This window comes from Actinomadura terrae, from assembly GCF_022751215.1.
GTDB classification, from domain to species: domain Bacteria; phylum Actinomycetota; class Actinomycetes; order Streptosporangiales; family Streptosporangiaceae; genus Spirillospora; species Spirillospora terrae.
Window position 1 is genome coordinate 683,954 of the sequence record NZ_JAICDG010000001.1, and the last position, 57,547, is coordinate 741,500.

48 protein-coding genes and 2 tRNA genes (2 of these 50 cut by a window edge) are annotated in these 57,547 nt (G+C 73.0%); 33 read left to right on the forward strand and 17 right to left on the reverse strand.

The features are described from left to right. Positions 1-141, forward strand: the final stretch of a protein-coding gene (gene ku / locus K2F47_RS03035) for a non-homologous end joining protein Ku (RefSeq protein ID WP_242901103.1). It extends 747 nt beyond the left edge of the window; only the last 141 of its 888 coding nucleotides appear in the window; its start codon lies beyond the left edge, outside the window; the stop codon is at positions 139-141. A gap of 117 nt (positions 142-258) precedes the next feature. On the opposite strand, the gene K2F47_RS03040 is transcribed toward ku, so the two are convergent. The 3 genes from K2F47_RS03040 to K2F47_RS03050 form a co-directional block, all read right to left on the reverse strand. Continuing rightward, the gene (locus K2F47_RS03040; RefSeq protein WP_242901104.1) at positions 259-789 is read right to left on the reverse strand and encodes a superoxide dismutase family protein; all 531 of its coding nucleotides are present in this window, start codon (positions 787-789) and stop codon (positions 259-261) included. Between the two features lie 186 nt (positions 790-975). Beyond that, positions 976-1,278 carry a hypothetical protein gene (locus tag K2F47_RS03045; protein WP_242901105.1) on the reverse strand — a complete coding sequence of 101 codons (303 nt, stop codon included), beginning with the start codon at positions 1,276-1,278 and terminating at the stop codon, positions 976-978. Between the two features lie 183 nt (positions 1,279-1,461). Continuing rightward, positions 1,462-3,645 carry an MMPL family transporter gene (locus K2F47_RS03050; protein ID WP_242901106.1) on the reverse strand — a complete coding sequence of 728 codons (2,184 nt, stop codon included), beginning with the start codon at positions 3,643-3,645 and terminating at the stop codon, positions 1,462-1,464. 152 nt (positions 3,646-3,797) lie between these two features. On the opposite strand from K2F47_RS03050, the gene K2F47_RS03055 reads away from it, so the two are divergent. From K2F47_RS03055 to K2F47_RS03065, 3 genes are all read left to right on the forward strand, one after another. Continuing rightward, on the forward strand, positions 3,798-4,562 hold the full coding sequence (locus K2F47_RS03055; protein WP_242901107.1) for a TetR/AcrR family transcriptional regulator: 765 nt from the start codon (positions 3,798-3,800) through the stop codon (positions 4,560-4,562). A 162-nt stretch (positions 4,563-4,724) separates the two neighbouring features. Continuing rightward, entirely contained in the window at positions 4,725-5,960 is a 1,236-nt protein-coding gene (locus K2F47_RS03060; RefSeq protein WP_242902546.1) for a sensor histidine kinase, read from the forward strand. Further along, positions 5,957-6,622: a response regulator transcription factor gene (locus K2F47_RS03065; protein ID WP_242901108.1), complete on the forward strand. Its 666-nt coding sequence runs from the start codon at positions 5,957-5,959 to the stop codon at positions 6,620-6,622. The genes K2F47_RS03060 and K2F47_RS03065 overlap by 4 nt, the downstream gene beginning before the upstream one ends. A gap of 247 nt (positions 6,623-6,869) precedes the next feature. Here the strand turns inward: K2F47_RS03065 and moeZ are convergent, their stop codons facing one another. Then, positions 6,870-8,051 carry an adenylyltransferase/sulfurtransferase MoeZ gene (gene moeZ / locus K2F47_RS03070; RefSeq protein WP_242901109.1) on the reverse strand — a complete coding sequence of 394 codons (1,182 nt, stop codon included), beginning with the start codon at positions 8,049-8,051 and terminating at the stop codon, positions 6,870-6,872. A gap of 211 nt (positions 8,052-8,262) precedes the next feature. On the opposite strand from moeZ, the gene K2F47_RS03075 reads away from it, so the two are divergent. The 7 genes from K2F47_RS03075 to K2F47_RS03105 all read left to right on the forward strand — a co-directional run bounded on the left by K2F47_RS03075 (position 8,263) and on the right by K2F47_RS03105 (position 19,074). After that, on the forward strand, positions 8,263-9,165 hold the full coding sequence (locus tag K2F47_RS03075) for a hypothetical protein (RefSeq protein ID WP_242901110.1): 903 nt from the start codon (positions 8,263-8,265) through the stop codon (positions 9,163-9,165). Then, positions 9,159-10,706, forward strand: coding sequence for a S8 family serine peptidase (locus K2F47_RS03080; RefSeq protein ID WP_242901111.1), 1,548 nt, complete (start codon positions 9,159-9,161; stop codon positions 10,704-10,706). Before K2F47_RS03075 ends, K2F47_RS03080 begins: the two co-directional genes overlap by 7 nt. Continuing rightward, on the forward strand, positions 10,690-11,007 hold the full coding sequence (locus K2F47_RS03085) for an MGMT family protein (protein ID WP_308198358.1): 318 nt from the start codon (positions 10,690-10,692) through the stop codon (positions 11,005-11,007). Before K2F47_RS03080 ends, K2F47_RS03085 begins: the two co-directional genes overlap by 17 nt. A 139-nt stretch (positions 11,008-11,146) precedes the next feature. Next, the gene (locus K2F47_RS03090; RefSeq protein ID WP_242901112.1) at positions 11,147-14,320 is read left to right on the forward strand and encodes an ATP-dependent helicase; all 3,174 of its coding nucleotides are present in this window, start codon (positions 11,147-11,149) and stop codon (positions 14,318-14,320) included. 33 nt (positions 14,321-14,353) lie between these two features. Then, positions 14,354-17,731 (forward strand): ATP-dependent helicase, encoded by a 3,378-nt coding sequence (locus tag K2F47_RS03095; protein WP_242901113.1) that lies wholly within the window; start codon positions 14,354-14,356, stop codon positions 17,729-17,731. Between the two features lie 157 nt (positions 17,732-17,888). Next, positions 17,889-18,668 carry a methyltransferase domain-containing protein gene (locus K2F47_RS03100; protein WP_242901114.1) on the forward strand — a complete coding sequence of 260 codons (780 nt, stop codon included), beginning with the start codon at positions 17,889-17,891 and terminating at the stop codon, positions 18,666-18,668. A 97-nt stretch (positions 18,669-18,765) separates the two neighbouring features. Continuing rightward, positions 18,766-19,074, forward strand: coding sequence for a hypothetical protein (locus K2F47_RS03105; protein ID WP_242901115.1), 309 nt, complete (start codon positions 18,766-18,768; stop codon positions 19,072-19,074). Between the two features lie 232 nt (positions 19,075-19,306). On the opposite strand, the gene K2F47_RS03110 is transcribed toward K2F47_RS03105, so the two are convergent. After that, positions 19,307-20,911: an AMP-binding protein gene (locus K2F47_RS03110; RefSeq protein WP_242901116.1), complete on the reverse strand. Its 1,605-nt coding sequence runs from the start codon at positions 20,909-20,911 to the stop codon at positions 19,307-19,309. A 57-nt stretch (positions 20,912-20,968) separates the two neighbouring features. Between K2F47_RS03110 and K2F47_RS03115 the strand changes: the two genes are divergently transcribed. Continuing rightward, the gene (locus tag K2F47_RS03115; protein WP_242901117.1) at positions 20,969-21,595 is read left to right on the forward strand and encodes a maleylpyruvate isomerase N-terminal domain-containing protein; all 627 of its coding nucleotides are present in this window, start codon (positions 20,969-20,971) and stop codon (positions 21,593-21,595) included. Here the strand turns inward: K2F47_RS03115 and K2F47_RS03120 are convergent. From K2F47_RS03120 to K2F47_RS03135, 4 genes are read right to left on the reverse strand one after another with little or no spacing between them, the layout of a single operon-like run. Further along, positions 21,583-22,659, reverse strand: a complete 1,077-nt coding sequence (locus tag K2F47_RS03120) for a type III PLP-dependent enzyme (RefSeq protein WP_372490813.1) — start codon at positions 22,657-22,659, stop codon at positions 21,583-21,585. The genes K2F47_RS03115 and K2F47_RS03120 overlap by 13 nt on opposite strands. Beyond that, on the reverse strand, positions 22,656-24,257 hold the full coding sequence (locus tag K2F47_RS03125; protein WP_242901119.1) for an IucA/IucC family protein: 1,602 nt from the start codon (positions 24,255-24,257) through the stop codon (positions 22,656-22,658). The genes K2F47_RS03120 and K2F47_RS03125 overlap by 4 nt, the downstream gene beginning before the upstream one ends. Then, positions 24,248-25,849 carry an IucA/IucC family protein gene (locus K2F47_RS03130; protein WP_242901120.1) on the reverse strand — a complete coding sequence of 534 codons (1,602 nt, stop codon included), beginning with the start codon at positions 25,847-25,849 and terminating at the stop codon, positions 24,248-24,250. The genes K2F47_RS03125 and K2F47_RS03130 overlap by 10 nt, the downstream gene beginning before the upstream one ends. Beyond that, a complete protein-coding gene (locus K2F47_RS03135) occupies positions 25,846-26,994 on the reverse strand; it encodes an ATP-grasp domain-containing protein (protein WP_242901121.1) in 1,149 nt (382 codons plus the stop codon). Before K2F47_RS03135 ends, K2F47_RS03130 begins: the two co-directional genes overlap by 4 nt. 249 nt (positions 26,995-27,243) lie before the next feature. Between K2F47_RS03135 and K2F47_RS03140 the strand changes: the two genes are divergently transcribed. The 3 genes from K2F47_RS03140 to nudC all read left to right on the forward strand — a co-directional run bounded on the left by K2F47_RS03140 (position 27,244) and on the right by nudC (position 30,521). After that, positions 27,244-27,852 (forward strand): HD domain-containing protein, encoded by a 609-nt coding sequence (locus K2F47_RS03140; RefSeq protein WP_242901122.1) that lies wholly within the window; start codon positions 27,244-27,246, stop codon positions 27,850-27,852. Positions 27,853-28,140: 288 nt separating this feature from the next. After that, positions 28,141-29,532, forward strand: coding sequence for a dipeptidase (locus K2F47_RS03145; RefSeq protein ID WP_242901123.1), 1,392 nt, complete (start codon positions 28,141-28,143; stop codon positions 29,530-29,532). Positions 29,533-29,573: 41 nt separating this feature from the next. Continuing rightward, positions 29,574-30,521, forward strand: a complete 948-nt coding sequence (nudC, locus tag K2F47_RS03150; protein ID WP_242902548.1) for an NAD(+) diphosphatase — start codon at positions 29,574-29,576, stop codon at positions 30,519-30,521. Positions 30,522-30,580: 59 nt separating this feature from the next. On the opposite strand, the gene K2F47_RS03155 is transcribed toward nudC, so the two are convergent. Next, positions 30,581-30,871, reverse strand: coding sequence for a mycoredoxin (locus K2F47_RS03155; RefSeq protein WP_242901124.1), 291 nt, complete (start codon positions 30,869-30,871; stop codon positions 30,581-30,583). Positions 30,872-31,018: 147 nt separating this feature from the next. Here K2F47_RS03155 and K2F47_RS03160 point away from each other — a divergent pair, with 147 nt between their 5' ends. The 5 genes from K2F47_RS03160 (at position 31,019) to K2F47_RS03180 (ending at position 35,330) form a co-directional block, all read left to right on the forward strand. Continuing rightward, positions 31,019-33,088: an ATP-dependent DNA helicase UvrD2 gene (locus K2F47_RS03160; RefSeq protein ID WP_242901125.1), complete on the forward strand. Its 2,070-nt coding sequence runs from the start codon at positions 31,019-31,021 to the stop codon at positions 33,086-33,088. Between the two features lie 74 nt (positions 33,089-33,162). After that, the gene (locus K2F47_RS03165; RefSeq protein WP_242901126.1) at positions 33,163-34,026 is read left to right on the forward strand and encodes an acyl-CoA thioesterase; all 864 of its coding nucleotides are present in this window, start codon (positions 33,163-33,165) and stop codon (positions 34,024-34,026) included. 234 nt (positions 34,027-34,260) lie between these two features. Further along, on the forward strand, positions 34,261-34,635 hold the full coding sequence (locus K2F47_RS03170; RefSeq protein WP_242901127.1) for a hypothetical protein: 375 nt from the start codon (positions 34,261-34,263) through the stop codon (positions 34,633-34,635). A gap of 121 nt (positions 34,636-34,756) precedes the next feature. Continuing rightward, a complete protein-coding gene (locus K2F47_RS03175) occupies positions 34,757-35,035 on the forward strand; it encodes a WhiB family transcriptional regulator (protein WP_156218894.1) in 279 nt (92 codons plus the stop codon). A 97-nt stretch (positions 35,036-35,132) separates the two neighbouring features. Further along, positions 35,133-35,330, forward strand: a complete 198-nt coding sequence (locus K2F47_RS03180; protein ID WP_242901128.1) for a hypothetical protein — start codon at positions 35,133-35,135, stop codon at positions 35,328-35,330. 263 nt (positions 35,331-35,593) lie between these two features. On the opposite strand, the gene K2F47_RS03185 is transcribed toward K2F47_RS03180, so the two are convergent. Beyond that, positions 35,594-36,958, reverse strand: a complete 1,365-nt coding sequence (locus K2F47_RS03185) for an ABC1 kinase family protein (protein ID WP_242901129.1) — start codon at positions 36,956-36,958, stop codon at positions 35,594-35,596. 142 nt (positions 36,959-37,100) lie between these two features. On the opposite strand from K2F47_RS03185, the gene K2F47_RS03190 reads away from it, so the two are divergent. The 3 genes from K2F47_RS03190 (at position 37,101) to K2F47_RS03200 (ending at position 39,313) form a co-directional block, all read left to right on the forward strand. Next, positions 37,101-37,916: an enoyl-CoA hydratase/isomerase family protein gene (locus K2F47_RS03190; RefSeq protein ID WP_242901130.1), complete on the forward strand. Its 816-nt coding sequence runs from the start codon at positions 37,101-37,103 to the stop codon at positions 37,914-37,916. Between the two features lie 186 nt (positions 37,917-38,102). Further along, positions 38,103-38,681 carry a M48 metallopeptidase family protein gene (locus K2F47_RS03195; protein WP_242902549.1) on the forward strand — a complete coding sequence of 193 codons (579 nt, stop codon included), beginning with the start codon at positions 38,103-38,105 and terminating at the stop codon, positions 38,679-38,681. After that, the gene (locus K2F47_RS03200) at positions 38,678-39,313 is read left to right on the forward strand and encodes a hypothetical protein (RefSeq protein WP_242901131.1); all 636 of its coding nucleotides are present in this window, start codon (positions 38,678-38,680) and stop codon (positions 39,311-39,313) included. The genes K2F47_RS03195 and K2F47_RS03200 overlap by 4 nt, the downstream gene beginning before the upstream one ends. Before the next feature lie 20 nt (positions 39,314-39,333). Here the strand turns inward: K2F47_RS03200 and K2F47_RS03205 are convergent, their stop codons facing one another. From K2F47_RS03205 to K2F47_RS03215, 3 genes are read right to left on the reverse strand one after another with little or no spacing between them, the layout of a single operon-like run. Continuing rightward, a complete protein-coding gene (locus tag K2F47_RS03205) occupies positions 39,334-39,888 on the reverse strand; it encodes an NUDIX hydrolase (RefSeq protein ID WP_242901132.1) in 555 nt (184 codons plus the stop codon). Continuing rightward, a complete protein-coding gene (locus K2F47_RS03210) occupies positions 39,885-40,061 on the reverse strand; it encodes a hypothetical protein (protein WP_242901133.1) in 177 nt (58 codons plus the stop codon). Before K2F47_RS03210 ends, K2F47_RS03205 begins: the two co-directional genes overlap by 4 nt. Continuing rightward, on the reverse strand, positions 40,058-41,482 hold the full coding sequence (locus K2F47_RS03215) for a zinc-dependent metalloprotease (RefSeq protein ID WP_242901135.1): 1,425 nt from the start codon (positions 41,480-41,482) through the stop codon (positions 40,058-40,060). Before K2F47_RS03215 ends, K2F47_RS03210 begins: the two co-directional genes overlap by 4 nt. An 89-nt stretch (positions 41,483-41,571) precedes the next feature. Between K2F47_RS03215 and K2F47_RS03220 the strand changes: the two genes are divergently transcribed. Then, complete coding sequence (locus K2F47_RS03220; protein ID WP_242901138.1) at positions 41,572-42,654, forward strand: NAD-dependent epimerase/dehydratase family protein; 1,083 nt, start codon at positions 41,572-41,574, stop codon at positions 42,652-42,654. Positions 42,655-42,676: 22 nt separating this feature from the next. On the opposite strand, the gene K2F47_RS03225 is transcribed toward K2F47_RS03220, so the two are convergent. Further along, the gene (locus tag K2F47_RS03225) at positions 42,677-45,613 is read right to left on the reverse strand and encodes a UPF0182 family membrane protein (protein WP_242901139.1); all 2,937 of its coding nucleotides are present in this window, start codon (positions 45,611-45,613) and stop codon (positions 42,677-42,679) included. Between the two features lie 117 nt (positions 45,614-45,730). Here K2F47_RS03225 and K2F47_RS03230 point away from each other — a divergent pair, with 117 nt between their 5' ends. From K2F47_RS03230 to K2F47_RS03255, 6 genes are all read left to right on the forward strand, one after another. After that, positions 45,731-46,258: a PPA1309 family protein gene (locus K2F47_RS03230; protein ID WP_242901140.1), complete on the forward strand. Its 528-nt coding sequence runs from the start codon at positions 45,731-45,733 to the stop codon at positions 46,256-46,258. Positions 46,259-46,518: 260 nt separating this feature from the next. After that, a complete protein-coding gene (locus tag K2F47_RS03235) occupies positions 46,519-46,983 on the forward strand; it encodes a molybdenum cofactor biosynthesis protein MoaE (RefSeq protein ID WP_372490815.1) in 465 nt (154 codons plus the stop codon). Positions 46,984-47,011: 28 nt separating this feature from the next. After that, positions 47,012-48,061: a YlbL family protein gene (locus K2F47_RS03240; RefSeq protein ID WP_242901141.1), complete on the forward strand. Its 1,050-nt coding sequence runs from the start codon at positions 47,012-47,014 to the stop codon at positions 48,059-48,061. A gap of 46 nt (positions 48,062-48,107) precedes the next feature. Continuing rightward, a tRNA-Met gene (locus K2F47_RS03245) sits at positions 48,108-48,181 on the forward strand. Positions 48,182-48,694: 513 nt separating this feature from the next. Continuing rightward, the gene (locus tag K2F47_RS03250) at positions 48,695-49,810 is read left to right on the forward strand and encodes a radical SAM protein (RefSeq protein WP_242902551.1); all 1,116 of its coding nucleotides are present in this window, start codon (positions 48,695-48,697) and stop codon (positions 49,808-49,810) included. After that, complete coding sequence (locus tag K2F47_RS03255; RefSeq protein WP_242901142.1) at positions 49,803-50,624, forward strand: hypothetical protein; 822 nt, start codon at positions 49,803-49,805, stop codon at positions 50,622-50,624. The genes K2F47_RS03250 and K2F47_RS03255 overlap by 8 nt, the downstream gene beginning before the upstream one ends. On the opposite strand, the gene K2F47_RS03260 is transcribed toward K2F47_RS03255, so the two are convergent. Then, a complete protein-coding gene (locus tag K2F47_RS03260; protein WP_242901143.1) occupies positions 50,588-51,706 on the reverse strand; it encodes a PucR family transcriptional regulator in 1,119 nt (372 codons plus the stop codon). The two genes, K2F47_RS03255 and K2F47_RS03260, sit on opposite strands and share 37 nt — an antisense overlap. A gap of 112 nt (positions 51,707-51,818) precedes the next feature. Between K2F47_RS03260 and K2F47_RS03265 the strand changes: the two genes are divergently transcribed. From K2F47_RS03265 to K2F47_RS03275, 3 genes are all read left to right on the forward strand, one after another. Further along, positions 51,819-52,733: a proline dehydrogenase family protein gene (locus tag K2F47_RS03265; RefSeq protein WP_242901144.1), complete on the forward strand. Its 915-nt coding sequence runs from the start codon at positions 51,819-51,821 to the stop codon at positions 52,731-52,733. Between the two features lie 17 nt (positions 52,734-52,750). Then, a complete protein-coding gene (pruA, locus tag K2F47_RS03270; RefSeq protein ID WP_242901146.1) occupies positions 52,751-54,382 on the forward strand; it encodes an L-glutamate gamma-semialdehyde dehydrogenase in 1,632 nt (543 codons plus the stop codon). A 286-nt stretch (positions 54,383-54,668) separates the two neighbouring features. Continuing rightward, positions 54,669-54,742, forward strand: a tRNA-Met gene (locus K2F47_RS03275). Positions 54,743-54,935: 193 nt separating this feature from the next. Here the strand turns inward: K2F47_RS03275 and K2F47_RS03280 are convergent. Further along, positions 54,936-57,547, reverse strand: the 3' portion of a protein-coding gene (locus K2F47_RS03280; protein WP_242901147.1) for a LamG domain-containing protein. 6,019 nt of this gene lie beyond the right edge of the window; 2,612 of the gene's 8,631 nt are visible here — the last part of the coding sequence; the start codon falls outside the window, past its right edge; its stop codon occupies positions 54,936-54,938.

A 57,547-nucleotide genomic window follows, 5' to 3' on the forward strand; every position in this document is an offset into this window, starting at 1 on the left:
AGCGTCGAGGCGGCGAAGAAGGGGCGCGGCGAGCGGAAGGCCTCCGGGGGCAAGGCGTCGTCGGCCAAGTCGGGCGGGAAGAAGGAGCCGGCGAAGAAGGAGCCGGCGAAGGGGCGGAGCCGGAGCCGCAAGTCGGCCTGAGCCCGCCGCCGACGGGACGGCGACGGGCGGCTGTGCCGGTTCAGACCCGTGCTCGTTCGGAACCGTGCTCGTTCGGAACCGTGCTCGTTCGGAACCGTGCTCGTCAGGCCCCGGGGGTCAGAACGGGACGTTGGTGCAGAGGAGCCGCGCGCCCGCGTCGCCGGTGCGCTCGTTGGTCGGCTGCGCGTGGATGACGACCGAGCCCGCCGCTCCGTCGGCGATGAGGCCGTGGTGGACGGTCCGCGCACTGGCGGAGCCGCCCCGCTCGACCTTGAGGTCGAGCCAGATCTCCTTCTCGCGGAGCGGGGCCTTCGCCGCGACCTTCGGGTCGCGGTAGTGGTCGCCGGAGTCGGCGGGGTTCCGGCCGCACACCCTCCGGTGGACGTGGGCGCCGAACGTGTGGCCGGCGGCCTTGGCGGGGAACCCGGTGGCCCTGAGGGTCACGATCGTGCGGTGTCCCTGCTCGGTGACGATGACCTCCGTCCGGACGCCGGAGTAGGCCGGGTCGTAGACGTTGGTCGGCCCCACCGAGATTATCTGTCGCTCGTCCTGGGCGGGGGCGCTGCGGGCCAGGGCGGGGGCCGGGAGTGACGCCAGCGCGACGCCGGCCGTGACCAGCGTGGCGGTGGCGCGGACGGTCAAGGGCATGATCTTCCTCTCCGTGGGACCGGTGCCGGCGACCGGTGGCTCACGATCATGCCCACGCAGCGTCGTCGGACGGGCGCGCGGAGTTCCCGTGTCGGGTCAAGAAGAAGGCCGGGCGGTGCGGAAGTCCGCCTGGCCGGAACCTCGGAGCAGGACGCGGGTCGCGACGAGGCTGAGGTGCGGGACGGATCAGGCGTCGCGGCGCGCCGACAGCACGCGCGCGAGCGCGGCCGCGGCGGCCTCCGGCTCGGCGCACGGGCAGATCCGCTCGCCCCAGCCGTAGAAGTAGGCCCACGACCCGGCGGGCTGCTCCAGGACGGCGATCACGTTCTCGTTCAGCCCCCGCATCTCGGGGTTGGCGACCAGAGCGGACGGCCACCGGTCGGCGTGCGCGGCGACCTCGACGATCCAGCCCCCCGCGCGCAGGACCTCGGTGAGCCGTTCCAAGTGCGCGAGCGCCGCCTCGGCCTCGCTGATGGCTTGCACGGACATCGTGCTCTCCCCCCAACAAGAATCCCGTTCAGTCTGGCGCCGCTGAGAGGGAGATCACAAGCGGTTTGGGCGATGTGGCCGGGGTGGGCGGCGGCGAGGTGGGGCGAAACCCCCCAGTTCGTCCCACCTCGCCGCGTAGATGGCGGCCGGTGCCGCGTGGGAGGGACCGGCACCGGCCGCCGGTCAGGGGACGGGCTCCAGCGTGGCCGAGGACGGGCGGTCGTCCTCCCGGATGCCGTACCGCCCGTACAGGCGGCCCAGCGGGCCGGGGGCCCACCAGTTCGCGCGTCCGAGCAGCCGCATCGTGGCGGGCACGAGCAGTGCCCGCACGACGGTCGCGTCCAGCACGATCGCGAGCGCCATCCCGACCCCGACCATTTTGATGAACGTGACCCCGGACGTCGCGAACGCGCCGATCACGACGATGAACAGCAGCGCCGCGCTGGTGATGATCCCGCCGGTGCGCTGCACGCCGGTGCCGACGGCGGCGGTGGTCGAACCGGTCAGGTCGTACTGCTCGCGCACCCGCGACAGCAGGAACACCTCGTAGTCCATCGAGATCCCGAACAGGATCGCCAGCATCAGGATCGGCATCGCGGGGGACACCGACCCGGTCGCGGTGAAGTCCAGCGGGCCGGACAGGTGGCCCTCCTGGAAGACCAGCACCAGCGCGCCGAACGTGGCGCCCAGCGTCAGCATGTTCATCACGATCGCCTTCAGCGGCAGGACGATCGACCCGAACGCCAGGAACAGCAGCACGAACGTCGCGCCGCCGATGAGCAGCGCGAGCCACGGGAGTGTCGAACCGATGCTGGACAGCTGGTCGACGATCTCGGCGGTCGAGCCGCCGACCCGCACCCGCGCGCCCGGCGGCGCCGGGACGTCCCGGACGCGCTCGACCAGCGCCCGCGCCTCGCTGGAGTTCGGGTCGGCGTCATAGCGCAGCGCGATACGGGTGGTGGACCCGCCGCTCGCGGTGTTGGTGCCGGTGACGGCCGCGCCGGTCACACCGGGCAGCGCGTCCAGGCGGTCCCCGTACGCCTGGATCGCCGCCCGGTCGGCCGTGCCGGTCACGACGGCCTCGATGGGGTCGGTGATGTTGCGGGGGAACTGCGTCTCCATCGTCTCGGCGACGACGCGGGCGTCGGCCCCCTCGGGCAGGGCCTTGGCGTCGACGCCGCCCCAGTTGATCCGCAGGGCGGGGGCGCCGAGGACGCCCAGCAGCACGACGGTGGCCGCGACGTAGACGACGGGACGGCGCATGACGCTGTGCGCGACGCGTCCCCACCAGCCGTCCGCGCGTCCCGCGGCCGGGGTCGTGGCCGCCTTCTTCCGCCGCCGGATCGACAGCGCGTTCACCCGGGGCCCGAGCACGGCCAGCAGCGCGGGCAGGACGGTCAGCGCGCCGACCATGCAGACGAACACGGTCGCGATGCCGCCGTAGCCCATCGAGCGCAGGAAGTTCTGCTCGAACAGCAGCAGCCCGGACAGCGACACCGCGACCGTGACCCCCGACACCGCGACCGTGCGTCCGGCGGTGGCCATGGTGGTGGCCAGCGCGTCCTCGACGGACTCGCCGCGGGCGATCTCCTCGCGGAACCGGCTCACCATGAACAGGCCGTAGTCGATGGCGAGCCCGAGGCCGAGGAACGTGGTGATGTTCACCGCGAAGATCGAGATGTCGGTGACATAGGTGAGCAGGTGCAACGCGGTGAACGCGCCGAGGATCGCGACGCCGCCGACCACCAGCGGCAGGCTCGCCGCCACCAGCCCGCCGAAGATCAGCACGAGCAGCACCAGCAGGATCGGCATCGCCATGCCCTCGGCCCGGCCGATGTCGGAGGCCACCCGCGAGTTGATCTCGGTGCCGGTGCCGACGAGCCCGCCGACCTTGGCGGTGAGCCCGCCGCCGACCTCGGTCAGCCGGTCCTTGATCTCCTTGTAGGAGTCGTCGCGGGCGCCGTCGTCGGCACCGGCGAGCCGCAGGACGGCGTAGGTGGAGGTCCTGTCCTTGCTGACGAACTGCGGCGACTTCGTCGTCCAGTACGTGGAGGCGGCGGCGACCTCGGTGCGCGGCAGCGCGGCGAGCGCCCGCTCGACCGAGGCGCGGTAGGCCGGGTCGTCGACGGTCATGCCGGGACGGCCCTGGTAGAGGATCACGACGTCGGCCGCGTCGCGGCCGAGGTCGCGCTCGGCGATCTGCGCCGCGCGGGCGCTCTCGCTGCTCGGGGTGTTGAAGCCGCCGCCGGAGGACAGGGCGCCGAACAGCCCCGTGCCCCAGACGGCGGCGACGACGAGCACGGCGCCCGCGACCGCGAGCACGGCGCGGCGGCGCCGGTGGACCCATCGGCCCCAGTTATCGAACATGGTCGTCCTTCCTAGGGGTGATCAGCACTCACGCTTGTTAACGCTGTTTAGGGTTAATGATGTTAACTTTGCATACGAGCTTCACTATCGTCAATGGTGTTTCTTGAGGGATCATGCGTCGGGACCAGGAGGAGCAGAGGGGCGGCGGAACGGTGACGACACGGCGGGACCGGGTGCGTGCGGCGACGGTCAGGGAGATCTCCGAGACCGCCCGGCGGATCCTCGTCCAGGAGGGCGCCGAGGCGGTGACGCTGCGCGCCATCGCCCGCGCGATGGGGATGACCGCGCCGGCGCTGTACCGGTACTTCGGCAGTCACGGCGAGCTGCTTCGGTACCTCGTCGGCGACATCTTCACCGAGCTGACCGACGAGCTGCGCGCCGGAATGCACGAGGTGGGGCACGCCGACCTGAGCGGCAAGTTCCTCGTGGTGTCCCGGCGGTTCCGGCTGTGGGCGCTCGCCCATCCGCGCGAGTACGCGCTGCTGTTCGGCACGCCCGTGCGCGGCACCTCCTACGAGGAGGAGGACCCCGACTTCGCCGAGGAGTGCGCCCGCGAGTTCGGCTGGACGTTCATGTCGCTGTTCATGGAGCTGTGGCGGAAGCGGCCGTTCCCCGTCCCCGCCGACGACGAGATCGACCCGGCGCTGTACGCGCAGCTCGTCCGCTACCGCGAGGAGGTCCTCGACGTCGACCTGCCGATCGGCGTGATCCAGCAGTTCCTCGCGTGCTGGATCCGGCTCCAGGGAGGCGTCAGCCTGGAGGTCTTCGGGCACCTGGACTTCGCCCTCGACGACGCCGCGCCCATGTTCGAGCTGATGCTCTCGGAGATCGCGCCCGTCCTCGGCCTCACCTACACCCCGCCGAAGACCGAGGGGGCCGAGGGGGCCGACGAGGGGGTCGAGGGGGCCAAGGGGTAGCGGCGGCGCGGTCCGCGGGTGCTCCATGCAGATCACTCTCGGCGCCACGGCCGGGGCGGCGCGTCCGCCGCGAGGACGGCCGTGCGGCCACCCGGAGGAGGCGCCTCCTCCAGTCGCAGGAGCCGCGCCTGCGGGCCCGGCTCGTACGATCGGGACGTGCTGATGCGATGGATGGAGCGGGCGTTCGACGGCGCCTCGGGTCCCGCGCGGCTGGTCGTCCTCGCCGTGCTCGGGCTGGGCGACCTGATCCTGCTGAACCGTCCGCAGGACGTCACGGACGGGGCGCTCGTGTCCGCCGCGTTCGCCGCCGCCTTCGCGGGCGCGCTGCTGCCGCCCGCCACCCGGGCCGCCCAGGCGGCGCCGGTCGCCGCCGCGGCGCTGCTCGTGCTCGGCGACACGCTCGACGCGGACGCCGCGGTCACGCTCAAGGGGATGATCGCGATCACGCTGTTCGAGCTGGCGCTGCGGCCCGGCCGGGGCCGGGTGCTCGCCGCCGTCGCGGGCCTGGTCGCCGCGCTGGTGTGCGTGCACGCCGTCGGCACGGCCGGCGACGTTCCGCCGACGCTGTTCCGGGTCGCGGTCCTGGTCGGGCTGCCGGTGCTGCTCGGCGCCTACATCCGGCTCCTCCGCGAGCGGATGGAGGAGCAGGAGCGCTCGCGCCGCTCGCAGACGGTCGCCGCGCGGGCGCACGAGCGCGCCGCCATAGCCCGCGAGCTGCACGACCTCGTCGCGCACCACGTGTCGTCGATGGTGCTGCGGGTGGGGGTGGCCCGGCACGTCCTGCCGTCCGCCGACCCGCGCGTCACCGAGGTCCTGGACGACCTGCACGCCTCCGGCGCGGCGGCGCTCGCCGACCTGCGCCACCTCGTGGCGGTGCTGCGCGACCCGGGGCTCGCCGAGCCGGGCGTCCCGCTGGTCGAGCGCGCCGGGCTGCCCGCCGCGCTGGACGCGGCGGTGGAGCGCGGCCGGGGCGACGGGCTGGAGATCGCCGCCGACATCGACCCCGGCGTCGCGGGGCTGGACGCCGTCCGGCGGCTGACCGTGCTGCGGATCGTCCAGGAGGGGCTGGCGAACGTCGTCCGGCACGCGGGCCCCGGCGCGTCGGCGGCGGTGTCGGTGCGGGTCGGCGCGCGGGCCGTCCGGCTGGAGATCACCGACGACGGCGCCCGGGCCGCCCGGGCACCGCGGGCGTCCGCCGTCCCGGGGGCCTCGGGGCACGGGCTCGTCGGGATGACCGAGCGCGTCGAGCTGCTCGGCGGGACGCTCGCCGCCGGGCCGCGCGAGCGCGGCGGCTGGCGGCTGCTCGCCGAGTTCCCCGCCCCGGACCTCCCCCCGGGCGAGGGGCCGCCGGGCGAGGGGCCGCCCGTGGGGGCGGAGCCGTCGGGGCGGGCCGCGTGATCCGGGTCCTGCTGGTGGACGACCAGCACCTCGTCCGGATGGGGCTGCGGATGCTCTGCGACTCCGCGCCCGACCTGGAGGTCGTCGGCGAGGCCGGGGACGGCCGGGACGCGCCGCGCCTGGTCGGGGAGCTGAGCCCGGACGTCGTCCTGATGGACCTGCGGATGCCCGGCGTGGACGGGATCGCCGCGACCCGCCGGATCACGGCGGCGTGGCCGGCGGTCCGGGTCGTGGTGCTGACCACGTTCGACGACGACGACCACCTCTACCCCGCGCTCGCCGCCGGGGCGTTCGGCTTCATGGTGAAGGACGCGCCGCCGCCCGAGCTGCTGCGCGCCGTCCGGATGGCGGCGGGCGGCGAGTCCCCCTACAGCGGCGACGTGCTGCGGCGGCTCGTCGACCAGGCGGTGCGGGCCCGCTCCGAGCCGCAGGAGGCGGACGGGACGGCAGGGCCGCGCCCCCCGGCCGGGCTGACCGCGCGCGAGGAGGAGGTGCTGGCGCTGGTCGGCGCGGGCCTGTCGAACCGGGAGATCGGCGACCGCCTGCACCTCGGCGTCACGACCGTGAAGACCCACGTCGCGAACCTGATGCGCAAGACCGGCTGCCCCAACCGGATCCGGCTCGCCGTCCTCGCCGTCCGGACCGGCGTCACCCCGCACTGAGGCAGAGCCGCACTGAGGCAGAGCCGCACTGAGGCAGAGCCGCACTGAGGCAGAGCCGCACTGAGGCAGAGCCGCACTGAGGCAGAGCCGCACTGAGACAGAGCCGCACTGAGGCAGAGCCGCACTGAGGCAGAGCCGCACTGAGACAGAGCCGCACTGACAGAAGAGGCCCCCGGAACCGTGAACGGCTCCGGGGGCCTCGCACACCCGCCTGGTAGCGGATCAGCGGTGGGTCAGCCGGTGGTGATCAGTACGAGGGGAGGCTCGGGTCGATCTGGTTCACCCAGGCCAGCACGCCGCCGCCGACGTGCACGGCGTCGCCGAAGCCGGCGTTCTTGACCACGGCCAGCGCCTCGGCCGACCGCGCGCCCGACTTGCAGTGCAGGACGATCTTGCGGTCCTGCGGGAGGCGCTCCAGCGCGGAGCCATTCAGGAACTCGCCCTTGGGGATCAGCGTCGCGCCCGGGATCGAGACGATCTCGTACTCGTTCTGCTCGCGGACGTCCACGAGGAAGATGTCCTCGCCGCGGTCCTGCATGGCCTTGAGGTCGTGGACGGAGATCGTGGACTGCGCGGCGGCCTCGGCGGCCTCCTCGGAGACCGCTCCGCAGAACGCCTCGTAGTCCTCCATCAGCTCGGTCTGCGTCGGGTTCTTCCCGCACAGCGGGCACTCCGGGTCCTTGCGGACCTTGACCGAGCGGTAGCTCATCTCCAGCGCGTCGTAGATCATGAGGCGGCCGACGAGCGGCTCGCCGATGCCCGTGAGGAGCTTGATGGCCTCGTTCACCTGGATCGAGCCGATCGACGCGCACAGGACGCCGAGCACCCCGCCCTCCGCGCAGGAGGGGACCATGCCGGGCGGCGGCGGCTCGGGGTAGAGGCAGCGGTAGCACGGGCCGTGCTCGGCCCAGAACACCGACGCCTGGCCGTCGAACCGGTAGATCGAGCCCCACACGTACGGCTTGCCGAGCAGCACGGCCGCGTCGTTCACCATGTACCGGGTGGCGAAGTTGTCGGTGCCGTCCAGGATCAGGTCGTACTGGGCGAAGACGTCCATGATGTTGTCGCGGTCGAGCGCGGTGTTGTGCACCACGACCTCGATCAGCGGGTTGATCTCGCGGACGGTCGCGGCGGCGGACTCGACCTTCGGCTTGCCGAGGGAGGACTGCCGGTGGATGACCTGGCGCTGGAGGTTCGACTCGTCCACGACGTCGAAGTCGACGACGCCGAGCGTCCCGACACCGGCGGCGGCCAGGTACATCAGGGCCGGCGAGCCGAGGCCGCCCGCGCCGACGACCAGGACCTTGGCGTTCTTCAGACGCTTCTGCCCGGCCATCCCCACGTCGGGAATGATGAGGTGCCGCGAGTAGCGGTTGACCTCGTCGCGGGTGAGCTCGGCTGCGGGCTCGACCAGAGGTGGCAACGACACGGTGATGCTCCTGTGCTGACGCTCGGCTGGTACGGGGGACGTCATGTCCTTACGGCACAACCTTGCCATGTCCAGCGGAATTCCCCGAGCGCGGTGTCCACCTCCGGCGTGCCCTCCTCCGGGAGTCAGGCGCGGAGCCCGTGCCTGGGTGAAGCGCCCTTACGCGGATGTCAGGGCGCAATGTCGTGAAGCACAGTTAATCTTGGCTGTTGTGGCATTCCTGCCCCCCTCCCCCCAGCAGCCGCCCAGGCCGCCCGCGCCGCCCGCCGGTCCCGCCGGTCCCGCCGGTCCCTACGGCGCCGTGCCGCCGGGCCGTCCCGTGGGCCCACCGCCCGCCCCGCTCATGGGCCCGCCGGCGATCCGTCCGCCGACCGTGCTCGGCCTGCGCGCCCGGCAGTGGATGCTCGTGGCCGTCGTCGTCGGCTCCTGCTACCTCGCGCTGACCGTCGTCGGCGTCGCGGGGGCCTGGACGACCCTGCACCGCGACCCCACCAACGCCGAGCTGCAACGCGCCGCGAACGCCGAGGTCGCGCGGCGCTGGGAGGCGTGGCCCGCGGACCGGGTCTTCCCCGCGCGGCTCAGCTACGCCCCCGACGAGGGCCACAGCGAGTACGCGACGCGGATGGGCATCGTCCCCGACACCGGCTGCGAGCAGGGCGTCGACCCCGGCCTGATGGCGACGCTGCGCAAGCACGGCTGCAAGGCGGTGCTGCGCGCCACCTACACCGACCAGCTCGAAGGGGTCGTCGTCACCGTCGGCGTCGCCGTCTTCCCCGACCCCTGGCAGGCCGACAAGGCGTTCAAGGAGCTGCCCGACTCGCACGGCCCGGACGGCACCGGCACCGTCCAGCCCGCGCTGAAGGCCGCCGCGTTCCCCGGGACGGCCGCCGCGCGCTTCACCGACGCCGCCCGGCAGGACCGGACGTTCGACCGCGGCGGCCCCTACGTCGTGCTGACCACGTCCGGCCAGACCGACGGACGCCCCGCCGCCGCCGTCAAGAAGGCGCGCCCGGGCGAGCCGTTCATCGTGGCGCCGCAGCTCGGCCGCGCGGTGGCGCGGTCGCTGTCGGTCCGGTCCCTGCCGGACTGCGACGGCAGCGAGTGGCGGTGCTGACCGCGATGCTCGCCCGAGCCCGCAGGGCCGCGGCGGTGCTCGCGGCGGCGGCCGTCGCCGCGCCGGTCTGCGGGGCGTGGCTGCCGGTCGCGCCCGCCGCGTCCGCGCGCGCCGACCAGGTCCGCGACGCGCAGCGGCCGATCCTGGACGACCTCGACGTCCCGGCCGCGTGGAAGATCACGCGGGGCCGGGGCGTGACGGTCGCGGTGGTCGACGCCGGCGTCGTGGGGAGCAATCCCGACCTCGCCGGGTCGGTCACGATCGGCCCGAACATGCTCGCCGCGATCGACGCGGGGACCAGGCCGCAGCAGATGCACGGCACCACCATGGCCTCGCTGATCGCCGGGCACGGCCACGGGCCCGGCGGCAACGCGGGCGTCATCGGGATCGCGCCCGAGGCGAAGCTGCTGTCGGTCCGCGTCATCGGCGAGAAGGGCGATCCCAGCTACCGGAGGTTCCGCACCGACGAGCGCTCCGAGACCGCGGTCGCGCGCGGCATCCGCTACGCCGCCGACCACGGCGCCGACGTGATCAACCTCTCGCTCGGCGAGAGCCGGGAGTCGGCGGAGGAGCGGGAGGCCGTCGGCTACGCGATCGGCAAGGGCGTCGTGGTCGTCGCGGCGGCCGGGAACGAGGGCGAGAAGCGCGAGCTCCTCGACGGGGACGGCTTCGCGCCCTACTCCTACCCCGCGTCCTACCCGGGCGTGATCGCGGTCGCCGCGACCGACGGCGCGCACGCCCGCGCCCCGTTCTCCAACCGCAACTACTCGGTGCTGCTGGGGGCGCCCGGCGTCGACCTCCCCGTCTCCGGGTCGGACGGCAACTACTACCGCAGCTCCGGCACCAGCGACGCCTGCGCGCTCGTGTCCGGCATCGCCGCGCTGATCCGCGCCCGGCACCCGAAGCTGCCGCCCGCGCTGGTCTCCCAGGCGCTCGTCGCGGGCACCCGCTCCGGGCCGGCCGGCAAGTACGGCCCCGAGACCGGGTTCGGCCAGGTCAACGCCCAGCGCGCGCTCGCGGCGGCGGACACGCTGACCTCCGCCCGCCCCGGCGCCGCCGCGGGCAAGCCCGCCCGCGACCGGTTCGGCGCCGCCGAGCCGGGCCCGGTGGCGATCATCGACCGGCCCGGCTGGGTGCAGCCGCTGATCGTCACGATCATCGTCGTGGGCGTCGGCGGAACGCTGGCCGCGGCGGCGATCTCGGTCGCCTTCCACCGCCGCCACCCCCGCCCCGCCCTGTCGCCCGCCCTGTCGCCCGGTCAGGTCGGCGCCTTCGGGCCCCCGTCCTTCGGACGGCCGGGGCCCGGGGCGCCTCCGTACCGGCCGCCCTCGTACATGCGGCAGCACGGGCCCGCGTACCCGTCGCCGCCCCCGTCGGGCACGCCGTCGTTCGCACCGCCGGGCCAGGACGCGCCCCCCTCCTATGACGCGCCGTCGGGCTATGACATGCCGCCGCCCGTCCCGCCGAGGGAGGCGCGGCCGCCGGGCGAGCACGAGGAGTCGGGTGATGCGGGAGGATCGGACGGTGTGGTCGGAACCTGACGAGTACGCCGAGGCCGTTCTGGACGCGGTCGAGCGGATCCCGCCCGGTCGCGTCATGTCCTACGGGGACCTCGCCGAGCTCGTCGGGAAGGGCGGGCCCCGGCAGGTCGGGCGGGTGATGTCGCTCTACGGGGGCGCCGTCCCGTGGTGGCGGGTGACCCGGTCGGACGGCAGGCCCCCGAGCGGCCACGAGATCACCGCCCACGAGCACTACCGCGCCGAGGGCACGCCGCTGCGCCCGGACGGGAGCCGCGTCGACATGGCCCGCGCCCGCTGGGTGGACGTCGACGCATCGCCCTGATCCCGTGACCCTCCTCACACCCTGATCGCCCGCGCCGCCCCGCGGCCGCCGCCGATCACTGCCGTGCGACCTCGTCACATGGGCGACATGCGTCCGATGTGGTCCGAACCGTCGCGGTGATCTGCTCCAATGAAATGTTGTGCCGCAAGCTTCCTACCGCCTCGTGCGTCGCGCGGGTCCCGCGCGCGCCGTCCCGCCCCCGCTCGACGAGCAGCAGCGGCGGGTGGTCGAGCACGCCGGCGGGCCGATGCTGGTGCTCGCGGGGCCCGGCACCGGCAAGACGACGACGATCGTCGAGGCGGTCGTCGACCGGATCGAGAACCGGGGCGTCGACCCCGAGCGCGTCCTCGTCCTGACGTTCAGCCGCAAGGCGGCGGGCGAGCTGCGGCAGCGGATCACCGGGCGGCTGCACCGGACGACGCGGACGCCGCTCGCGCTCACCTTCCACGGCTACGCGTTCGCGCTGCTGCGGCGGGACGCCGTCCTGAACGAGGAGGACGCGCCGCGGCTGCTGTCGGGGCCCGAGCAGCTCCTGGAGGTCCGGCGGCTGCTGGAGGGCGAGCTGGCCGACGGCGCCCGCGACTGGCCGGAGCGGCTGCGCGCCGCGCTGGCCACCCGCGGCTTCGCCGAGGAGCTGCGCGACTTCACGCTGCGCGCCGTCGAGCGCCAGTACTACTCCGACGACCTCGCCGGGCTCGGACGGCTCCGGGGGCGCGACGACTGGCCCGCAATCGGCTCGTTCATGGACCGCTATGAGCAGCGCTTCGCGCTCGACCCCGTCCAGACCTACGACTACGGCGAGCTGATCCAGCGCGCCGCGGGGACGCTGGTGGACGAGGACGCGCGGATCCGCGAGCAGGACGCCTACGACGCCGTGTTCGTGGATGAGTACCAGGACACCGACCCCGCGCAGGAGGCGCTGCTCCAGCACCTCGCGGGGGAGGGCCGCGACCTCGTCGTCGTCGGCGACCCCGACCAGTCGATCTACGGGTTCCGGGGCGCCGACGTGCGCGGCATCCAGGAGTTCCCGACCCGCTTCCCGACGCTGGACGGGCGGCCCGCGCCGGTGGTCGCGCTGCGGACGTGCCGCCGGATGGGCCCGGAGATCCTGGAGGCGTCCCGCCGGATCGCGCGGCGGCTCCCGGCCGGGTCGGCGGGCGCCGCCGAGCACCGCGCGCTGCTCTCCCCGGACGACCTCGAAGACGGCGAAGTGCGCGCTGTGATCGCCGACTCCGAGAGTCAGGAGTCCGCGCTCGTCGCCGACGAGCTGCGCCGCGCGCACCTGCTCGACGGCGTGCCGTGGTCGCGGATGGCGGTACTGGTGCGCAGCGCGGTCCGGCAGGTGCCCGTGCTGCGCCGCGCGCTCGCGCAGGCCGGGGTGCCGGTGGTGGTCGCGGGCGACGAGGTGCCGCTGGTCGCCGAGCCCGCCGTCCGGCCGTTCCTGGTGCTGCTGCGGGCGGCGCTGCAAAAGGGCTTCCTCGACGAGGTCGTCGCCGAGGACCTGCTCACCGGTCCGCTCGGCGGCGCCGACGCGCTCGCCATGCGGCGCCTCAAGCGCGCCCTGCGCGACCTGGAGGAGCTGTCGGGCGGGCAGCGCCCGCTGGGCGACCTGCTCATCGCCGCCGTCAACGACCCGCGCGAGCTGGTCGCCGTGCACGAGCGGGTGCGGGCGCCCGCCGAGCGCGTCGCGCACCTGGTGGAGACGGCGCGCCGCACCGCCCACGACGGCGGCACCGCCGAGGAGGTGCTGTGGGAGGTGTGGCGGGAGAGCGGCCAGGCCGACGTCCTGCTGGAGCAGAGCGCCCGGGGCGGGACGCGCGGCGCCGCCGCCGACCGCGACCTTGACGCCGTCGTGGCGCTGTTCGACCACGCGGCGCGGTTCGTCGACCGGCTCCCGCAGGCGGGCCCCGAGCTGTTCGTCGACACGATCGCCGCGCAGGAGATCGCCGGGGACACGCTCGCCGAGCACGCGCCCGAGGGCGAGGCCGTCCGCATCCTCACCGCGCACCGCGCGAAGGGTCTGGAGTGGGACGTCGTCGTGGTCGCGGGCGTGCAGGAGGGCGCGTGGCCCGACGTCCGGCTGCGCGGGTCGCTGCTCGGCATCGAGGAGCTCGTCGAGCACGCCGCCGGGGCCGAGCCCGACGGGAAGGACGCGGCGGGCGCGTCGATGGCCGCCAAGATGCTGGACGAGGAGCGCCGGCTGTTCTACGTCGCCGTCACCCGCGCCCGCAAACGGCTGGTGGTGACGGCCGTCGGCGGCGACGACACCGAGGAGCGCCCGTCCCGGTTCCTGAACGAGCTGCTGCCCGGCGCCATCGAGCAGTCGCAGCTGGACGAGAAGACCCGCTGGCTGTCGCTGTCGGCGCTGGTCGCGGACCTTCGCTCGGCGGTCGCCGACCCGTCCCGGCCCGAGCCGCTGCGCCGCGCCGCCGCCGGGCACCTCGCGCGGCTCGCCCGCGCCGGGGTGCGCGGCGCCAAGCCCGAGAACTGGTACGCGATCACGGCGCTGTCGGACGCCGGGCCCGCCTTCGCCGAGGACGAGGGGATCACGATCTCCCCCTCCCAGGTCGAGGCGTTCACGACCTGCGGGCTGCGCTGGCTGCTCGCCTCCGCCGTCGGCGCGCAGGAGGGCGGGCCCAACGAGTTCAGCACCATGGGCAAGGTCATCCACGCGGTCGCGGAGATGGCGGGCGCCGACGACGGGATCAACGAGGTCCATGTCGCGCAGCGGCTCGACGAGATCTGGAAGGACCTCGACTTCCGCAGCGGCTGGTACTCGGAAAAGCAGCGCGAGCAGGCCGCGACGATGGTCGACAAGTTCCTCACCTGGCACCGCGACAACCCCAACGAGGTCGTCGCGCTGGAGGAGTCGTTCAAGGTCGACCTCGGCCGCGTCGTCATCAAGGGGCGCATCGACCGGGCCGAGCGCGACGAGCACGGCCGCGCCGTCATCATCGACATCAAGACCTCCAGCGGCGCCGTCCCGAAGGAGGACCTCGCGCGGCACCCGCAGCTCGGCGTCTACCAGTACGCGGTGATGCTCGGCGCGTTCGAGCGGCACGGCCTGATCGAGCCCGGCGGCGCCAAGCTCGTGCAGGTCGGCAAGGCCGCCTTCGCCGCGAAGGCGCGCGAGCAGGAGCAGCCGCCGCCCGCGCAGGACGAGGACCCCGAATGGCCGAAGAAGCTCGTCGAGATCGTCGCGACCGGGATGGCGGGCGAGGTGTTCCAGGCGCGGGCGAACGACAAGTGTCGGACGTGTCCCGTACGGTCCTGCTGTCCGGTGCACGAACAGGGCGGTCAGGTTGGCGACTGATCCTGACCCGGTCCACGCGGAGGAGGGGGCGAGGTGATCACGCCGGGGGAGCTGGCCGGGCTGCTGGAGATCCCGCCGCCCACCGACGAGCAGGCGCGGGTGATCCAGGCGCCGCTCGCGCCGATGGCCGTGATCGCGGGCGCCGGGTCGGGCAAGAGCGAGACGATGGCCGCGCGCGTGGTGTGGCTGGTCGCGAACGGGTTCGTGCGGCCCGAACGGGTCCTCGGGCTGACGTTCACCCGCAAGGCCGCCGCCGAGCTCGGCGTCCGCGTCCGCAAGCGGCTCGACACGCTGCGCGAGGCGCTGCCCGCCGACGAGCTGGAGCGGCTCGGCGGCGAGGCGCTGTTCGACGGCGAGCCCATGGTCTCGACCTACCACTCCTACGCGGCGCGGCTGTTCGGCGACCACGCGCTGCGCGAGGCGCTGGAGCCGACGATGCGGCTGATCTCGCCCGCCGTCGCCTGGCAGATCTGCTCCCGCGTCGTCGACACCTACAACGGCCCGATGGACCGCGTCGAGTGGCAGCCCGACACCGTCACCAAGGCCGTGATGGAGCTGTCGGGCGACCTGTCGGAGCACCTGCGCACGACCGCCGACATCCGCAAGGTCGGCTCCTGGCTCGACGAGCGGTTCGCGGCGCTGCGCAAGCCGCTCAAACCGCAGCGCGACATCCTCGCCAAGCACGCCGTCCGCGAGCAGCTCATGCCGCTCGTCGAGGCCTACGGGCGGGCCAAGGCCGACCGGGAGGTCATCGACCACGGCGACCAGATGGCGCTGTCCGCGCGGATCGCCTACCGGCACCCCGAGGTCGGGATGGTCGAGCGGTCCCGGTTCTCGGTCGTCCTGCTGGACGAGTACCAGGACACGAGCCAGGCGCAGCTCGTGCTGCTGACCTCGCTGTTCTCCGGCGGCCACCCGGTGACGGCGGTCGGCGACCCCTGCCAGTCGATCTACGGGTGGCGCGGCGCGAGCGCCGGGAACCTGCTGCGGTTCGCCCACGACTTCCCCGCCCAGCCCGCCGTGGCGGGGCGGCGGCCGGTGCCCGCGCCGGTCGTCCAGCTGAGCCGGTCGTTCCGCAACGGCGAGCGGATCCTGGAGGCCGCCGCCACGATCCAGGAGGAGCTGCGCGCCGAGACCGCCGCCGTGCCCCGGCTCGTCCCCGGCGCCGGACGCGAGGGCCGCGGCCGCGTCGAGTGCGCGCTGTTCCCGACCGTCGAGGACGAGGCCGACCGCATCGCCGCGCGGGTCGTCCGGCTGATGGCCGAGGGCGTCGAGACCGCCCCCGACGGCGGCGACCTCGCCGAGCCGCTCCGGTACTCCGACATCGCCGTGCTCGCGCGGAAGCGGTCGCAGTTCCCGCTGATCCGGCGCGCGCTGGAGGCGCGCGGCGTGCCGGTCGAGGTCGTCGGGCTCGGCGGGCTGCTGACCGTCCCCGAGGTGCAGGACGTCGTCGCCACCCTGCGCGCCATGCACGACCCGACCGCCGGGGCGTCGCTCGCCCGCCTGCTCACCGGGCCCCGCTGGCGGCTCGGCCCGCGCGACCTCGTCGCGCTCGGCCGCCGCGCCCGCGCGCTCGCCCAGGACTCCGCCCGCGACGTCACCCCGCCGCCGTCCGCCGAGCCCCCGGCCCCCGAGGCCCCGGAGGAGCCTCGGGATTCGGGGGCCGAGGGAGAGGCGGAGGACCCGCTGCGGCAGCTCGTCAGCGAGCTCAACCAGGAGACCGGCAGCCTCGTGGACGCGCTCGACGACCTCGGCGACCCCGCCGCCTACTCCCCGGAGGGCTACGGGCGGCTGCGGCGGCTGCGCGACGAGATGCGCGTCCTGCGCGGGCAGGTCGGGCTGCCGCTGCCCGACCTCGTGAGCGAGGTGGAGCGGGCGCTCGGGCTCGACATCGAGGTCGCCGCGCGGTCCGGACTGGACCCGGTCACCGCCCGCGCCGACCTGGACGCGTTCATCGACGCCGCCGCCACCTTCGCGGGCGACGCCGAGGACCCGACGCTCGGCGCGTTCCTCGCCTACCTCAAGGCCGCCGAGACCGAGGAGTTCGGGCTGGAGGCCGGGCGGGTCGGCGAGACCGACAGCGTGAAGCTGCTCACCGTCCACGCGTCCAAGGGGCTGGAGTGGCCGGTCGTCGTCGTGCCGGGGCTGTCGTACGTGCCGCAGAAGAACGGCGGGCCCGCCAAGGGGTCGATCTTCCCCTCGCCGCCGCAGAACGCCACCCGGTGGACGGCGAACCCGCGCGTGCTGCCGTTCATGCTGCGCGGCGACCGCGCCGACCTGCCCGCGCTGCGCGGCCTCGACAAGGACGACCTCGCCGCGTTCGACCAGGCGTGCTCCGAGCGCGACCTGCGGGAGGAGCGGCGGCTCGCCTACGTCGCGGTGACCCGCGCGTCCAGCCTGCTCATCGCGACCGGGTACTGGTGGGGCTCGTCCGGGCGCCCGCTCGGCCCCTCGCCGTTCCTGGAGGAGGTGCGGGCGGTGTGCCTGGCGGGCGCCGGGGCGGTCGCGGTGTGGGCCGACCCGCCGGAGGAGGGCGCCGCCAACCCGCTGCTCGCCGACCCCGACGAGGCGCACTGGCCGGTCGCGCCCGGCGAGCGCGGCCGCGCCGACGTCACCGCCCGCGAACGGTACGAGGCGGTCGTCGCGGCCGCCCGCATGGTCGAGGACGCGATGAACGGCCGCACTCGCCACTGGGCCGGCAACGACGGCCTGTCGGACGCCGACCGGGGCCGCATGACCGCGTGGGCGCGCGACGTCGAGCTGCTGCTCGCCGAGCGCGACCGGGGCCGCGGCGGCGACGGGACGCTCGTCGAGCTGCCCGCGAACCTGTCGGTGTCGTCGCTGGTGTCGCTCGCGCGCGACCCGGCGGCGCTGGCCCGCCAGATCCGCCGCCCGATGCCCCGGCCGCCCGCCCCCTACGCGCGGCGCGGCACCGCGTTCCACGCCTGGCTGGAGAGCCGCTGGGGGCAGCAGCGCCTCCTGGACCCCGACGAGCTGCCCGGCGCGGCCGACGAGGGCGCCGCCGACGACGCGCACCTGGCGCGGCTGCGGGAGCGGTTCGAGGAGTCGGAGTGGGCGGCGCGCGAGCCGCTCGACATCGAGGTCCCGTTCGAGACGATCATCGGCGACCGGCTGGTCCGGGGCCGGATGGACGCCGTCTTCCGCTCGCCCGGCGGCGGCTACGAGGTCGTGGACTGGAAGACCGGGTCGCCGCCGTCCGGCGACGAGGCGGGGCCCGCCTCCGTCCAGCTCGCCGCGTACCGGCTGGCCTGGGCGGAGCTCACGGGCGTCGACGTCGAGCGGGTCAGCGCGGCCTTCCACTACGTCGCCGCGAACCGCACCGTGCGGCCCGCCGACCTCCTCGACGCGGACGGGCTGGCGGCGCTGCTGGAGTCCGTTCCGTCGGTCTGACGCCCGCTCGGGTTTGGATCCGGCCGGTTCCAACGTTGTGAGCTTGCCTTTCGCCGTGACGTGGGACGCGTCACGCCGCCGGGTGATGACTCTCACTTACCTCTGTTCACCGTGCGTGCTTTCGGGGATGATCCGGGCACTACCTCAGGGAGGCGACGTGACGGTGACGCATGGCGACAAGGTCGTACGGGAGTTCTCCGGGCAGGCGGCGGGGTTCGCCGATCCCCGGCTGAACGCCGCGTTCACCCGCCACCTGGACCGGCTCGTCCGGTTCATGGAGCCCGAGCTCGACCCGGAGGACGTGGTGCTGGAGGTCGCCGCCGGAACCGCGCTCGTCTCCCGCGCCGTCGCCCGCCGCGTCCGGCACGCCACCGCGCTCGACCTCACGCCCGCGATACTCGCCGAGGGCAAGCGCGAGGCCGACCGCGCGGGCCTCACCAACCTCACGTTCACGCACGGCGACGCCGCCGACCTCCCCTACGTCGACCGGTCGTTCACGCTCGTGCTGACGCGGTTCTCCCTCCACCAGGTCGCGGCCCCCGAGGCGGTCGTGCGGGAGATGGTCCGGGTCAGCCGTCCCGGCGCGGCGCTGTTCGTCGCCGACCTCGTCCGGCCCGAGGGCGTCGCCGGCGACGCGGACCGCATCGAGCGGCTGCGCGACCCGTCCCACGGCAGAGCGCTCACCACCGCCGAGGTCGCGGACCTCGTCACGGCGGCGGGCGCCGAGGTGAAGCGGCGCGACGAGTTCACCTTCACCCGCCCGCTGCGCCCGTGGCTGGAGCTGTCCCGGACGCCGGACGACGCCGCCGCGCAGATCCGCGAGGAGCTGGAGGCCGAGCTGGCGGGCGGCCCCGCGACCGGCATGCGGCCCAGCCTGGTCGACGGGGAGCTGCACTTCACGCACTCCTACCTCCACCTGCACGCGATCGTGGACTGACGCGCGTCGCGGCGGGGCACGTCGAGCGGGCACGTCGAGCGAAAGTTTTCGAGCAAACGTTCGACGTGGCTCGCTCGTATGTTCTAGGTTGTCCGCCATGGGTTCCAGCAACGTGCGCTCCCTCGACCGCGAGCCGGCCGCGCTGGCGATGCGCATCGGCGTCGTGGCGGCCGAGGCCGCCCTCGCCACCTTCGCCCGCAACCTCGACCTGGACGACCTCGCGGCCGGCGTCGACTTCCAGGGTGCCATCGGGCCCGCCGAGTGGCCCGTGTTCTCCCTGGTCATCGACACCCTCGCGGAGGCCGCCCCCGGCGATGGCCGGTCGGTGGACGAGCGCCGCGCCGACGCCCTCAACGACCTGGCCCGCATCTGCATGGCCGCGAAGCGGCGGGCCGGCGCCGCCTGACGGCTCGTCCCCGCCGGGGCGGCGCCCGAACTCCCCGCGGCCCGGGTCCGGGCGCCGTTCTGTGTTTATTTCAATCTCGGCCCAGCGTGCTCGCCTGGCGGCTCGCACGCTGACCGATCTTGTGCGGGCGCGGATCGCTTCGCGATCTTCGCGGTGGGGCCTCGCCTTCGGCGTCGGCCCCACCGCTCAGCTACGCGCCCGCGTGACGGCTGAGGTCGTTGCGCGACACGCTTTAACCGCCATGTTCGCGCGAGTCTTGTTCACGCAGGCCCCCCGGCTTGAACTTGCCCGTGCTCGTGCGCGGGAGGCGGTCGACGAAACGCACGTCCCTGGGCACCTTGTAGCGCGCGAGATGCTGCTTCACATACTCCTTGATGTCGTCCTCGCCGACGTCCGAGCCGGGGACGCGCACGATGTGGGCGGCCAGCCGCTGGCCGAACCGCTCGTCGTCCACCCCGGTCACGGCGACCTCGGCGACGTCCGGGTGGCCGTCCAGGAGGCGTTCGACCTCGCCGGGGAAGACGTTCTCGCCGCCAGAGACGATCATGTCGTCGGCGCGGCCGTCGACGAACAGCCGTCCCGCGCCGTCGAAGTGGCCGAGGTCGCCCGAGGCCGTCAGCCCGTCCCGGACCCGCCTGCGGCCACCCCCGGTGTAGCCCGCGAACCGCAGCCCGCCGCCGACGTGGATCTCGCCGGTCTCGCCCGGGGGCAGCTCCCGGCCGTCCTCGTCGAGGACCCTGACCGTGAGCCGGAACGAGGGCCGCCCTACGGTGCCCGGCGCCGCGCGCAGGTCGGCGGGCGTGGCGATCGTGGCCCAGCCGGTCTCGGTCGCCCCGTAGACGTTGACGAGCACGTCCCCGAACGCGTCCATGAACGCCTCCGACAGGTGCGGGTGCAGCGCGGACCCGCCGCACACGACCGTGCGCAGGCGCGGGGTCGGCTCCGTACGGGCGTCCAGGACGCGCTGGAGCATGGCGGGCACCGCGACCAGCGTCTCCGCGCGGTGGACGCGGATCGCCCGCAGCGTCTCGGACGCGTCGAACCGCCGCGACAGCACGAGCGGCATCCCCAGCCCCAGCCCGACCGACATGTAGGCGAGCCCCAGGATGTGGAACAGCGGCGGCGCGATCACGATCGGCGCCCCGGAGCGGACCGGGACGCGCATCAGGTGGCTCAACGCGACCGGGAGCAGCGCGGTCAGCGACACCTCGTGCCGGGCGCCTTTCGGCGTGCCGGTGGTGCCGGAGGTCATCACGACCACGCGACTCGTCCCTCCGGCTCGGTGCGGCCCGGTCGCGTCCGTCTCGATGGGCTCGCCCGTCCAGGCGGCCATCCGCTCACCGGCGAACCCGGACTGCTCCACCAGCGCGCCGAACTCCTCGTCGTGGACGAGCAGTCCGATGCCCTCGCGCTCGGCGACCTCCCCGAGCTGGGCGGCGGAGAAGTCGGTGTTGAGCAGCACCACGTCGGTGCCGAGCCGGGACGCCGCCAGCAGCGCCGCGACGAAGCCCCGGTGGTTGCGGCACAGGATCCCGACCCGGTCGCCGGCCTTCGCGTCGGCCAGGCGGCCCTGGAGCACCGTGGCGAGCGCGGCGGCGTGGCGCTCCAGCTCCTCGTGGGTGAGCGCGCCGTACTCGTCGATCAGCGCGGTCCGGCCGGGGAACCGCAGCGCCGACATCGCGCCGATCGTGGCGGGGACGGCTCCGAACCGCAGGTAGGGGAGCGGCAGCCGCACGGCCCGGTCGGGACGCACCGGCGTCAGCATGCCGGTGTCGCGGACGGCGTGTGCCGCGCGCGCTCCGAGGCTCGCGAGCGAACGGACCCGGTCTAGCACCATCGTCTGAACCTTTCTCGGGGACCCTGGACATACCCGTTTCCGGGTACGGTCGCAGCCATGATCACTGCGGACGACCTCGACCGGGCCCTGCGGCTGTCGCTGGACGTGCTCGAACAGGCATCCCCGGACGGCTGGGACGCCAACGCCGGTTCGCTGGAGTGGACCTGCTGGGAGACCGTCGAGCACCTCGCCGACGACCTGTTCGCCTACGCCGCGCAGCTCGGCCCGCGCACGCCGCCGCGGGACCGCGAGGTGCCGTTCCTGTGGGAGCGCCGCCGCCCGGGCGGGCCCGCCAACGTCATCTACGCCGACCGCTCCGCAGGCCCCGCCGGGCTGCTCGAAGTGCTGGACTCCTGCGGGGCGCTGCTGGTCGCCATGGTGCGGTGCACGCCGCCGGACGTCCGGTCGCACCACGGCTTCGGCCTGTCCGACCCGGCGGGGTTCGCCGCCATGGGGGCCGTGGAGATCCTCGTCCACACCCATGACCTCGCGGCGGGGCTCGGCCTGGACTGGGAACCGCCGAGTGATCTGTGCGCGGGCGTTCTCACGCGCCTTTTCTCCGACGCGCCGGAAGGCGACCCCTGGAAGGTTCTGCTGTGGTGCACGGGACGCGGTGAACTGCCGGGCCGTCCGCGTCTCACCGAATGGCGCTGGGACGGCAGCGTGCGAAATCAGCGGATGTAGTGGAATTCCGGGTGCGGGTGCATGAGGAAGTCGTGGTGGGAGATGTTCCACGCGTAGGCACCGGCCATCGCGAAGGCGATGACGTCGCCCGGCGCGAGGGGCGGGACGGCGACATCCCGGGCGAAGACGTCCTTGGGGGTGCAGAGCTGCCCCACGAGCGTCGCCCTTCCCACCGGTTCGGATTTCCGGGTGAGGACCTCGAAGGGCTGGTCGTGGCCCTTGGCCGCCGGGGTCCGCAGATGATGGGTCCCGCCGCGCAGGACCACGTAGGTTTCGCCTCGGGTCGTCTTCACGTCCAGGACGTCGGTGACGTAGCGGCCGTGGTAGGCGGTCACGGCGCGGCCCGGCTCGACGCGGAGCCTCGCTTCGGGGCGTCCGAGCCCGGCGCCGTAGGCGGCCCAGTCGAACAGCGCCCCCGGGTTCGTGTAGTCGACGGCCATTCCGCCGCCGAGATTGATTTCGGGTTCGGTGACGCCGTGGTCGCGCAGCCAGGGCAGCGCCCACGCCGTTATTCGTTTCGAGAGGTCGAGCAGTGCCGGGGCGCCCAGGCCGGACGCGAGATGCGTGTGAATCCCTTTCAGGGTGATGCCGGGGGATTCGGCTATCCGGCGGGCGCATTCGTTCAGGGCGTCCTCGTCCATGCCGAAGGGGCCGCTCATCGTCAACGCGGCGCCCGGCGCGGCGAAGGGGAGATTGGCCCTGAGGAGAACGTCGGCTCTGCCTAGTTCCCGGAGCCGCGTCAGCTCGCGCGGGCTTTCTATGTGGATGCGGTCGACGTTGAACGCCACGGCCCGGGCCAGTTCCTCGTCGGTTTTCCCGGGACCGCCGAATGCGAGAGGTATGTCCGGGAGCGCCTTCCGGACGTGCGCCAGCTCGCCGCCCGAGGAGACCTCGATCCCGTCGAGGTGCGGGGCGAGCGTGCGCAAAATCTCCGGGTCCGGGTTCGCTTTGGCGGCGTAGAAGAGTTCGGTGCCGCGCAGCGCGGAGCGGATCGTCCGCGCGTGGTCGGCCAGTCCGGGAAGGTCGTACACATACGCCGGATAAGGCAGGTCATCCACATTCATAGGGGCAGCGCCAGCGGGTTCGGGGCGGAAACGTAGGAGGCGACGCGGTCGGCGCTGCGGGCCCAGCGGGTGCGGAGATTGGCCTTCGCGGGTAGCGGGACGCCCGCCAGCAGCGCCCGGACCTGCGGGTGCGCGTCGTGGGCGGCGAAGTGGTCGCGGGCCGTCCGCCACAGCTCCAGGGACGGGTGCAGGTCGGCGACCGCCGCCGCCGTCTCGGCGAGGTGGTTGACGAGCAGGCAGTAGACGACGCGGTTCCAGCCCTGGTCGGGCGCGTAGGTGAGCGCCTCGGCGACGCGGGCGGGCAGGTGGGCGAGGTCCCAGCGGCCGGCGGTCAGCTTGGTTCCCTCGAGGTCGCGGAACGCGGCGTGGACGGGCATCCCCTCGGCGTCGACGCAGATCAGGACGTTCTGGAGGTGCGGCTCCAAAACGATGCCGTGGTCGAGGAAGGCGTGCAGGACGGGCGGCGCCACGTGGGCGACGTAGGCGTTCCACCAGGCGTGCGCCCCTTCCGGGGTGGCCATGGCCGGGAGCTTCGCCAGGAGCGTGCCGTAGGGGTCGGCCAGGGCCCCGGCCAGGAGCGGAGTGCCCGGAAGGGACTTCACGCCTTCGCGGAGGATGACGCCCAGGCCCTCGTAGAGGTGGAGGTCCGCGAGCGCGAGGGTGCGGTAGGCGGGTTCGGAGAGGAACGTGGCGTTCAGGAACGGACGCGGCAGCAGCCGGTTGAGCGCCATCGCACCGGAAAGCTCGTACCAGGCGTTCTTCCGTACGCAGTTGGTGATGCGGACGTCCAGGCTGAACTTGCAGAACACGTCCGCCTCCGGGAGGTACACCGTGCGCACGGAGGACGTGGGCACGGCCTCCACCCCGGACGGCCCGAGGTCCCTGACGGCACCCTCGGCCAAGGCCCGCCGCAGGACGGGACGGTGCGAGAGCAGCGAGAGCTGCCACGGATGGACGGGCAGCGTCTTGTGCCCCGGAGGAGGCGGAGGGCCGTACCCCTGGAGAGTCGTGAACGCGCTCGGGTCGCCCTCCTCGGCCACCAGCTCGTCCGGGACGGCCAGCCAGTGCGGACGAAACCGGGAGCGCGTCTCCGGCGCGTACCTGAGCCACTCGTCGGGCTCGCCCTGGCGCGCCTTGGGCGACGGATGAAAACGGTGGCCCGCCACCAAGGACTGCTCCGAGGCGATGTAGGGCTCGTCGGCAAGGTAGGGCTCGTCGGCGGGTTCTCCGCGCGCGGCGAGGATGGCGGTCAGCGCGCCGTGGCTGTCGCCGACCTGGGCGAGGAACTCGGGGTTCGGGCGTCCCGTCGCCAGTTCCAGTTCTCCCGCGACCAGATCGGCGAGGCGGTCCCAGGAGGCGGGGATCCAGGCGTCCTCGCGCTGCTCCTCGTAGGGCGCGGTGAGGCGGTAGGTGGGGCCGACCGGGGGACGGGCGAGGCCCGTGCGCAGGACGACGCCCGCCCAGGGCAGCCGCAGGACGAGGCGCCCCCCGTCCGCCCACACCTGCTGCTCGGGCCCGCAGACCTCGCGGACGAGGCAGTTCAGCAACGCGGTGGCGGTGGCGTCGTCGGCCGTCAGGACCGGTTCTGTCAGCAGCACGTGTCGTCCCGTAGGTAGTTCGGCTCGTCCCGTAGGTAGTTCGGCCCCGGCGGGCCGTAGTGCTTGTTGATGTCGGCGGCGCCGGTCCTGGCCTTGTCGACGAGGGTCCCGGCGGTGACCATGGCCTTGCCCGGCAGCGCCGCCGCGTCCAGCGTGCGGGAGCGCAGGAACGCCTCGTCCGGCCCGAGCGCGGCGTCGAGCCGGTCGCGGATCAGCGCGCGGCCCGCGCGCCAGGGGAGCAGGCCCCGCTCGGCGAGGCCGAGGGCGGGTGCGGCGGCGCACAGGTGCAGGGTGATCGTGGTGAAGACGCGGGCGAGCGCCTCGGGGTCGCGGGTCCGCATCCGCCGGTCGACGAGGTCGCGCGGGTCGGCGGCCGGGTCGACGCCCAGGCGCCCGTGCAGGACGTCCGGGTCGATGAGCGCGCCGTCGTTGTCCTTGACCAGGATGCGGGGCGGGCCGTCATCCGGGTCGCCCAGCACGAGCGCCACGTTCTGCTGGTGCGCCTCCAGGGCGATCCCGTAGCGGAAGAGGGTGACGTTCCAGGCGAACAACGCCGACAGGTAGGCGTCGAACAGGGACGCGACGTCCCAGCGTTCGATGACGTGCCCGCCGCCGGGGGCGTCCGCGAGTAAGGCCGCGACGGGCACGACGTGCGCGCGTGCCGTCTCGGCCGGGAAGCGCCGGACGAGATACCCGAGATGGGGCGAGACCGCATGGCCGTAGGTCTGCTCGTCCGCCAGCAGGACGGGCAGCTCCTCGCGCGCCAGGACGCGGCGCAGGATGCGCTCGACGAGCGCCCCGTCCGGCAGCGTGCCGGGGACGATGGTGCGGCGGTTGCGCAACCCCAGCGTGCTCGTCGGCAGCGGCATCTTCAGGTGGTCGAGCGGGGCGGCGGCCACCGTGCGCATGGACAGCGTGGGGGCGACCTGGAGGTAGCGGTCGGGAGCGACCGTCACCCCCGGCTCGCGCCGCACCTGGGGCACCGCCAGGGGATGGACGGGGAAGAGCTCGGCGGCCGTCTCGAACCCCACGTCGGCGGGTGTCGGCCACCAGGACGGGCGGTCGCCCGCGAGCGTCGCGCCCGGCACGGCGGCCCAGTACAGCGCGAACGACGGGTTGAACTCGGGCGCGTAGCGGCTGAGATCGGCTGTGCGGAGTCCGGTCCGCCCTTTGCCGGTCGGGTATACGGGGTGGTCGTTGTAGGCGGCGAGCGTCTCGTAGAACGTCCCGGGGCCGGTTCTCAGCTCGTCCGGTATGCGCGCCAGGCGCCGGTACACGGCCGGGCGCGCGTCCTCGTGCAGGCGGATCGCGGCGAGGGCGTCCCTGCACTCGCGCTCGAAGGCCGTGACGTCGTCCCGGGGATCGGCCAGCGCGCGGACGGCGGCGAACACGTCCCGCAGGCGGAGGTCCTGCGCCGCGTCCACGACGAACGCGGACAGGAACGGCGGATCGGCCCGGACGAGCCCGACCGCGCGTCCCGGCAGCCGCAGCGTGTGCGTCTCCGGGTCGACGCGGCGGTGCAGTCCCGCGTAGTCCTCGCGCAGCAGGGCGTCCAGGACCCGGGCCGCCAGCGGGCCCTCGATGCCGGTCACCTGATGACCCACCGGCGGGACGCGCGGAAGCGGGCCAGCGCGGCCTCCACCGCGTCCGGCGCCGGGCCGATCGCGCGCACGGTGCCGAGGTAGTCCCGGTTCGTCCGGGTGAGGGCGATGGTGTCGCCGACCTTCCGCTGCGGCCGGTAGGTCAGCCGCACCGCGCCGTCGTCCAGGTCGCAGGGCCCGGGCGCGGCGGTCAGCATCCCGGCGCGCTCGGCGATGACCGGCTCGGCGACCGCGTGCCCACCGGTCGGCGCCCCCTCGTCCGCGGGCAGGCGCTCGCCCAGGTGGACGCGCAGAATCCGCTCGTACAGCGGGACGCCCAGCAGGTCGGCGAGCAGCAGGTCGCAGTGGTCGCCGATCAGCCGGTAGTTCACTTCGATGATCCGCGCACGGCCCGCGTGGACGACGAACTCGGTGTGGCAGGCGCCGATCCCGACGCCGAGCGCCGTGAGCTGCGCGAGGATCTCCGGGGTCTGCGGGGGAGGCGGCGCCCATTCGAGGCGCTCCTCCACGAAGAACGGCGGCGGCGACATCCGCGTCCGGAACGAGCCGAGCACGCGCAGCCCGTGCCCGTCGCCCAGCGTCTCCAGCGTGTGCACATCGCCCGGCAGGTACTCCTCGGCCACCAGCGGGTCCGGCCGCCGCGCCGCGATCTCCGCGCGCCGCAGCGCCAGCTCCCGCGCGTCCCGGACGAGGAACACGTCCTCGCTGGCCACCCCGTCCCGCGGCTTGAGGACGAGCGGGAACGGCGCGTCCGGCGGCACCGCGTCCGCCGGCGCCGTGAACACCGGGTCGAGCGCGGCGAGGTGGCCGCGCATGAGCGCCTTGTTCTTCGCCCGCGTCGCCGCCCGCCAGTCCTTGCCCGGCAGCCCGAAGTAGGCGGCGGCCAGCGCCGTCTGCGCCTGGAGGAAGTCGCTGTTGGAGAAGATCGCGGCGGGCGGCGCGGCCGCGCCGACCCGGGCGATGATCTCGCGGAAGTCGGAGACGTCGCACTCGACGACCGGACCGTCGTGGGCGTGGACGGACGGCCGGTCGGTGAGCAGCACCACGTCCAGCCCCAGCCGGGCGGCGGCGGGCAGGAAGCCGTGCGTGACCGAGGTGGTCGCCTTCCCGGCGACCAGGTAGAGAGTGGAGGCCAACGTCGGCCTTTCCAGTGAGACGGGTCAGCCAGTGCGTGAGGTCGGCCAGTGCGTGAGGTCGGCCAGTGAATGATGTGGAAAGTGAGGTTAGCCTTGCCTAACTGAAAGCCCTCACCATACTGGCCGGGGTGCGCGCCGCGGGCAAGAACGGCGGCATCGCGTGTCTCCGCGTGCCGGTCGCCGCCCGCCGCCCGCCGTTCCCAGCCGCCGGCCGTTCCCCGCCGCCCCATGATCCGCCAGGATGAGGGCATGGACCTCGTCGAGCGGTGGGTCGCGCTGGCCGGCCCGCACACCCGGCACATCGGCGCCGAGCTGGAGGCGCGCTACGGCGAGCCGCACCGCCGCTACCACACCCGCGACCACCTGGCCGCCGTCCTCGACCTCGTGGACGAGCTGGCCGCATACGCCGCCGACCTCGACGCCGTCCGGCTGGCGGCCTGGTTCCACGACGCCGTCTATGACCCCGAGCGCGCCGACAACGAGGAGCGCAGCGCCCGCCTCGCCGCCCGCATGCTCGCCGACACCGACCTCGCCGCCGGGACGCTCGACCGGGTCGTCGGGCTCGTCGAGCTGACCGCCACCCACGCCCCGGACGGCGACGACCGCGACGGCCAGGTGCTGTGCGACGCCGACCTCGCCGTCCTCGGCGCGGACCCGGAACGATACGCCGCCTACGCCGCGTCCGTCCGGGAGGAGTACGCGTTCGTTCCCGAGGACGTCTACCGCGCCGGGCGCGCCGAGATCCTCACCGGGCTCCTCGCGCTGCCCGCGCTGTTCCACACCCCGCCCGCGCGCGAGCGCTTCGAGGACCGCGCCCGCCTCAATGTCCGGACCGAGCTGATGCTCCTGGGCGCCTGAGAAGTCCAAACCGGGGCGCTTGGCCGGATTGTTAGGTGAACCGGGCACCCACCGTTCGGGCGTACGGTCATACGGTCGCGCTCAAAAACGATACGAGGGACCATCCAATTTCGCCTCGAACGCGTGTCGCTCCCCATCCGACACATCGCTCACACGCGTGGTCGAACGCGTTCCCGCGCAGGTCGGCGGGGTGGACCGATGTGGATCAAGGAACCTGCCCGGAAACGTGCGGCGAGAATCTCACTGAGAATCCCATACAGTGCCTTCCAGTACGACATGCAAAGGGGCATGCACGTGAACGACGTAGTCGCCTACATCCAGGCGAACAGAGACCGGTTCATCACCGATCTCAAGGACTGGCTCGCGATCCCCTCCATCTCCGGGGACCCCGCGCACGCCGGTGACGTACGACGCTCCGCCGAGTGGCTGGCCGCGCACCTGACCGGTGAGGGCTTCCCGACGGTGGAGATCTGGGAGACCCCCGGGCTCCCGGCCGTCTACGCCGAGTGGCCCGCCGCCGACCCGGACGCTCCCACCGTCCTCATCTACGGGCACCACGACGTCCAGCCCGTGGAACCGCTGTCGGAGTGGGCGACCGACCCGTTCAAACCCGTGGAGCGCGGCGACCGGCTGATCGGGCGCGGCGCGTCCGACGACAAGGGCCAGGTGTTCTTCCACACGCTCGGCATCCGCGCGCTGCTCGCCGCGTCCGGCGCGACGGCCCCGCCCGTCACGATCAGGATGCTGGTCGAGGGCGAGGAGGAGTCGGGCTCGGTGCACTTCGCCGACCTGCTGCGCGAGCGCCGCGACCGGCTCGGCTGCGACGCGGTGGTCATCAGCGACACGACCATGTGGGCGGCGGACGTCCCGTCGATGTGCACCGGCATGCGCGGCCTCACCGAGGCCGAGATCACGCTGCGCGGGCCGGCGTCCGACCTGCACTCCGGGTCGTTCGGCGGAGCGGTCCCGAACCCGCTGCACGCGATGGCCACGCTGCTGGCAGGCCTGCACGACGCCGAGGGCCGGGTGAGCATCCCCGGGTTCTACGACGACGTCGTGCCGCTGACGGCGCAGGAGCGGGACGCCTTCGCGCGGCTGCCCTTCGACGAGGAGAAGTGGCTGCGGACGGCGGGCGAGAGCCGGGCCGCCTACGGCGAGGCCGGTTACAGCACCCTCGAACGGATCTGGGCGCGTCCGACCGCCGAGATCAACGGCATGTGGGGCGGGCACACCGGGCCCGGCGGCAAGACGATCGTCCCGCGCGAGGCGCACGCGAAGATCTCCTTCCGGCTCGTCGCCGGGCAGGACCCCGCCACCGTGCAGGACGCCTTCCGCTCCTGGGTCGCCGCGAACACCCCGCCGGGCATCGAGGCCGAGGTCGCGATTCCGGGCGGCGGCGTCCGGCCGTGCTTCTCGCCGATCGACTCCGCGGGCGTCCGCGCCGCGCGGCGCGCCATGGAGCGCGCCTTCGGCGGCGAGGTCCTGTTCACCCGGGAGGGCGGCAGCGGACCCGAGGCCGACCTCGCCGACGTCCTGGACGCGCCGCTGATCTTCGTCGCGGTCGGCCTGAACGACGACCACATCCACGCCCCGAACGAGAAGGTGGAGGTCCCGCTGCTCCTCAAGGGCGCCGAGGCCGCCGCCTACCTGTGGGAAGAACTCGCCACGGCCCTACGCTGAGGCCCACAAACGGTGTTTCGGCGGGGAGGCGCGACGTGACGGTGACGGGCGGGCTCGAATGGCTGGCGCTCGCGCGCGGCACCCTGGACCGGGTCGCGCTCAGGCGCCGCGACGACGACTGGCTCGCGGCTGCGTGGGCGGACCCGCGCACCCGCGTGCTCGTCGTCGACGACGGGCGCTCGCTCGTGACCGGCTCGTTCGGCGCGGCGGCGACTGGCTCACCGGCGACGGGCGGCCCTGACCCGGCGCTCGTCCTGCTCCCGCCCGCGCGGGCTCCGGAGGGTGACCGCTGGCTCCTCGGCGAGGACGATGACGGAACCGTCTACTTCGGCGTGTCCGCGCCGCTGCCCGCCGTCGAGGGCGCCGAGCCCGCGGGGCTGCGCCAGGTCGGCGCGCTGCTCGCCGACCGCGACTCCGGGCTGCTTACCCACCTGGTCGCGCTGGAGCAGTGGCACGCGACGCACCGGTTCTGCCCGCGCTGCGGCACCGAGACCGAGGTCGCCTCGGCCGGGCACGTCCGGGTCTGCCCGGCGGACGGCTCGCAGCACTTCCCGCGTGTCGACCCCGCCGTGATCATGCTGGTGACCGACGCGTCCGACCGGATCCTGCTGGCGCGCGGCACCCGCTGGGCCGCCGACCGCCGCTCCATCCTCGCCGGGTTCGTCGAGCCGGGCGAGTCGCTGGAGCAGGCCGTGGCGCGGGAGGTGGAGGAGGAGGTCGGGCTCGCCGTCCGCGACGTCCGGTACGCGGGCAGCCAGCCGTGGCCGCTGCCGCGCAGCCTCATGCTGGGCTTCACCGCCACCGCCGACGGGACCGTTCCGCTGCGTCCCGACCCGGAGGAGATCCTGGACGCCGCCTGGTACACCCGCGACGAGCTGCGCGCCGCGATTTCCGCGGGCGAGATCGTCGCGCCGGGCCCGCTGTCCATCGCCGCCCAGCTCATCATGCGCTGGTACGGCGGCGAACTCCCCTCGATGCCGCACTTCTGATGCCCCGGTGAACACGTCGGCCCCCGGAAGAGTCCGGGGGCCGACGGGGTCGAGCGCGCTCAGCCCTTCGCGGCGAGTTCCGCGAGGTGGCGCTTGACCTCTTTGGCACTGGGGTTGGTCAGGACGACCTCGTCGCCGATCGTGACGGTCGGGACCGTCTGGTTCCCGCCGTTGACGCTCATGACGAAGTCGGCGGCGGCCGGGTCGCGCTCGATGTCGACCTCGACCATCTCGATGCCCTCGCGGGCGAGCTGGCTCTTGAGCCTGCGGCAGAAACCGCACCAGGACGTGGTGTACATGGTGAGCTGCCCGGTCGGGCCCTTGGCCCGCTCGGTGGTGGGCGTCGCCATCGGCGCGTCTTCTCCCTCACTCGTCAGGACGTTCCGTTTCGATCACGCCTATCAGAGAACAGCGGAGGCCCGCTTCCCATTCCTGCCCGTTCCTGCCCGCGTGCCGGGCCGTGCCCCCGCCGGCGCCGGTGCTGCAAGGATGGGGGGATGTCTGCTGAGTCGGTGCTGGCGGGGCTCGACCCCGAACAGCGGGCGGTCGCCGAGGCGGTGCAGGGTCCGGTGTGCGTGCTCGCGGGTGCGGGCACGGGCAAGACGCGGGCCATCACGCACCGCATCGCCTACGCCACGCTCACCGGTGTGGTGACCCCGCAGCGGGTGCTCGCGGTGACGTTCACCACACGCGCGGCGGGCGAGCTGCGCAGCCGCCTGCGCGCGCTCGGCGCGCCCGGCGTCCAGGCGCGCACGTTCCACGCGGCGGCGCTGCGCCAGCTCACCTACTTCTGGCCGCGCGTCGTCGGCGGCGAGCCACCGAAGATCATCGACTCGAAGATCGGCCTGGTCGCGGACGCGGCGCGCGCCTGCCGGCTGTCGTTCGGGCGCACGGAGCTGCGCGACGTCGCGGGCGAGATCGAGTGGGCGAAGGTCACCCAGCACCGCCCCGAGGACTACGCCGCCGCGATCGCGCGGGCCGGGCGCAGGCCGTCCGCCGACGTGGTGGACGTCGCCCGCGTCTACGCGATGTACGAGCAGCTCAGGCGCGAGCGCAACCTGCTCGACTTCGAGGGCATGCTGGAGCTGACGGCGGCCGTGCTCACCGAGCACCGGGAGGTCGCGAACCAGGTCCGCGAGCAGTACCGGTACTTCGTCGTGGACGAGTTCCAGGACGTCAACCCGCTCCAGAAGATGCTGCTCGACACCTGGGTCGGCGACCGCGACGACCTGTGCGTCGTCGGCGACCCCAACCAGACGATCTACTCCTTCACCGGCGCCAGCCCGTCCCACCTGCTCGACTTCACCCGCGAGCACCCGGACGCGACGGTCGTGCGGCTCGTCCGCGACTACCGTTCGACACCGCAGGTCGTGCGGCTCGCCAACGGCGTGATCGGCGCCGCGCGCGGCGGCACCCGGCACAAGCTGGAGCTGGTCGCCCAGCGTCCCGACGGCCCCGACCCGGTGTTCAACGAGTACGACGACGAGGTCGCCGAGGCCGACGACGCCGCGCGCCGGGCCCGCAAGCTCGTCGACGAGGGCGTTCCCGCGCGGGAGATCGCGATCCTGTTCCGGATCAACGCCCAGTCGCAGACCTACGAGGCGGCGCTCGCGGCGGCGGGCGTCCCCTACGTCCTGCGCGGCGCCGAGCGGTTCTTCGAGCGGCCGGAGGTGCGCGAGGCCGTGGTGCGGCTGCGCGGCGCGGCGCGCGCTGGCGCCGACGCCGAGACCGACGGGACGGGGTTGATACTGACCGTCCGGCACGTCCTGTCCGGGGCGGGCTTCTCCGACCGGCCGCCCGAGGGGGCGGGCGCGGCGCGCGCCCGCTGGGAGTCGCTCGCCGCGCTCGCGCAGCTCGCCGAGGACATGGCCGCCGACGACCCGAAGGCCGGGCTGGCCGAGTTCGTCGCTGAGCTGGAGGAGCGCGCCGCCGCCCAGCACGCGCCGCCGCTGGAGGGCGTCACGCTGGCCTCGCTGCACGCCGCCAAGGGCCTGGAGTGGGACGCGGTGTTCCTCGTCGGGCTCGCCGAGGGCACGCTGCCGATCGTCTACGCCGAGACGCCCGAGCAGATCGAGGAGGAGCGCCGCCTGCTGTACGTGGGCGTCACGCGGGCGCGCGTCCACCTGACGCTGTCGTGGGCGCTGTCGCGCTCGCCCGGCGGGGCGCGCCGCCGCCGCCCGTCCCGGTTCCTGGACGGCCTCACCGGCAAGACCGCCACCCACACCCCCGACCGCCTCGACCGCACCAAGCGCCGCGCCGCCAAGGGACCGCAGCCGTGCCGGGTGTGCGGGCGCCCGCTGACCGCCGCCGTCGAACGCAAGCTCGGCCGCTGCGAGGACTGCCCGTCCGAGATCAACGAGGAGCTGCTGCTCGCGCTGCGGGAGTGGCGCGCCGGGGTCGCCGCCGACCAGAAGATCCCCGCCTACGTCGTGTTCACGGACGCCACGCTCCAGGCGATCGCCGAGCACGCGCCCGAGTCGATGGAGGAGCTGGCCCGCATCCCCGGCGTCGGCAAGGTCAAGCTCGACCGCTACGGCGAGACCGTCCTGTCCCTGTGCGGCGCGTGACCTACCGCTCGGCGCGTGACGCTTCCGGGGGGTGAGACCCCGATCACATGGGGCGATGTGCGAGATTGGCCCGTGTGAAGGAGTCACTGAAGGCACTGCTGGACCTGCTCGACCTCGAACAGATAGAGAACGACATCTTCCGGGGGCGCAGCCCCGAGGACCGCCAGCAGCGGGTCTTCGGCGGCCAGGTCGCCGGGCAGGCGCTGGTCGCCGCCGGACGCACGGTCCCGGTGAACCGGCCCGTCCACTCGCTGCACGCCTACTTCATCCGGCCGGGCGACCCGCTGGTCCCGATCGTCTACACGGTCGACCGCGTCCGCGACGGCCGGTCCTTCACCACCCGCCGGGTCACCGCGATCCAGCACGGCAAGGCCATCTTCACGCTGTCGGCGTCGTTCCAGATCGTCGAGGGCGGCCCCGAGCACCACGCGCCGATCCCGGACGCGCCCGCCCCCGAGACGCTGCCGACCGCCCGCGAGCGCCTCACCCCCCTGTTCGGGGAGGCCCGCGCCCGCGAGTTCACCGAGGGGCGCCCGTTCGACCTGCGGCACGCGACGCCGCTCACCTGGGAGGCCGCCAAGGACGCCGCACTCGCCACTCCCGAGTCGAGGGTGTGGCTGCGGGTGGACGGCGAGCTGCCCGACGAGCCGCTGCTGCACGTCTGCCTGATGACCTACGCCTCCGACATGACCCTGCTCGACACCGTCCTGCTCAACCACGGCCTGGCCTGGGGTGACAAGCGCACGATGGGCGCCAGCCTCGACCACGCCATGTGGTTCCACCGCCCGTTCCGCGCCGACGACTGGCTGCTGTACGCGCAGGACACGCCGTTCGCCGGCGGCGCCCGCGGCCTCGCGCGCGGCCAGGTGTTCACCCGCTCGGGCGAACTCGTCGTGTCGGTGATGCAGGAAGGGCTCATCCGCGTCTCGGACGCGTGAGAAGATCGTTACGGTCGGGACGCCGGGGGCGCACGACGCGCCTCGGGGGGGGCCTGGTTCCTTGATCAGCGAGTGAAGTGACCCACAAACTCGCAGGTCAAAAATACCTTGATTGATTTGCCGAAGTGCCCGTACGCTCGTTGCGAGCAAACAGCCGGCCGGTCCGGGTGGATCTTGAATCCGCCGGGCGCGGCCCGATCAGCCAGGAAGGTGGTGTGACGTCCGGTGATGAGAATGTTGATCAAATCGACGCCGAACTGGACTCCCGCCTGCCCTGGTGACGCCGTCGCCTATTCCGCCATGCCCGTGTGGTCCGAGCCGGGTGCCAAGCCCGGTGGCCCACTGGCCTCTGACGGACTGAATGCGCGGTTCGGCGAGCCGACCCCGGCGAGCGCGCGGATCGACGTTCCGAGCACAGGTGTCTTCGGCACCAGTGTGCTCGGCATGCGACTGCGTGATCTGCGCATCGAGCAGCGAGTCCAGGAAGAGCAGGGGCGCGACGTCTTCGAACTGCTCGAAGACGAGTCCCAGGCTCCGGCCACGGCCCACATGGCCGCCACCGCCAAGGGTGGCGTGTCGGGTCCGTACCCCTGGAGGCGACCGGTCTAGCACCACACCGGCAAGCCCCCAGGCCGCGGATCCCGACACCGGATCCGCGGCCTTCTTATTTGCCCAGACAACCCACCGACACGCCCGTTGAGATCCAACGAGAGGAACAAGGGTGACTGTGATGCAGGGGGCTCTCGCAGTGAGCGAAGAGGACCTCACGCTTCCGTGCCGGACCGACCCGGAGCTGTTCTTCGCCGAGGCTCCCGCCGACGTCGAGCTCGCCAAGGCCCTGTGCCTGGAGTGCCCGCTTCGCAAGGAGTGCCTCGCCGGAGCGCTCGAGCGCAAGGAGCCCTGGGGCGTCTGGGGCGGCGAACTGTTCGTCCGCGGCGTGATCGTTCCGCGCAAGCGGCCGCGGGGCCGTCCCCGGAAGCACCCGCTCCCGGACGAAGTGACCGTGTGAACGCCTGATGCAGACGATGTCCGCATCCGGCCGAGTCGACCCCGGAGGCGCGGTCCCCGCGCGGGGACCGCGCCTCCGGGCGGCCAAGGAGAACGAGATGACCTTGCTCAGCCAGGACCTGTCCCGGGAGCGAATACCCGTCACGGTCCCGGACGAGCTCGCCGTCCGGGTGGTCGCGCTGCGGCGCGCCCGCCGGGACGCGCGGACCAGGGCGTCGCGCGTGCGCCGCGTCCTGCTCGCCCCGACCGCGAGCGGCGACCCGCACCCCCGCGGCCCCGAGAAGCACAGGAACTGAAAGACCGTCCCGGGCCTGAGAGACGTCCCGGAGCCCGGAGAACGATCCCGGAACCTGGGGGCAATCCCGGAACCGAAAGACCATCCCGGCCCGTCCGGTCGAGGCCGCCGCCCGTCCTTCTTGGATGGTTTGGCGGGCCCGGCACCGCCTCCCGCGACGGGCACCCCGGCGCGCCGGTGGCCCACTTCACCGGCCGCGCCCTTACGGGCCCCGCGCGTCCCACATCAGGACGCGCGGGGCCCGTCGACGTTCAAGGACACCGGTCAGCCGGTGACGAGTTCGGTGCCCTCGTCTTCGGCGTCTTGCTCCGTCCCGGCGGCCTCGGCCTCGGCGAAGCCCGGGACCCACTTCAGTGACTCCGCGCGGGCGGGGATCTCGCATTCGAGCTGGCACAGCACGCCGGTGCCCGCCGACAGGACGCGGTGGATGATCACGTACTCGGGCGGCAGGTTCAGCTGCCGGACGACGTTGGTCGGGCGCAGGTCGGTGACGCGGGCGGCCATGTCGCGCAGCCACTCGCGGTTGAAGGCGAAGGTCTCGGTGACGAACGGCTCGGTGATCGGGGCGAGGAACGCCTGGAGGGACTCGGTGTCGATCTCGACGCCCGCGCGGATGAAGTCCTCGCGGCGCAGCGCCTCCTCGATCGCGCCGATGTCGGCCATCGTGCCGATGCGCAGGAGCAGGCCGAGCCGCTTCTGGAAGCCGCCGGGGATGCGGTCGACGGCGCCGAAGTCCAGCACGCCGAGCCGGCCGTCCTCCAGGAGGCGGAAGTTGCCGGGGTGCGGGTCGCCGTGCAGCATGCCCGAGCGCTTCGGGCCCGACAGCAGGAACCGGCAGTACAGCAGCGCCGCGTGGTCGCGGGTCTCCTGGTCGCCGGAGCTGATGATCTGCGAGAGCGGGGTGCCGTCCATCCACTCGGTGACGAGGACGTCGCCGGACTGGGCGATCACCGCGGGGATGGCGAAGTCGGGGTCGTCCGCGTAGGCGTCGTGGAAGATCGTCTGGGACTCGGCCTCGATCGTGTAGTCCAGCTCCTCGACGACCCGCTGGCGCAGTTCGGCGAGCATCGACTTCACGTCCAGCCCCGGCATCAGGACGCCGAACAGCCGGCCGAGGCGGGAGAGCTGGTTGAAGTCGCTGACCAGGGCCTTCCCGGCGCCCGGGTACTGGACCTTGACGGCGACGGCGCGGCCGTCCGCCCAGACCGCGCGGTGCACCTGGCCGATCGAGGCCGCGGCGGCGGGACGGTCGTCGAACGACTCGAAGCGGTCGCGCCAGTCCGGGCCGAGCGCCTGGGCCAGCACCGTGTGGACGGTGGCGGCGGGCAGCGGGGGAGCGGCCTCCTGCAACCGGGTGAGCGTGGCGCGGTAGGGGCCCGCGATCTCCGGCGGCAGCGCCGCCTCGAAGATCGACAGCATCTGGCCGAGCTTCATCGCGCCGCCCTTGAGCTCGCCGAGCACCTTGAACAGCTGCTCGGCGGTACGGGCCTGGATCTCCATCGCGACCGCCTCGGCGGGCCGGCCGAACGTGCGCTTGCCGAGCCCGAGCGCGGTGCGCCCCGCGAAGCCGATGGGGAGGGACGCCAGCTTTGCTGACCGCGTCACCGCGCGGCGGGGAAGATCGCTCACGACGTCCATTGTCGGCGATCGGTTCTCGTTCGCGCTACGACAACCCTCCGCCGATGCCGGACAAGCGATGAGATACATCTCGTTGAGCTGCGACTATGGGGTAAGTGTGCGCTTTCTCACGCCACGCGGTAGGTTGCGGGCCATGTCCGAGCAGCCGTCCGAGCCGTTGTTGGTCGAGCCGTTGTTGGTCGAGCGCCGCGACACGGGGGTCGTCGTTCTGACGTTGAACGACCCCGGGCGCCGCAACGCGATGTCCGGCGAGATGACCGCCGCGTGGAAGGCGGCGATCGCGGACCTGCGCGCCGACCGGGACGTCCGCTGCGTCGTCGTCACCGGGGCCGGGAGCGCGTTCACCTCGGGCGGCGACCTGTCCTGGCTCGCGGACACGGGCGCCGACGCGGTGCCCGCGCTGCGTGATCGGATGCTGGAGTTCTACCGGACGTGGCTGGCCGTCCGCGATCTCGAGGTGCCCACGATCGCCGCCGTCAACGGGCCCGCCGTCGGTGCCGGGCTCTGCCTCGCGCTGGCCTGCGACCTGCGCTACGCGGCGGACGGCGCGAAGCTGCTCGCCCCCTTCACCGCGCTCGGCCTGCACCCCGGCATGGCCGCGACCTGGCTGCTGCCCGAGGTCGCGGGGCTGCCGCTGGCCCGCGAGATGCTGCTGACCGGACGCGTCCTCACCGGCACCGAGGCCGCGACGTACGGGCTGGTCAACCAGGCCGTCCCCGCCGACCGGGTGCTCGCGGCCGCGCTCGCGGCGGCCGATCGGGTCGCCGCGCACGCCCCGATCGCGACCCGCCTCACCAAGGTCGCGCTGGCGGGCGGCGGGCACCCCGACATGGAGTCGGCGCTGCGGTGGGAGTCGCTCGCCCAGCCGGTCACGATGACGACCGGGGACATGGCCGAGGGCATCGCGGCGCGCCGGGAGGGCCGGACCCCCCGCTTCACCGGATCGTGACAGCGCCCCCGAGGGCCTACGCCGATCTGTCCAAAGATTGTGGAAACCCTCCTGGGACGGCGAAAAACATGTGGGTTGACCTGGGATAACGTCAAACACCCCCTGTGGAGGACGCAAAATTTTGGGTACGGTTCTGGCGTGCCCCCTAACGTTGAGGTCCGCCGCAGCAGCCGACGGCGGCGAACCGTGTCCGCCTACCGCGACGGGGACAAGGTGGTGGTGATGGTTCCGTCCAGGCTCAGCAAGGCCGAAGAGGAACAGTGGATCGCGACCATCCTGGAACGGCTCGCGGAGCGGGAGCGCCGCCGGCGCCCCTCGGACGCCGACCTCCAGACCCGCGCCCGCGAGCTCTCCCGCCGCTACCTGGCCGGACGCGCCGACCCGGTCAGCGTCCGCTGGGTCGCCAACCAGCGCAGCCGCTGGGGATCGTGCACGCCCGACGACGGGACCATTCGGCTCTCCACCCGGCTCCGGGGCATGCCCGGCTGGGTCGTCGACTACGTGCTGGTGCACGAGCTGGCGCACCTGCTCATCCCCGGGCACGGCGCCGACTTCTGGGAGCTGGTCGGCAACTACCCCAAGGCCGACCGGGCGCGCGGCTACCTTGAGGGCGTCGCCGCCGCCGCGCACCTGCCCATCGAGGCGGACGCGCCGGGCGGCGAACCCGCCGACGACCTGCACCGAGGCGACGGCATGCGCCGCGTCGACGGCATGCATCCGGGCAACGACGTCCCGGGGGGCTTCGCCCGCGAGGCCGCCGGGTGACGCTCGCCGCGTCGCGCTACGCCGCGGTCCTGTCGCTTTCCGCCTCCCCACCGTACGTCCCGCCGGGAATCGACCCGGACGAGTTCCGGCTCGCCCTGCTGGAGGACACCTACGAGGTCGTCGCCGGGCTTGAGCTCGTCACGCCCGCGCTCGTCCTGGACCCGCCCGCGCAGCCGGACGCCGAGGCCGTGACCTGGCCCGGGACGGCGATCGTCCGGGAGCCGACGCTGCCCGGCGCGTTCGCGGCCCTGCACCGGCTCGGCGCCGCGGAGGCCGCGCTGGTCGCGCCGGACGCCCCCGACCTGCCACCGCTGCTGATCGGCAAGCTGTTCCGCGCGCTCGGCGACGCGCCCGCCGCCGCCTGCCAGGCCGCCGAGAGGAACGGGCTGGTCGCGCTCGCCGCCCGGCTGCCGCTGCCCGGCTGGCTCGCCGCGGCGCTGGCCGAGACCGGCCTGGACGCCCCGGACGCGCTGGCCCGGCTCCGCGCCGCCGCGCCGCGTCCCGGCCTGGTGCCGCAGGGACCCGGCTGGCACCGCCTGCGCACCCCCGCCGACCTGCGCTATCTCGACCCCGGCCTGGAGGGCTGGGAGAACACCCGCGCGCTGCTGGAGGGCCACCCGCTCAGCTCCTAAGGGGCTCGGCTACTGGGGGCTCACTTTCTGAGGGCACGGGCGACCAGGCGGCGGACGACGTCGTCGGTCGGCTCGGGCAGGGCGTCCACCGGGAACCAGCGGAGATCGTCGGACTCCTCGCTGAGCGTGTGGCGCGCGCCGTCCGGGGCGATCGCGACGTACTGGACGTCCAGATGCCACGTGCCCTCCGGGTGGCAGCGCACCGCGTGCCGATCGAGCTGAACAGGGTCCGGCAGCAGCCGCAGCCCCGCGATCCCCGACTCCTCGGCCGCCTCCCGCAGCGCGGCGGCCGCGAGCGTCGCGTCGCCGGGCTCGCAGTGCCCGCCGAGCTGGAGCCACGCCTTGATCTTGGCGTGCAGGGTCAGCAGGACGCGCGACCGCCCGGCGTCCAGGACGGCGGTGCTCGCGGTGATGTGCCCCGCCGCGCACTCCCGCCACATCCCGTCCGCCGGATGCAGCTCCAGATGCCGCAGGAACTCCAGCCGCGCCCGCTCCTGCTCCGGGTCGGGCGCCCGCCACGACTCCAGCACGCGTACCGCGTCGTCGTACAGGGCGCCCGGGGAGCCGGAACTCACGTGCGGCCGACGCGGGGGTAGCGGGAGTTGGCCGGGTGGCGGCGCCGCCGCTCCTGGTCGAGGGGGCGGTGCCAGCACAGCGTGGCCCGCGCGATCCGCCGCCTGATCACGTTGGTGGACGAGCCGGGCTCGTACCGGCAGCCGCTCGCCCACGTCCGGTGCGTCCCGCTCACGGGCGCGGCCCCGCCTCGCCGCCGTCCCCGTCGCCATCGTCTCGGTTGCCGGCCTCGTCCCGGTTGCCGTCCTCGTCGCCGTTCGGCTTCTCGTCCGGCTTCTCCGGCGAGCCGGACTCGTCCTCGTGCGCCCGGGTCAGCTTGGAGATGTCGAGGTCGGTCAGGCCCTCGATCTCGTCGCGGCCGTGCACGAAGCCGTCGGGGTCGTCCAGGTCGGACGCGCTCGGCAGCAGGTCGGGGTGCCCCCAGATCGCGTCGCGGCCGTCGTTGCCGCGCACCTGCGTGAGCGTCCGCCACAGCGCCGCCGCCTCGCGCAGCCGCCGGGGCCGCAGCTCCAGGCCGACCAGCGTCGCGAACGTCCGCTCGGCCGGACCGCCGGTGGCGCGGCGCCGCCGCACCGCCTCGGCCAGCTTCACCGAACCGGGCAGCCGCCCCTCGGCCACCTGGTTGACGACCGTGTCGACCCAGCCCTCGACCAGCGCGAGCGTGGTCTCCAGCCGGGCCAGCGCCGCCTTCTGCCGGGGGGTCTCCTCGGGCTGGAGCGCGATCTCGCCGCCCAGCGCCTCCTGGAGCGCCTCCGGGTTGCTCAGGTCGAGCCCCTGGACGGCCTGCTCGATGCCCGACAGGTCGACGGTGATCCCGCGCGCGTACTCCTCGACCGCGCCCAGCAGGTGTGACCGAAGCCACGGGACGTGCGCGAACAGCCGCTGGTGCGCGGCCTCGCGCAGCGCCAGGTACAGCCGGACCTCGTCCTCGGAGACCTCAAGGCCCGAGCCGAACGCCTCGACCCCGGCGGGCAGCAGCGCGCCCACGCCGTCCGGCGCGAGCGGCAGGCCCACGTCGGCGGAGCCGGTCACCTCGCGGGCCAGCGCGCCGAGCGCCTGCCCCGCCTGGCCGCCGACCATCGCCCCGGCCATCTGCTTGACCATGCCGATCAGCGGGCCCGCCATCGCCTGCATGTCGGCGGGGATCTCGCCGGGGCCGCCGAGGGCGCCGCCCATCGACTCCACCATGCGCTCGGCGATCGGGTCGCACACCGTGGACCAGACGGGCAGCGTCTGCTCGATCCACTCCGACCGGCTCCACGCCTTCGGCGTCCGGATGCCGGCGGGCAGCGTCGTGCCCTCGTCCAGCCACAGGTCGGCCAGCCGCAGCGCCTCCTCGACCTGGCGGCGCTCGGCGTCCACGACCGAGGGGTCGCCCTGCTCGACCACCGCGTGCCGGGCGATGTTCTTGGCCAGATCCCAGTTCAGCGGGCCGCCGCCCCCGCCGCCCGCGCCCTGCCCGCCGATCATGTCGGCGAACCGGTGCAGCATGTCGGCGAACTGCGCCATGTCGCCGCCCATGCCCTTGAATGGATCCTGGGGCCGGTCGTCGTCGCCGTCCCCTGGACGGTTGAAGCCGAACGGAGTGTCGTTCATCGGTTTGCCCCTGGGATGCATGATGGGCTCATATCCGCAACGTTAGCCGGTCCAGGCCAGGTCGCGTACACAAGGAAGGGGGCACCCCCGTGGCAACGGGCAAGGTTCGCCCTCGGCGTAGCAAGGGCCCGGTCGTCGCCGTCACCGGCGCGGCCTCCGGCGCGGGGCGGCTGCTGGCCGCCCGGCTCGCCGAACGGGAAGAGATCCGCAAGGTCGTCGCCATCGACGGGCACCGGGGCGACGTGCCCGGCGTCACCTGGCGCGTGGTCGACATCAGGGATCCGCTGCTGTCCAACCGGCTCTCGGACGTGGACGTGATCGTCAACCTGGACGTCGAGCACTCCCCGGAGGCGGGCGCCAAGGAGCGCCGCATCCACAACGTCCGGGGCGCGCAGACCGTGGTGACCGCCGCTGCCGCCGCCCGCGTCCGCCGGGTCGTGCTCGTCACCAGCGCCATGGTGTACGGGGCCGAGCCCGGCAACGAGGTGCCCCTGCACGAGGACGCGCCGCTCGGCGCCGAGGCCAACGAGTCGATCGCCGGGGACTTCCTGGAGATGGAGGAGCTGGCCGCGAACGCGCCGATCACCCACCCGGGCCTGGAGGTCACCGTCGTCCGCCCGGCCGCCCTCGTCGGGCCCGGCGTCGACACCGTCGTCACCCGGCACTTCGAGGCGCCCCGGCTGCTGTCGGTCAAGGGCAGCACGCCCGGCTGGCAGTTCTGCCACATCGAGGACCTCGCGTCCGCGCTGGAGGTCGTGGTCGTCGAGAACATCGCGGGGCCCGTCGCGGTCGGCGGGGACGGCTGGCTCGGCCCCGAGGAGGTGAGCGAGATCACCGGGAAGCGCGGCTTCGAGCTGCCCGCCGCGCTCACGTTCGGGATGGCGCAGCGGCTGCACCGGCTCGGGATGACCCCGGCGCCCGCCACCGACCTGCACTACGTCGCCTACCCGTGGGTGGTCGACTGCGCGCGGCTGCGCGCCGCCGGGTGGAAGCCGCTCCACGACAACGCCTCCGCGCTGCGCACGGTGATGGAGGAGACCGCCGGACGGCACGCCGTCGTCGGGCGCCGCGTCGGCGGCAAGGAGGCCACGATGGCGACCGCCGCCGGTGCCACCGTCGCCGCGATCGGCGCGGCGGCCGCGATCCGCCGCGCCCGCAAGCGCCGCCGCTGAGTCCCGTCCCCGGGCCTCCCCCTCAGCCGGACGAGGTGGGCGTGGCCGACGGCGACGGCGACGTGGACGTCCCGGGCGCCGGTGACGGAGGCGCCCCCGAGGACGGGGTGGCGGCGGGCCCGCCCTTGGGTTTGGCCTGCCGCGCCCCCTCCAGCGCGTCCCGCGCCTTCTTGATCTGGTCCCACGCGCGGCCCATCGCCGGGTAGTCACCCGCCTTCTGCGCCTTCTCGTAGGCGTCCACGGCCTGCCGCAGCTCCGTGATCGCCTTCTGCGCCTCGGGGGTCAGCGCGCCGCCCGGCGGCCCGCCCGGGGACGACGGCGCCGCCGCACCGCCGAGGACCTGCTCCAGCGCCTCGTCGAGGGTGTCGGCCGCCGCGATCGTCCCGCCGAACCGCACCAGCACCTTCCCGAGGAAGGAGTACTGCTGCTCCTTGTCGCTGTTCGTGGCCTTGGCGGCGTACATCGGCTCGACGTACAGCAGCCCGCCCGCGAACGGGATCGTCAGCAGGTTGCCCGGCACCGTCTTGGTGCCGCCCTGTCTCAGCGTGTACAGCTCGCCCTTGACCTGCGCGTCGGCCTCGAACGAGCCCTGCACGAGGCTCGGCCCGTCCGGCTGGGCGTTGCGCGGCATCTCCAGGATCTTGATCTGCCCGTAGGTGCTGCCCGGCGTCGACCCGATCGACATGAACGACGCGAGCTGCTGGTTGCCGCGCGGGTTGAACACCGTGGTCAGCGCGAAGTTGCGGGACGGGTCGTCCGGCATGCGCAGGCTCTGGTAGTAGGGCGGCTGCCGCTTGCCCTTGGCGCCCGGGTCCTCCGGCACCTCCCAGAAGCCCTCGCCGCTGAAGAACGCCGCCGGGTCGGTCACGTGGTACTTCGAAAGGATCTTCCGCTGCACCTTGAACAGGTCCTGCGGGTAGCGGAAGTGGGCCTCCAGCTCCGGCGGGATCGACGAGCGCGGCTGGACGGTGCCCTTGAACACCTTCATCCACGTCTTGGTGATCGGGTCGTCCTCGTCCCACTGGTAGAGGTGGACGGTGCCGTCGTAGGCGTCCACCGTCGCCTTCACCGAGTTGCGGATGTAGTTGATGTGGTCGTTGGCCTGCCGCGCCACCGCCGAGCGCGTGTCGGTGATCGTGTCGCGGGTGGCCTCGCCGAGGCTCATCTGCTCCGAGTACGGGTAGCCGCTGGACGAGGTGTAGCCGTCCACGATCCACACGATCCGGTTGTTCACCACCGCCGGGTAGGGGTCGCCGTCCAGCCGCAGCCAGGGCGCCGCGCGGTGCACCATCTCCCGCGGCTGCCGGTTGTAGAGGATCTTGGCGTCCTTCTTGATCGCGCCGGACAGCAGGAGGTTCTTGTCCTGGAACCGCGTCGCGAACAGCAGCTTGTGGAAGAGCGAGTCGATCTTGACGCCGCCCCCGCCGCCGTAGGTGTTGTTGCGCTGCCCGCTCTTGACCGACCCGTCGGGGTAGTCCAGCTCCTGCTGGCCCCGCCCGCCGACCACCGAGTAGCGCGCGGACCGCTCGCCGAAGTAGATCTCCGGCCGGTCCACCCTGATCTTCTGCTGCCCGGAGACCGGCATCGAGCCGGTGATGAACTCGGGGACCTTGCCCTGGGTGAACCGGTCGCCGTAGGCCGACACGAACCCGTAGCCGTGCGTGTAGACGAGGCGGTCCTTGACCCAGCTGTGCTCGCCGGACGGCGCCCCCGTCGTCTCGCGCAGCGCCACGATCGTGTCGATCGTCTTGCCGTCGATCGTGTAGCGGTCCACGTCGAGCGTGTCGGGGAACCGGTAGAACGGGCGGATCTGCTGGAGCCGCAGGAACGTGTCGCCGAGGACGTTCGGGTCGAGCAGCCGCACCCCGTCCAGCCGCTCCCGCTCGGCCTTGAGCTTCCCGGCGTCGGTCACCGGCTGCGACCCGTACGGGACGACCTGCGCGCCGTCCACCCCGTAGGCCTTGCGGGTGAACTCGATGTTGCGCTGGATGTACGCGCGCTCCTTGGCCAGCTCGTCGGGCTTCACCTGGAACTGCTGGATCAGCAGCGGATACACGCCGCCGAGCAGGATCGCCGACAGCACCAGCAGCGTGAAGCCCACGCCCGGCAGCATCATCCCGCGCCGCAGCAGGTTGCTGACGAACATCGCCGCGCAGATCAACGCGATGATCGCCAGGATCGTCTTGGCGGGAAGCAGCGCGTTCACGTCCGCGTAGGACGCGCCGGTCGTCACGCCCCGCTCCGAGTGCACCAGGCCGTACCGGTCGAACCAGTACGCGAACGCCTTCAGCAGGACGAACAGCCCCACCAGCACCGACAGGTGCGCGCGGGCGGGCGGGCTCGCCTTGTCGCCGGGGCCCTGCAAGCGCAGCCCGCCGTACAGGTAGTGCACCATCACGGCGGCGAGGATCGACAGGATCACGGTCGCGAACACCACGCCCAGCACCAGCCGCAGGAACGGGTAGGTGAAGACGTAGAACGACACGTCCTTGTGGAACTGGGGGTCCTCGACGTCGAACGGCGTCCGGTTGAGGAAGGCCAGCCACACCGCCCACCGTCCGGCCACCGAGGAGCCCGTCAGCACCGCGAGCAGCGCCAGCAGCGTCAGCGAGATCAGGCGGCGGCGCGGGTCGATCACCGTCCGGTACCGTTCCAGCCCCTGCTGCTCCACCGACAGCGGACGGTAGGCGGGACGCAGCCGGTACGCCGTCCACACGTTCGCGCCGACGATCAGGGCCATGAAAAGGCCCGCGCCGAAGAACAATTCGAGCTTGGCGCGCAGCTGCGTCGTGTACACGGCCTCGAAGCCGACCGAGTCGTACCACAGCCAGTTGGTGTAGACCGAGGTGAACACCAGGTAGGCCACCAGCAGCGCGGCGAGCGCCACCAGCACCGGTAGCACCAGCCGGGTCCGCCCGCTTCCGAGCCTGCGCCCGAAGCCGGGAGTCCGGAAGGTCAAGGGCCCCTCCGATCGAGATCGTGCCCACCGGCCGCCCGCCGGTGCTGTCTAAGCAACTTACCGACTGGGACGGGGGTTCCCGCACTTCCCCAAGCTGATTAAGGGAAAGATGGCCCCGTGAGTCTCCTGGAAGAAGTCGTACTGGACCTCGAACGTCACTGGGCCGGAAAGGAGTGGGACGCGCCCCCGTGCCTTTACGCGCTGGTGCGCAGCACGGAACTGCGCAAGGCCGAACCCGACCTCGCCGACCAGCTCGGCCTCGACCCCGCCGCCGACACCCTCGCCGCCCTCGAACAACCCGAGCTGCCCGACCAGGACGCCGTCGAGGACGCCCTCGCCTCCATCGCCTGGCCGGAGGCGGTCGAGGGCTGCGCGCTCGTCATCGAGCGGGTCGTGCTGCCGCCCGAGGCCGAGGACGAGATCCCCGAGGACGAGGCGGAGGCCGCCGCCTACGCCGCCTCCCACCCCGGGCGCGAGGACGTCCGCATGGTCGTCGGCGTCCTGCGCGACGGCGCCCGGCACGCCGCGGTCCGGCTGCGCCGCCACGAGGCCGACGACGAGGTGCTCACCGGGCCCGACCTCGTCCCGGGCCTGGCCGAGGCCCTCGCCGCCACGTTCGACCCGGACGAACCTGTATCTGTTTAAGTCCCGGCCCACCGCCCTCGCCTGGCGGCTCGGGCAGTGACCGTGCCTTTGCGGCGCGGAATCGCTTCGCGATCTTCGCGGTGGGGCCTCGCCTCCGGCTTCGGCCCCACCGCTCAGCTACGCGCCCGCGTGACGGCTGAGGCCACTTTGCAACACGCCTTAGGTCGGGTCACTCTGCGCTGGCGTCTCATCCGGGGGAGGCGGATTTCAGGGCATCCCCCAATAAGAGGCACGGACGGAACGGAGGTAGCCTGCGGGACGTGACCGAAGTCAGCGCCGCCACCGGCATCGCCTCTGGAACCCCGGACGTGATCCGCCTGATCGGCGTCCGCGAGACGCCCCTCTCGGTGGACGAGGTGTACGCCGCCGTCGGCGACCCCGCCGCCGGCGGCACCGCCGTCTTCGTCGGGACCGTCCGCGACCACGACCACGCGCGGGCCGTCCGCCGCCTGTCCTACAGCGCCCACCCCAGCGTCGAACGCGAGCTGCGCGCCGTCATGGACAGGGTCGCCGCCGACCTCCCCGTCCGCGCCCTGGCCGCGGTCCATCGCGTCGGCGACCTGGAGATAGGCGACATCGCGGTCGTCGTCGCCGCCTCCTGCCCCCACCGCGGCGAGGCGTTCGATGCCTGCCGCAGGCTCATTGACGACCTCAAGGCGAACGTCCCGATCTGGAAGCACCAGACCTTCGCCGACGGCGGAGACGAGTGGGTCGGGGCCTGCTGAGGCCCCCGCGCCGCATAGAGTTTCCGCCATGTCTCGTCGTGCCGCCACGCTCACCGTCGCGAGCGTGCTCGTCCTCGCGCTGGCCCTCGTCGGCTCCCTCATGCCCGTGCCGTACGTCGCGCTGATGCCCGGCCCGACGAGCAACACCCTCGGCGTCAACGACAAGGGCCAGCCGCTGATCAGGATCGACGGCCGGCAGACCTACGACGACAACGGCCACCTGAACTTCGTGACCGTCACCTACCGGGGCGGGCCCGGCGGGCGCATCGACCTGTTCACCGCCCTGCGCGGCTGGCTCGACGGCGACACCGCGATCGTCCCCGAGGAGACCGTCTTCCCCAAGGACGAGTCGCAGAAGGAGGTGGACGAGGAGAACACCCGCCAGATGCAGGACTCCCAGGAGAGCGCCGAGGCCGCCGCCCTGCACGAGCTGAAGATCCCGATCACCACCCAGGTCGTCGTCGACGGCGTCCAGAAGGGCAGGCCCGCCGCGGGCAAGCTCAACCCCGGCGACGAGGTCACCGCCCTGGACGGCGTCAAGATCACCAGCGTCGCGCAGGTCACCGGCACGATGGCCAAGCACAAGATCGGCGACAGCGTCACGCTCACGATCGTCCGCGGCGGCAAGGAGCAGAAGCAGACGCTCACCACCGTCGCCGACCCCACCGGCAAGCGCCCCGTCGTCGGCATCGTCCTCGGGGACCGCTACAAGTTCCCCTTCAAGATCGACATCAGCGTGGGCGACATCGGCGGACCCAGCGCCGGCCTCATGTTCTCCCTCGCCATCGTCGACAAGCTCACCCCCGGCCCCCTCACCGGCGGCAAGTTCATCGCCGGCACCGGCACCATCACCCCCGAGGGCGAGGTCGGCCCCATCGGCGGCATCCAGCAGAAGATGATCGCCGCCCGCCGCGCCGGCGCCACCATCTTCCTCACCCCCAAGGACAACTGCGCCGACGCCCTCGACGCCCGCCCCGACGGCCTCCGCCTCGTCCGCGCCGACACCCTGCACGGCGCCGTCCAATCCATCAACGCCCTCACCAGCGGAAACGGCCCCATCCCCGAGTGCAAGAAGTAAACCCGTTCGATCCACCCCCCACCATGCAATAGAGTTAAGACATCACCGCGGGGTGGAGCAGTTCGGTAGCTCGCTGGGCTCATAACCCAGAGGTCGCAGGTTCAAATCCTGCCCCCGCTACGGGTCCTGGGGTCCGCTGGTCGTGCTTTGCACTTCCCAGCGGGCCCCTTCGCCGTTTCCCCGGGGGGGCGACCCCCCGGACCCCCCGATGTGGGGGCTCCGCCCCCACGCCCCCTGCGCGCGCTGCGCGCGCTTTTTTGGGGCTTCGCCCCTTGCCCCCGGTGGGGGCTGGGATTTGTGGGTTCCTGGCGGTCTGCTGCGGAATGTGACTTTTGGTAACTCTGCATAGAAGGTTCCGGAGTGTTGTGGTCCGATGCTGGGGGTGGCAGCGTGTGAGGAAGTGATCACTTGGACGTGTTCGCGATTCCTCTGGAGGATGGCGCCTACCTGGTGTACGCGCCTCTCCATGGGGTGGCCTTCGCCGCTTCTGAGGGGTTGGTGGCGGCTCTTCCCAGGGTTCTGGCGGGGGACGGCGGGGACGAGAGTGTCGGCGCGTTCGTTCGTGAGGCGGGGCTGTTGGGGGACGTTCGGCCTCCCGTCAGTCGGCGGAGTGGGGCGCCCTCGCCTACCGAGGTGACGTTGTTCCTGACCACGGCTTGCAATCTGCGCTGCACTTATTGCTATGCCTCTGCTGGGGACGCGCCCGCTACGTACATGACCATGGACGTGGCCAGGCGCGGCATCGACTTCGTCGTCGGGAACGCCAGGCGGGACGGGGCGCCGTTCGCCGGGGTGCACTTCCATGGGGGCGGGGAGCCTAGCGTCCACTGGAACCTCATGACCGGGGCGCTGGCGTACGCCCGGGAGGCCGCCGGTGATCTGGAGGTCATCGCGTCCTCGGCGGGGAACGGGGTGTTCACGGATCGCCAGATCGACTGGATGATCGCCAACCTCAACGGGGGCGTGAGCCTGTCGTTCGACGGGCTGCCCGAGGTGCATGACCGGCACCGGCCAACCGTGCGCGGCGACGGGTCCAGTGGTCGTGTCATGCACACGATGCGGCGGTTCAGCGACGCCGGTCACCCCTATGCGGTGCGGTTGACCGTCACCGCGGAGCAGATCCCCTTGCTGCCGGAGTCGGTGGATTTCGTGTTGGCGAACTTCACTCCGACGCGGGTTCAGGTGGAGCCCGCCTACCAGCTCGGACGGCACGAAGGGCAGCCGGACGCCGAGACCGAGGAGTTCATCGGCGCGTTTCGTGAGGCGCAGGCGCGTGCCGCACGTTACGGGCACGAGCTCGTCTACAGTGCGGCGCGCGTCGGGACGCTCAGTAATCATTTTTGCGGGGTCACGCGAGACAATTTCTGTCTCAGCCCCGCCGGTGGCGTCTCGGCCTGCTTCGAGGCGTTCTCCGAGGACAACGAGTTCGCCGACGTGTTCTTCTACGGCTCGTCCACGCCGGACGGCTTCGCCTTCGACACGGATCGGCTCGACCGGCTGCGCGGAATGGGTGTCGAGAACCGGCCGTTCTGCGACGGGTGTTTCGCCAAGTGGAACTGTTCGGGGGACTGCTACCACCGGTCCCTGGCGGCGAACGGGCGCGGGGAGTTCGCCGGATCGCAGCGCTGTCACATCACCCGGGAACTGGTGAAGGACCAGCTTCTGACCCGCATCGCTGATTCGGGCGGGCTGGTCTGGCGTGATGGCCGTGACGCGTCCTGCGCCGTCCACGGGAGCGGGCATGAGTGATCTGCCCTGGCCACGGGTGCGGCGTTCGGAGGCTCCTGTGGAGCGGTCGGCCGCTCCGCATTACGAGATCCAGCGGGTGAACGTTGACGGGTCCTCCGGGCCGGTCGAGGTGCTGCCCATCGTCAGGCCGCCGTGGAACGCGGCGTCCGGGCGGCGCGGGTTCCTCGGCGCGGGCATCGCGTCGTCGGTGGCGGCGGCGCTGCTGCTCGGCGGGTGCGGAACCGATGAGGAGCCGCAGGCCCCGCCGTCCTCGCCCACTCCGTCGTCAGAGGAGCCGACTTACGAGCCGACCGATGAACCTACTGACGAGCCCACCTACGAGCCCACTGAGCCTGATCCTCCCACCTTTGGGGACGACGACGGCGGGGGTGGGGGTGGCGGGCAGATCTGCACCTGCAACAAGGTCTGCACCTGCATTCCGATCTGTCAGGCGCATCGGCTGCTGAGCCCTGATCCGGTCGTCCGGCGTATGGCCGAGGTCGTGGTGGTCGCGATGGGGGTTTCTGAGCTGGCGTATCTGCGGTGGGCGGCGTCGGGGGCGTCAGGTCCGCTGCGGGCGCGCATTGAGGGGTTGGTCGACGAGGTGTGTTGGGGGCGTCGGGTGCGACCTGACGATCTTGACGACGTCGGGTGCGAGCCCTACCTGGACTCCGGTGATCCTGTCGTCGCGCTGATGGCGGCGCAGGTCATTGTTCTGCGCGCGCTGTTGATCGGTACTGGAGTTACCGGTGCGGTGGCTGGACGTGTCGCGCGGGCTCTGGTCGTTGGGCACGCCCTTCATCGTGAGCGGGCGCCGGCCTGGCGGGAGTCCTGATCCAGGTGGGGGGTCAGGGTCAGGGCCAGGTGGAGGGTCAGGCGGGATTGGCCGTCGGTCAGGGGGAGGTCGGTCAGTTCTTCGATCCTCCGTAGGCGGTGGTAGAGGGTCTGGCGGTGGATGTTCAGGGTTTTGGCGGTCTGCTGGACGTTTCCGGCCAGGTCCAGGTAGGTGCAGGCCGTCTCGGTGAGGTCGGGGTGGTCCAGGAGGCGGTCGATGCCGGGGGTTCGGGTCGCCTGGGTCAGGGACGCGTCGCCCGCGTAGCGCAGGAGGCGGAGGACGCCCAGGGACGTCCAGTCGCGGATCTCGCCGGGGGCGGCGGTGCGGGCGGCCACCCGGGCGCGCAGCCAGCTCTCGTGGACGTGGTCCAGGGTGGGGCAGGGGGAGTGCAGGCCCGCCTGGACGGGGGTGTTGCGCTCCTCCAGGAGGCGGCGCGCGCGGTCCACGGCCGGGCGGGGGGACGCGGCGGGCAGCACGAGGATGTGGTCGCCCTGCCAGACCGTCGTCAGGACGGAGTGGGGGAGCAGCCACGGGTTCAGCGGCTCGGGGGTCTGCGTGCGCAGGACGGCGACGGCCAGGGGGGTGCCCAGGTCGGCCTCGGCCAGCTCGTTGGCCGCCTGGGCGCGGACGTCGGGCTGGGTCGACAGCAGGTCGGCGACCTTGTAGCCGAGGTCGTCGCGTTCGCGGGCCTGGCGGGCCATGAGGAGGCCGGCGCGTTCGCAGAGCGGCATGGCCTGCTTGGCCTGGGCGGCGGTGATGCGCTCCTGGTCGTCCAGCAGCCAGAGGTAGCCGTAGGTGACGTTGTTCCAGCGGGCCGGCAGGCACAGGCGGGCCAGCTGGCCGAGCGAGGCGTCGGCGGGGATGCGGACCGGGCCCGTCGCGCGGGCGATGCCGTGCCGCTCGAAGCGGGTGCGGACGGCCTCGGTCGCGCGGCGGTGCAGGATCGAGTCCATCCGGACGGGGTCGATCGTGTCGCCGTGCGCCGCGTAGGCGACGAGGTGGAAGTCGCGGTCCTCCAGGGTCGCCGGGGCGCCCAGGAGGTCGGCCGCGAGCTCGGCGATCTCCTGAAGGTCGAAGGCCATGACCGTCCTACGTTTGTATGAAGGATTGGTTGGATGAAAGTGGCATTTGACTATACGTGAGGGGGGCCTGCCGCTCCTACCGTCAGGGTGTCGTCCCTGGTTGGAGGTCCCGATGCCCAATCCTCTTCTGCTCGCCGCCGGGCGCAGTGCGCGCATGCGCGGCGTGGTGACGTCCGTGCCCCTGACCAGGGGTGTCGTCGACCGGTTCGTGGCCGGGGAGCAGCTGGACGAGGCGATCCGCGCCGTCCGGGAACTGCGCGAGTCCGGGCTCCGGGTCTCGCTCGACCACCTGGGCGAGGACACCACCGACCGCCGCCAGGCCGACAACACCCGGGACGCATATCTGGCGCTGTTCGCCGCGCTGGACGAGGGGGGCCTCACCGACGGGTCCGAGGCGTCGCTCAAGCTGTCGGCCCTCGGGCAGATGCTCGACGGCGGGCTGGCGCTCGACAACGCCCGGACCGTCTGCGCGGAGGCGGCGCGGCTCGGGATGACCGTCACGCTCGACATGGAGGACCACACGACGGTCGACTCCACGCTCGACATCCTCGGCAAGCTCCGCGCGGACTTCCCGTGGGTCGGCGTCGCCGTCCAGGCGATGCTGCGGCGCAGCGAGGGCGACCTGCGGGACCTCGCCTACGAGGGGTCGCGGGTCCGGCTGGTCAAGGGCGCCTACGCCGAACCCGCCTCGGTCGCGTTCCAGGGGAGGTCGGAGGTCGACCGCGCCTACGTGCGGGGCCTGCGCGTCCTCATGGACGGGGACGGATACCCGATGGTCGCCACCCACGACCCGAGGATGATCGAGATCGCCAAGGCGCTGGCCGTGCGCGCCGGGCGTCCGGTCGGGTCGTATGAGTTCCAGATGCTCTACGGAATCCGGACCGCCGAGCAGCGGCGCCTCGCGGAGCGGCATGGTATGCGTGTGTACGTCCCCTACGGCGTCGACTGGTACGGCTACTTCATGCGGCGGCTGGCCGAGCGTCCCGCCAACCTCGTCTTCTTTCTCCGTTCGTTCGTCTCTCGCTGACCAGGAGGGTTCCTTACATGGACGCCGTGACCAACGTCCCGACACCGGTGAACGAGCCGGTGCGCGGCTACGCCCCGGGCAGCGCCGAGCGGGCCCGGCTCGAGGCCGAGCTCGCCGAGCTGACCGCGCAGGCGCCCATCGACCTGCCGATGACGATCGGCGGGGAGCGGCGGCTCGGCGCCGGGGCCAAGGTCGCCGTCGTGCAACCGCACCGGCACGCCTCCGTCCTCGGGACCTTCGGGACCGCCACCGAGGACGACGCCCGCGACGCCATCGCCGCCGCGCTGAAGGCCGCCCCGGCGTGGCGCGCGCTGTCGCTGGACGACCGCGCCGCGATCTTCCTGCGCGCCGCCGACCTGCTCGCCGGACCGTGGCGGAAGACGATACTGGCCGCGACGATGCTGGGGCAGTCCAAGACCGTCCAGCAGGCCGAGATCGACAGCCCGTGCGAGCTGGTCGACTTCTGGCGCTTCAACGTCCACTACGCGCGGCGGATCGCCGCCGAGCAGCCGATCAGCAGCCCGGGCGTGTGGAACCGGTCCGACCACCGTCCGCTGGAGGGGTTCGTCTACGCGATCACCCCGTTCAACTTCACCGCCATCGCGGGGAACCTGCCGACCGCGCCCGCGCTCATGGGCAACGTCGTCGTGTGGAAGCCGTCCCCGACGCAGACCTACTCCGCCGTGCTGCTCATGCGCCTGCTGGAGGAGGCCGGGCTGCCGCCGGGCGTGATCAACCTGGTCACCGGTGACGGCCTCGCGGTATCGGACGTCGCGCTCACCCACCCCGACCTGGCCGGGATCCACTTCACCGGGTCGACGGCGACCTTCCAGCACCTGTGGAAGACCGTCGGCGCCAACATCGAGAAGTACCGCGGCTACCCGCGGCTCGTCGGCGAGACCGGCGGCAAGGACTTCGTCGTCGCGCACCCCTCGGCCGACCCCGCGGTCCTGAAGACCGTCCTCGTCCGCGGCGCGTTCGAGTACCAGGGGCAGAAGTGCTCGGCGGCGTCCCGCGCCTACGTCCCCCGGTCGCTCTGGGACGGCGGGCTCCGCGACGCCCTCGTCGCCGAGGTCTCCGGGCTGACCGTGGGCGACGTGACCGACCTGTCCAACTTCATGGGCGCGGTCATCGACGAGCGCGCGTTCGCCAAGAACAAGGCCGCGATCGACCGGGCGCAGGACGACCCGTCCGTCGAGGTCGTCGTCGGCGGCGCCTACGACGACTCCGTCGGCTACTTCGTCCGGCCGACGATTCTGGCCTCGGACGACCCGGCGAACGAGATCTTCCACACCGAGTACTTCGGGCCCATCCTCGGCGTCCACGTCTACGACGACGACCGGTACGAGGAGATGCTCGCCCAGATGGAGTCGGTGGCGCCCTACGCGCTCACCGGCGCGATCGTGGCCAACGACCGCGCGGCCGTCGCGCACGCCGCCGAGGTCCTGCGCTACGCCGCCGGCAACTTCTACATCAACGACAAGCCGACCGGCGCCGTCGTCGGCCAGCAGCCCTTCGGCGGAGCCCGCGCGTCCGGCACCAACGACAAGGCCGGTTCGATCCTGAACCTGCTGCGCTGGACGTCGCCCCGCTCCATCAAGGAGACCTTCGTCCCGCCGACCGACTACCGCTACCCGCACATGTCCTGAGTCCCCGCTCAAGGGGGCCCGCTGGCGGCTGTGTTCATTACAAGATCGGTCAGCGTGCTTGCCTGGCGGCTCGCACGCTGACCGATCTTGTACGGGCGCGGATCGCTTCGCGAGCTACCCGGTAGGGCCCACGCCTTTGGCGTCGGCCCCACCGGTCAGCTACGCGTTCGCGCGGTGGCAGAGGCCGTCGCGAAGCACGTGCGCGCGCGGGTCTGGGCCCCGGTTCACGCCCGGTTCGCTATCGGTTTGCGCAAGCAACTCCATCCCCATAGAGTTAAGACATCACCGCGGGGTGGAGCAGTTCGGTAGCTCGCTGGGCTCATAACCCAGAGGTCGCAGGTTCAAATCCTGCCCCCGCTACGGGTCCTGGGGTCCGCTGGTCGTGCTTTGCACTTCCCAGCGGGCCCCTTCGCCGTTTCCCCGGGGGGGCGACCCCCCGGACCCCCCGATGTGGGGGCTCCGCCCCCACGCCCCCTGCGCGCGCTGCGCGCGCTTTTTGGGGCTTCGCCCCTTGCCCCCGGGCTTCGCCCATTTGTGTGGGTTCGGCTTGGCTCTAGTCGGTCAGGGGGATGTGGGTGGAGCCGGTCTGGCTTAGTTTTTGGATGGTGTAGGTCTCCTGCTGGGTGGGGCGGGTCGAGTCGGTTAGGTGGAAGACCGCGCGGCGGCGTACTACCTCTGTGCGTAGGTCGGCCGGGTTCACCAGTTCCACTCGTTGTGCTTCTGGGCCCCAGGCGAAGCGGCGGCACTCGACCTGGGTGTGGTCGCCGGACGTCTGCTTGCGGAGCAGGGCGTAGGCCGCCTCCGTGGCGGGGATCACCGGGGCCTCGACGATGGTGATGTCCAGGCGCACCACGGTCGGTTTGACCGGGCCTCCGTCGACGTGCAGGGCCAGGCGCAGGCGCTCGCCGGGGACGAAGGGGCCGTTCAGCTTCTGGAGCGCCGCCAGCGACAGTTCGTGCAGCTTGCCCGGGTCGAGTCTCGGGGGGCCTCCGGTGGCGTCCGGGTCCAGGAGGTCGCGCGGGGTCTGGTCCAGGTCGATCTTGTGGAGGGTCAGCGTGACCACAGGGTTGCCGGGGGGCGTCTCGTCCCAGTCGAAGCGGAGGGCGAGTGTGCTGGTCGGGTTGCACTCGCGGCGCTCGGCGGAGAGGGTGACGGCGCGCTGCGGGCTCGTGGTGTCCGTGGGTTGCTTGGGGAACTGCACGGAGACGCTGGCGTGGGCGGACGGCGAGGCGAGCCGGCGGTTGTACTCGGGGTCCTCGAAGTGGACGTGGCGCGGGACGAGCGGCAGGTAGGACGCGTTCGGGTCGGCCACGCGGAGCGGGAAGCCCAGCACGTGGCTGTAGCCGTCGTGGTACGGCTCCGCGCCCGGGTGGTGCGGGACGAACCGCGCCGTGACGCGCGCTTGGAGCGGCGCGCCGGGGGGCAGGGCGGCGATCAGTACGCGGGCGCGGTCGGCGCGGGTCTTCGGGTCGCCGGGGAGGCCGAACCGGCGGATCGCGAACTTCGCCGTGTCGATGGTGTCGACGTTCGGGCCCGGGAGGGTGACGCCCGCCGCGGCCAGTTGGGCACGCAGGGCCGGGGTCAGCGCCAGGGTGGGCGTGGTGATGTCCACCAGGGGCGTGACCTGGGTGGCGTCCACGAGTTCGAGGGTCAGGGCCCAGTCGCGGATGCCGGTCTCCGGGGTCTCCGGCTTCTGGCCGTTGACGAGGGGGATGCTGCCGTCCGTCCGGTAGACGAAGGTCAGGACTCCGTCCCAGCCGACGTCCAGCGTCGCGCGTTCGACCGCTGCGAGGCGCAGGCGTAGGCGCTGGGACGTCTGGCGGTACTTCGGGTTCTCGGGCGGGTCGTCGAAGGCGGCGCGGAAGGCCTCGTCGGACGGGGACGGCGTGACCAGGGCCGGTGTCGCGGGGTCGAAGTGGCTCGCCCAGGTGCGCAGTGCGATTTCCTGGCCGCCGTCGGCGTTGGGCGGCAGCGGTACCGGACGCGGGGCGCGGTGCTCCACCGGGAGCCCGCCGGAGAGCAGGGCCAGGCCGCGCGGGCGCGGGTGGTCGCCGGTCAGGGTGATGCCGCTCTGGCGCAGGACCTGGTTGCGCACCGTCAGGAAGACTCCGGGACGCGCGCCGGTCACCAGGTAGCGCAGGCCGCCGGGCAGGACGGGCTGCCAGCGGTCCAGGGCCGGGCCGTCCGCCGCGGGGAGGGCGGGCTGGTCGAACACCGGGCCCGTCAGCGCGGGCAGCGGCGGGTTGGGCGGCACGGGGAGCAGGGTGCTCACGGCGGGCGCGCGGAAGCGGCGGGGGAGGCCACCGGTCGGGCGGTCGGTGTGCAGCGCCGAGCGGAACTGCACCGTGTGCTGGACGGTCTGCCACCACAGCGTCTGGCCCGCCGCGCCGGGGGTGGCCGCGCCGACGGCGCCCCGCTGGCCCTCGGTGTAGTGCACGCTCACGCGGAGCGCGCTGAGGCCCCAGGGCCAGGCGGGCAGGTCGCCGCGCACCGGGCGCTGGGTGAGGTAGAGCGGCTGCACGCCCACTGTTTGGGGCGGGGCTAGTTCGAAGTCGTGGGGGCCTGCCGGGATCGCCGCGATGTTGCACTGGCCTTCGCGGTAGCGCAGGCCGGTGAGTTCCGGGCGGATGCGGAACAGCCGCCTGGCCAGCGGGGACGTGGTCGTCACGCGGACGAGGGCGAAGGCGTAGCCCGTGGTCAGGGCCGCCTCTCCGAGGTTGTCGGGACGGGTGTTGTCGCTGATGATCCGGTAGCGCAGCACCGCGATCGGCGACTCGGGGGCCAGGAGGCGCTGGGACTGGACGGCCCAGCTCTGTGCCTGGGCGCGCAGCTTGCCCTCGTCGGCCAGGTCGGGGGTGTCGGTCCGGACGCTCCACATGCGGCTCGCCACCGGCTCCAGCCGCATGGTGCTGGGCGCGAGGCAGAGCAGCTCGGCCAGCAGCAGGCGGGTTTGCAGCGGCGAGGGGGCGCCCTGCGGGATCGCCGGGGCCGGGCGCCACTGGATCCCCAGGTACGGGCTGACGACGAGGCTGAGCGGGCGCGGGTTGGCGGTTCCGTCGAGCGTCAGCGGCGCGGGGATGAGGGTGGCCGCGGGGTAGCGGCGGGGGCCCTGGCCGATGGGGGGCCGGGTGAGCAGTCCGCTGCTCGCGATGAGCGCGGCGGCCA

Bases quoted from the DNA above. Each gene is read 5' to 3' on its own strand.
- K2F47_RS03240 (WP_242901141.1), top strand. From the start codon at position 47,012: ATGTCTCGTCGTGCCGCCACGCTCACCGTCGCGAGCGTGCTCGTCCTC.
- K2F47_RS03115 (WP_242901117.1), top strand. From the start codon at position 20,969: ATGATCACTGCGGACGACCTCGACCGGGCCCTGCGGCTGTCGCTGGAC.
- K2F47_RS03265 (WP_242901144.1), top strand. From the start codon at position 51,819: ATGCCCAATCCTCTTCTGCTCGCCGCCGGGCGCAGTGCGCGCATGCGC.
- K2F47_RS03060 (WP_242902546.1), top strand. From the start codon at position 4,725: ATGCGATGGATGGAGCGGGCGTTCGACGGCGCCTCGGGTCCCGCGCGG.
- K2F47_RS03045 (WP_242901105.1), bottom strand. From the start codon at position 1,278: ATGTCCGTGCAAGCCATCAGCGAGGCCGAGGCGGCGCTCGCGCACTTG.
- K2F47_RS03175 (WP_156218894.1), top strand. From the start codon at position 34,757: ATGCAGGGGGCTCTCGCAGTGAGCGAAGAGGACCTCACGCTTCCGTGC.
- K2F47_RS03140 (WP_242901122.1), top strand. From the start codon at position 27,244: ATGGACCTCGTCGAGCGGTGGGTCGCGCTGGCCGGCCCGCACACCCGG.
- K2F47_RS03170 (WP_242901127.1), top strand. From the start codon at position 34,261: ATGTTGATCAAATCGACGCCGAACTGGACTCCCGCCTGCCCTGGTGAC.
- K2F47_RS03160 (WP_242901125.1), top strand. From the start codon at position 31,019: ATGTCTGCTGAGTCGGTGCTGGCGGGGCTCGACCCCGAACAGCGGGCG.
- K2F47_RS03180 (WP_242901128.1), top strand. From the start codon at position 35,133: ATGACCTTGCTCAGCCAGGACCTGTCCCGGGAGCGAATACCCGTCACG.
- K2F47_RS03105 (WP_242901115.1), top strand. From the start codon at position 18,766: ATGGGTTCCAGCAACGTGCGCTCCCTCGACCGCGAGCCGGCCGCGCTG.
- K2F47_RS03255 (WP_242901142.1), top strand. From the start codon at position 49,803: ATGAGTGATCTGCCCTGGCCACGGGTGCGGCGTTCGGAGGCTCCTGTG.
- K2F47_RS03145 (WP_242901123.1), top strand. From the start codon at position 28,141: ATGCACGTGAACGACGTAGTCGCCTACATCCAGGCGAACAGAGACCGG.
- K2F47_RS03215 (WP_242901135.1), bottom strand. From the start codon at position 41,482: ATGAACGACACTCCGTTCGGCTTCAACCGTCCAGGGGACGGCGACGAC.
- K2F47_RS03190 (WP_242901130.1), top strand. From the start codon at position 37,101: ATGTCCGAGCAGCCGTCCGAGCCGTTGTTGGTCGAGCCGTTGTTGGTC.
- K2F47_RS03110 (WP_242901116.1), bottom strand. From the start codon at position 20,911: ATGGTGCTAGACCGGGTCCGTTCGCTCGCGAGCCTCGGAGCGCGCGCG.
- K2F47_RS03120 (WP_372490813.1), bottom strand. From the start codon at position 22,659: ATGAATGTGGATGACCTGCCTTATCCGGCGTATGTGTACGACCTTCCC.
- K2F47_RS03040 (WP_242901104.1), bottom strand. From the start codon at position 789: ATGCCCTTGACCGTCCGCGCCACCGCCACGCTGGTCACGGCCGGCGTC.
- K2F47_RS03260 (WP_242901143.1), bottom strand. From the start codon at position 51,706: ATGGCCTTCGACCTTCAGGAGATCGCCGAGCTCGCGGCCGACCTCCTG.
- K2F47_RS03155 (WP_242901124.1), bottom strand. From the start codon at position 30,871: ATGGCGACGCCCACCACCGAGCGGGCCAAGGGCCCGACCGGGCAGCTC.
- pruA (WP_242901146.1), top strand. From the start codon at position 52,751: ATGGACGCCGTGACCAACGTCCCGACACCGGTGAACGAGCCGGTGCGC.
- K2F47_RS03050 (WP_242901106.1), bottom strand. From the start codon at position 3,645: ATGTTCGATAACTGGGGCCGATGGGTCCACCGGCGCCGCCGCGCCGTG.